The following is a 56,410-nucleotide window of genomic DNA, read 5'->3' as shown; positions in this document are numbered from 1 at the left end:
CATACCGTTATTGACTTGAACTTTTGCCTGAGCAGAATATTCATCTTCACCTTTTACAGATAGAACAAGTTTCATTTCATTTGGTAAATTAGTGGTGCCGGTGAATTTGAGTCTGTTTTCCTTATCAAAATCTTCTGTTACGGTAAGTTCAACATGGAGACTACCGCTCCCTTTCCCTGAGCACGCACGGAGTACGAGAATTATACTAAAGATGTAGTATAATTCCTGCTTTGATTTTCTTATGTTTGATGTATATCCCTCCCAATTTTATTACTCTTTATATCTGAGAGATCTTGAATGTTGATACTTCATTGGGGCAAATCAGTTATGTCCACTCCCTGTTTACCTTTCCATCGTTTCCGTTGACTCATACAATGTAAACATTTTCATGTATTATGGTACTTAATTAGGTTTTAAGTGCATGTGATGGACGTTTAAATATATATCTAATCGGTAATAGGAACATGTTCTTGTCCATTCCGGCAATCGGTACAAGTTCTTGTCCGCCGCCGCCCGGTTCTCTAACTAATTGGAGCGGCTGACACACAGTGACTCAGCTAATTCAGCGTCGATAAGTTTTTCTCGAGGCTGTAATGTGCCATCGATAATCCAGCGTTGGATTTGAAAGAAGGCTCTCTCTTTTGCAGAAATCGGAGTTGTTTATACAAAATCTTTAGGTATCGGCATTTTAAACATCCTTATGTTAGTAATAATAGTAATATTGCAATGCAATATATCGTATATATACATTATATTTAAGAGAAACAATAGAATATCTGACTTCGCAATATTCAATTATCATTACCGTTACCAAGCTAATTGCCCGTAAGCTTAAAAAGGCAGCGGTCGCACTGACCAGCTGCCTTTTCTTCTATATTCAACTATCGTTTGCCAGTAGCTTAGCCATAGTTCTGATAAAAGGTTATATTTTATTCAATTATATCTGTTACTGCACCTCTTGATGCAGAGGAAACAAGTCTAGCATATTTGGCTAGTACACCTGAACTTACTTTAAGTGGAGGTTGCACCCAAGCTTGCGCCCGAGCAGTCAATTCTTCTTCTGTCACTTGAACCGTTATCTCCTGTATTTCGCTGTCAATGGTGATTATATCCCCATTCCTCAGCAGAGAGATCGGTCCACCTACCTGTGCTTCGGGTGACACATGGCCGACTACAAATCCATGCGAGCCACCCGAGAATCTACCATCCGTTATAAGGGCAACTTCCCCGCCCAGACCTTTACCTACAATTAATGCTGTAACGGATAGCATCTCAGGCATACCTGGCCCGCCCTTGGGACCGCAATAACGTATGACCAATACATCTCCTTGTTGGATTTCATTTTTCATAATAGCTTCCGTTGCTTCCTCTTCGCTGTCGTACACCTTTGTCGGACCGGAAAACTGCTGTTTCTTCATACCTGACATTTTGGCAACGGCACCTTCAGGAGCGAGGTTACCTCTAAGCACCACCAATGGTCCATTTGGCTTAAGTGGCTTATCCAATGGGCGAATAATCTCTTGGTCATTTTGAAGTGGAGTTGCTTCGGCTAGGTTTTCTGCCAAGGTTTTTCCAGTGACTGTGAGACAGTCACCATGAAGGAGTCCCTCAGCAAGCAATAACTTCATTACCCCGGGTATACCGCCAACATCATTCAAATCCTGCATGACATATTGGCCGCTTGGCTTAAGATCTGCCAAATGAGGAACACGCAAGCGGATTCGCTCAAAATCGTCTAATGTTAAATCAACTTCTACCGAATGCGCAATGGCCAGCAAATGGAGGAACGCATTTGTTGAACCACCCAAAGCCATCACAACCGTAATCGCATTCTCAAACGCCTTCTTTGTCATAATGTCTCTTGGGTAGATTTCCTGTTCAAGTAGTGAGATGACCTGTTTACCTGCTGCTGCACATTCAGCTGCTTTATCAGTTGAAATGGCTGCCGTAGAAGAGGAACCGGGTAAACACATTCCCATCGCTTCTGCCGCTGCGGCCATAGTATTAGCGGTATACATTCCTCCACAAGATCCTGGACCTGGGCAGACACTGCATTCTACCTTATGAAGTTGTTCATCTGTCATTTTTCCATCATGATATTGGCCAACTGCTTCGAAGGCTGAAACGATATCAACATTTTTACCGTCGAGATTGCCAGGTTGAATCGTTCCGCCATATACGTAGACGGATGGAATATTCATCCGTCCGATTGCCATCAAACATGCAGGAGTGTTCTTGTCGCATCCACCTATGGCTACGATGCCGTCAAAACGCTCGGCCCCAGTGACAATTTCAATAGAATCTGCAATAGCTTCCCTGCTCGGCAGTGAGAACAACATGCCTCCATGCCCCATCGAGATTCCGTCTGAAACTGTAATCGTATTAAAAATTAGGGGAGCACCGCCATGATTACGTGCCCCTTGCTTGGCTTGAATAGCTAATTCATTTATGTGCATATTGCACGGTGTTACCTCACTCCAAGTACTAGCTACGCCAATCATTGGCTTTTTGAAATCATCATCAGTAAAACCAACTGCACGTAGCATCGCTCTGTTCGGTACACGGTTAACACCTTCACTGATTACCTTGCTTCGAATACGAAGATCTTTTCCCTTTTCCAATTTTCCTTGCCCCTCTCAGTTCAAAGTATTTCGTTCAGCTCCTGCATCGGACGGATGAAATTTTGTTTCATTAGTACGTGAGCATAGTCGCTATCCTTACTCTCAAGAGCTTTAATAATGGAATCATGCTCTTCGACAGAAGCGTGTGTGGCAGTAATAGGCTGCTTTAAGAACACGTATTTAAATCGTCGAATGTGAATCTGAAGCGATGCACTGAATGTAGTCACATATGGATTATCTGAAAGCTCCACGATATGGTTATGAAATTGTTCATCCATCTCCATTGCTTGGTAAACTTGACCGCTATTAATGGCACTTGCAAATTCTAGATTAATTGCTCTCAGTTGCTCTATCTGCTCTGGAACAATAATCTTAGCGGTAACTTCAGCTGCTAAGGCATGAAGAGCAGCCATAGTTGAATACATCTTAAAAATATCATCTTTCTCGACTTCCGTTACTTTTGTTTCTTTTCCAGGATGCATGGAAACGAGACCTTGTACTTCGAGTAACTGAAATGCTTCCCGAATAGGTGTCCGGCTTACTCCAAGCGTTTCCGCCAATTCAGAATCAATAAGCTTTTCACCTGGTTGAAGCGTACCATCGATAATCCATCGTTGAATCTGGGAAAATGTTCTTTCTTTTGCAGACATACGGATAGGTGAGGCAAAATCTTTAGGTATCGGCATGGTTATCATCCTCACTTTTCAATTTCTTATATGCAATATATCGCATACATATATTGAATGCAAGGTTTGTTTGATTTTTGTAGTTTCAATTAAATTAGATATTATCTACCGATACGTTATCCTGCCTGTTTGTATTATGAGATCAACCTGTTCTTTCTGGTTGATCCTTTTTGTATTAAATTCTAGGATTAGGGTGGCCGAGTCGAACGTACCTGCCCGTGGGACTGAGATCCCGAGCGCTATAATGTTCACCCCTACTTGTCATGCCATGTTTGAGGCTGGTTGGGACCTAGTTCCCGTATCACATGCAATGCTGAGGAGAGAAAAGATAGTTCATAGGGGGCTACCGATAAATTTACTTTGATGAGAGATCAAATGAACCCCGTTATAGGTTATAGGGCTAGACATACATAAAGAAGAAAGCCACGGACAAGCTTTTTTACATCGAGGACAATCATATCGAGGGATTTTCCATTTCGAACATACACGAGATGGTCTCGATCTATTCAGGACATCGAAAATGAATCAGATCTAGAGGAGAGGAATTCGAACCATTCAAAAAAAGAGGTGTGCAACTACTTAATATAAAGTCATTGACGAGATACTTAAAATGACAATCAACGTACTGTTATCTTCAAAAATATGGGCGATGAGAGAGGTGGATTAATGAACGAGTTCAACGGTTGATAGTGGCTGCAAAACAAAACCCATTTCAGCAAATGATGTATGAGAGCCGCCTCATCAATCTTAAGATCTTAATTAGCCTTATTCTTTAGTACCAGTCCCAAGAGCATCTTGCTATGTTGAAACAACCATTGATGCCCTGGCTACTGAGATTGAAGATTATGATTTAATCCAGTCGATTCCTGGTATTGGCCCTAAAATTGGTGAAATCAACAGATTTGATCATCCCAAAGAAACTGGTTGCTTTTGCAGGCATAGATCCTTTACCATTGCGATACCTTTTGCTTTAACAATCTGTCCCTTGGTTCGGGTCACTTCGAATTCAAGATGGAATTGATCCCCTGGTTTTACTTGCTTTTTGAACCGACTATTATCAATAGCAGTCAGTAACCCTATCTTATGGTTATTTCTCTCTACGTTGGACATAGCGATACCACCCACCTGTGCTAGTACTTCGACAATCAAGACTCCAGGCATGACAGGATAATCGGGAAGGTGACCAAGGAAATAAGGTTCTTTAAAAGTCACATTTTTGATTCCAACGGCTTTCTTTCCCTCAACAATTTCTAAGATTCTATCGACCAAAAGAAAGGGATATCTATGGGGAATAAGCTCTTTAATTTGATTAATATCAAGCATGGATTTCCTCCTCTAATATTGGCTTATAACCATTCTAACGTCATTTGGAGAAATCAGCCATTATTAAACTAACCCGCCCGTTAGCTTAACGAATTAACAGGCGAAAATCGACTAGATACATTAATCAGTAATCGGACTATGTTCTTGTCCATTCCGGCAATCGGTACAAGTTCTTGTCCTTGGCTCGGGACACGAACTTGTACCGTTAACATAAAAAAGCCGCTAAAATAGCGGCTTCAATGGGAATATGTTCTTGTCCCTCGACAAATGATTTCATCAAAATTGTATTTCAATGGTTACTCCACTCCTAAGGCAAGATTCTGATTTTTCACTTAAAAAAGTAGACATTATGCGATATATTTCTCGCATAATGTCTACGCTTCTACAAAACAATCAAGTATTCGTGGTTTTAACCGTTAAGTGTATACGTTTAAGTCACTTTAACGTTTCTTTCAATGGTGTTTCTCACAGGCGATATTTCTATAGCTTTCGCAATCAATTTTTCAATCTGTGCGTCATCTGCGTCACTGTCTACATTGAACCGAACGTTTATTTCATCGAATCCAGAATTCCCTTCCTTTAAGCCAAAGAAAACATTTAGATCGATTTCGCCAAGCTGTCGCAATGAATCCAACACCTACACACGCTCAACTGGATTTGGCCCTTTTCCAGTTCCGGATAGCCATTCTGGCTCATCCATAGGTACCGGCTTATAGTCCCCAACCTCGGCTTCAGAGTAAAAGCCATCTTTCCATTTTACTGTAGAAGCAAAACTTGTAATCGCCTCTTCAGGGTTCTTCTTATAATTTTCTGCCAAGCTTCCGAGCATATTCACATCTACACCATTTAATTTACTCATGTTTAGGCTCCTCTATTTTAAATTTTTACGTAAACCGATCTAATTGAATCCTCGCTTGTCTTTTATGACTTTTTAGGAGGGATCGCACATCCTGCATCAGTACATATTCCCTCACTAGAGGTTTCATCAGAAAGCATTTCAAACTTAGCTGCAGGATGCTCTTCTTCCCAAACTTTCTCCAACACTTGAGAGAACGATTCTGACGGCTGTGCTCCTGAGACTGCGTATTTTTGATTGAATATAAAGAACGGTACCCCACTAATTCCAACTCGACGAGCCTCATCCTGATCTTTTCGTACTTGATCTGCATAGAGATCTTTGGATCTCAAGACACCAAGTGCTTCTTCTCTATCCAATCCAACGGATACTGCAATATCCGCCAACGTATCATAATTTCCTACATCCTTTGATTCCGTGAAATGAGCGACAAGCAACTTTTCATTTAGCGTTGTTTCTTTATCTTTCGTTTTCGCCCATTTTAATAAACGGTGGGCATCCAATGTATTGGTAGGTTTCAGACTGTCTAATTGAAAAGATAATCCTACGCTATTGGCTTGTTGAGTCAAGTGACTCATGAATTCTTTCGCTTGTTCTCTTCCACCGAACTTTGGGGCTAATTTATCTGCAAAACTTGTTCCATCGTATGAGGAAGCGGACGGATCAAGTTCAAAGCTCTTGTATTCAATATTAATTTTATCTTTATAAGGCAATCCTTCTAGAGCTTTTTCCAGATTTTGTTTACCTATATAGCAGAATGGACATGCGATGTCAGACCAGATTTCAATATTCATGTGTATCCTCCCGTTTCAGTTAAAGTTACTCGTCAAATGCAACCAGAGCATTTACGCCATGTGCAAGAGCCGAACCTGCTTTTAATGCTGTAGCTACCATGATTGATTCAGCCAGTTCTTCTTTCGTTGCACCAGCTTTTTTAGAGGCTTTGGTATGAATGTCAATGCAATATGGACAACCCGTGGTATGAGCTACCGCAACTGCAATCAATTCTTTCTCCTTGGTACTGAGTGTGTCGGCTTTTAACGCTTGCTGATCAAAAGAACCAAAGGCTTTAAAGGAATCACTTAGTTGGGTAAACTCTCTCAGCCGATTAATATATGATGCACGATACAACTCATCGTCCTCATTTCCATCATACGCGTTCAAAGCATTAACACCATGAGCCATTGCCGAACCTGCTTTGAGTGCTGTTGCAACCATGATTGATTCAGCCATTTCCTCTTTTGAAACACCATTTTTCTTAGCTTGTTTCACATGAGCTTCAATACAGTAAGGGCATCCCGTGGTATGGGCTATAGCAATTGCAATAATTTCTTTGAATTTTGCAGTTAACTTACCTTCAGCTAGTGCTAACTTTTCAAAAGTGATAAATGCCTTGAAGATCTCTGGAGAAACCGAGTTGAATTCTCCAATACGCTTGAAATTTGATTTTTTAAATAAACTGTCTGTATGACTCATAGTAAATCCCTCTATTCATTCGATTTTGTTAAAGAATCTAGCTTACACTTTAATTGTATTAATCAATTGATTAATTGAATAATAAGACGTGTTGACACACTAGTCAAGCACTTTATACAAGTACGTTCCTTTTAAAATAAAGTATTCAACGCCTCACGTGTATACGGAAGTAAGTCTTCGGTTTTTCCTTCGCGTATTTTATTTAGGAAACACAGCTAAAGGGAACCAACTGAGCCTGTGTCCATATAAAATCCAGCAACGGGTATTTTTTTGCGATCTAACAGGTACGCTAGAGTTAAAGCATAACAAGCGATGGCAGAGGACATCAGAAGTTGTTGTGGATTAGTTCCTCTCCGCTTCCCCCTTTAGAAACTGGGATGGCTACTTGGGTTTGCAAATTATCGCTTTTAATGCGACCCAATCCCTTTGCGTCTTTGAACCAAACCGTATTCATAATCATCTTTTGATCCTGCATTCTAATTTGCTCCTTTCCCCATGTTTTTAATTATGTTCTAAAGAGTCGATAAACTTTTCGCTATCCATGGCTGCCATAGCTCCTGATCCTGCTGCAGTAATGGCTTGACGATAACGAGTATCTTGTACATCACCACAAGCAAAGACACCTGAGATATTGGTCAATGATGTGCCGGGAACTGTGACAATGTAGCCATTCCCATCCGTCTCAATTTGACCATTTAAAAACTCTGTATTCGGATGATGACCAATTGCTACAAATACACCGTGTGCGTCTAGAATTTCTTCTTCCCCTGAGACATTGTTTTTGACTTTCAATCCGGTCACTCCACGTTCTCCAGCCACTACTTCAAGTGGGGTTTTACTTAAAGCCCACGCAATTTTAGGGTTTGAACGAGCGCGATCTTGCATAATTTTGGAAGCTCGTAGTTCCTCGCGACGATGCACCACAGTCACTTTGGAAGCGAATCGTGTTAGAAAGTTTGCCTCTTCCAAGGCCGTATCGCCCCCACCGACTACAATGAGTTCCTTATTTCTAAAGAAGAACCCATCGCAAGTGGCACAAGTGCTCACTCCACGACCTACATTTTCTGTTTCACCTGGTATTCCTAAATATTTCGCACTGGCACCGGTTGAAATGATAAGCGTTTCAGTAATAATTTCACCTTTGCCATCCACGTCCAGTTTAAACGGTCGGTTATTCAAATCTACTGCTTTTACCCAACCGTTAACAAACGTAGCCCCGAAGCGCTCAGCTTGTTTACGCATATTATCCATTAACTCAGGTCCCATGATTCCTTCTGGAAACCCAGGATAATTCTCAATTTCGGTTGTGGTTGTAAGCTGCCCTCCTGGTTCGAGTCCTTCAATGACGAGTGGATTCATATTCGCACGAGCCAAGTAAATTGCTGCGGTCAATCCCGCTGGCCCTGTTCCGACAATTACAGATTTGTACATAAGCTATCCCTCCAAATTTGGGTGTGTATAACAATTACATATACGAACAACTTTTAATATTCAATTGATTAATTGAATTATAGCATTGTAAATTGTCTTCGTCAACTGTTCCTTATTAATTGACTACAAGCGGGAAATCCATGGTTTGAAATGAGTGCCTGGGAGTTAGATTTCATATTAAGATGCATTTTAGCCTTATAACTTGACTTCACTCTGGTTGTTCATGTTAAAATTTTAATATTCAATTGAATCAATAAAGAGTTCAATTTAAAGCGATTTTTAAAATATTGATTTTAGTTCGAATTGAAATTGGGAATCCCCGTTGATAATAAAATAAGAATAGAGGTTGACGATAATGGAAGAATTATTGAATTCAGCGAAGCTTTTTAAGGAAGATCTATATAAACAATTGGCCAGAATAGGAAAATGTTTATCCAGTGATAAGCGTCTGGAGATTTTGAACCTGTTGTCCAATGGCTCTAGAACAGTAGAAAAAATAGCTGCATCTACAGATATGAATGTTGCGAATGTATCCAGACACCTTCAAGTTCTACTCGATGCCAAGCTGGTTAAATTCACGAAAAAAGGAACTTTTGTGATCTACTCTTTAGCTGATCCGGAGATCATCAATTTTCTGTCCTCTTTATGGCGAATTAGTGAGAAACAGATTCCTGACATCAGTAGAATGAAAGATGACTTTATTAACAATCTTGACGACATTCAAACACTTACCATGGACGAGGTCAGGGAGAGAATAAAAAATGATTCAATCATTCTGGTGGATTTACGTCCTAAAGAAGAATATGAAATGGATCATATCGCGGGAGCAATCTCGATGCCGATGGAAGAGTTAGAAGTATTCATAAGAGAAATTCCAAAAAACACAGAGATTATCGCATATTGTAGAGGCCCACTGTGTGTCTACTCCGCATTGGCAGCACAGAAACTTCAATCGGAAGGCTTTACGGCGTATCGCATGGAAGAGGGCCTGAACGAGTGGCAAGAGCACTTCCAATTACACTAAGCCGAATTCTAGGCCAAACTGAAGAACAACCGATTACAATCCAGAGTAAAAAAAGGACTTCAAGGCCTGTACTAGGCTTTGAAGTCCTTTTCAGTTGTAAGAAACGGGATAGGATTTAGAGTTTTAATGAACCCTATTATACAAGAAGGGACTTTTTCGGGTGAAACTGAGGCAAATACTGTTTATGTGCCTCAAGTAATTCATCCAACAAAGCTTTGGCCGAGTCTCCGCTTTGAACCAGTGGATTAGACGTAAATGCTTGCAGGGCCGTTGCATAGCTTCCTGTTACCGCTGCTTCAATCGTTAATTCCTCCATGGACTTCATCAACTGTAATAATCCTCGTTGTGCAGGAGGAAAAGAACCGAAGTGAATAGGCTCAGCACCATGGGAGGTGATTACACTGGTGATTTCAATGGCACTTTCCTTCGGTAGATCACTGATGGCACCATTGTTGCGTGTACTAACAACCATCTGAGTCCCTTTATTGTTATAGATGGAGTTAATAATCTCACAGGCAGCATCACTATAATAGGCGCCACCTCGTTTCTCAAGTTCCTCGGGCTTATGATCTAAAGCTGGATTTTTATATAGCTCGAAGAGGCTTTCTTCAAGACGTTTTACAACTTGTCCGCGAGTCCCTTCTCCCTTGGCTTCTTCAAGTTCCTCCTGGATCATTGCATCTGTCATGTAATAGTACCGATGATATGGACAAGGTAACATCTCTAATTGGACAAGTTGTTCATGCAGGAATCGCATGTTTTTGATATTTTCAACGATTTTCTCTGATTTTGCATCAGGGCCATACAGTTTATCAATTGCTTGACGTGTAAGATCTTGGCCGTTGTGTCCATAAATCTTATGCCAGTGCAGATGATTAATCCCCGCAAATTTGAAAAAGAGTTCATCTTCGTTTTTTTCTAGCACTGCTGATTCGCTTTTCACGGCCACAATGGGGACGTTACACAATCCAATAACCTTCTCCCACATTCCGTAACGAAGAACCGCTTCAGTAACCATGCCTGCTGGATTCGTGAAGTTGATCAGCCATGCATTTGGACAAAGTACTTTCATATCCTCAACGATCTCTAGAATAACTGGAATGGTTCGAAATGCTTTTAGCATCCCCCCCGCCCCATTTGTTTCCTGTCCAATTAATCCGTATCGATTGGGGATCGTCTCGTCTTTGATCCGCGCATCCATGTGTCCTACTCGTAATTGAGTCGTTACAAAATCTGCACCCCTCAAAGCTTCCTGTCGATCAAGTGTCAAATGGACTTCACAATCAATCCCAGCAGCTTTTACCATACGTTGAGCCATGGCACCAACAATCTCAAGTTTTTCTCTGCCTGCTTCAATGTCGACCAACCATAGCTCAGTTATCGGAAGTTCATGATATCGTTTTATAAATCCTTCCACCAATTCCGGTGTATAACTTGAACCTCCACCGATAGTTACAATCTTCAAACTTTTTTTCATATGGAGCTCCTCCTCATGACTAAATTCTTATTGTATTTGTACTGTAATTTATGTAATGCATTACATGTCAAGCATAAAAAAACAAGCTTCGAATGTCGTCCTTTTCTTCTTTGTGGCAGCTTAGAAAACGTGATATGCTGTCTCAGAAGAGGTGGTTAGAGGTGCCGAATATTCAAGATGTTGCTCGCTTAGCTGGAGTATCTACAGCAACTGTATCAAGAGTAATTAACAACCGTGGCTATGTAAGTGACTTAACCAAACGAAAAGTTTTAGGAATTATCAAGGAGCTTGATTATGTTCCCAATGCTAATGCGATTTCTCTAAAAAAAGGTGAAACTCATCAGATTGGAATAATAACGGCCTCTTTTAGTCCCATTATTATTAATTTTGTTCGTGCATTCACTCTAATAGCTGAGAAGAACGGATTTAACATCACTCTTTTTATCACGAATGAGGATGCTGAAAAGGAACTTGTCGCCCTGGAAATGCTAAAACGGAAGCAATTAGATGCTATTGTATGTATGATACGGTCCAATGACTGGAATGTAATTGAATCCTATACCAGATATGGCCCCATTGTGACCTGGCAACGTCTTCAAAACGAGAATCTTCCATCTGTCTTTATGGATCAATTCCATGCTTATTGGACAGGTCTTGAACATCTTCATTCCAAAGGTTACCGAAAAATACTTAGCATATATCCCATGTCCAAAGGATTAAATACAAAGGTACGCATTCGTGCCCATACCGAATTCATTAAAAAGCACAAACTCATGACGTATCCCTTTCCTCATTTCGAAGATAAAACTGTAGTTCGAGATGGTGAGGAAATAGCTGAGTGGTGGGTTTTGCAGGAAAATAGACCTGATGCTATTTTTTGTGCTAATGATGAAGTGGCAGCTGGTCTTATGACAGCTTTGCGTCGGTTAGGTTTTTCCATTCCGGGAGATTTGGGGATTATGGGTTTTGATAATACGGAAGTCGCTCACTTGCTTGATTTGACAACGATTGATTATCCTGTTGTTCAGCAAGCTGAGAATGCCTTTCTCATTTTGCAAAATAGGTGGAATAATACGAGCAACAGGCTAAACCCTTTATCATATAAGTTAGTTGAACGTCGCTCGACATAACATTGTATCGTGTTCAAGCATAGAACCAACCTCAACGTATGCTTAAAACCACTTGTTCAACTTGAACAAGTGGTTTTAAGCATACGTTGCGATTTTTTTTTGCAAATCGTGTTATCTCTACTTGAGATTACAGCTTTATTCAGAAATATTCAGGACAGCACGGAAACGAGTGGATGCTGACATCATTTTATCATAAGCTTCGCTAGCACGATCTAATGGATATGACTCAATCATGGGACGAGTATCCGTCAGTACACTGAAATTAATCGTCGCTTGTATTTCTTTTGGTCCGCCTGTAAACGTGAACTTTACTATTTTTGATGGCACTAAACGTTGTTTCGCCAGCACACATTAGTGGAGCAGCTTCCATCACCGAAATTTCATTTGGAATACTGGACAAACTGTCTTCATAGGCAACCATGTATTCAGCATATCCACCGTCCATTGTTAATCCGGTAACATGGCTATGCCCTCCATTCCATCCAATGCCGACACGTTCTCCAATTTTCCATTTTGACGAGCCTACTCCAAGCTCATCAACAATTCCTATCACTTCATGTCCAGGAATACGAGGATATGCTGACGCAGCGCCCCCCCCCTTGGCCATGGAGTCTCCATTGCATAGCGGGACTGGCACCTCAACTAACTACATTTCTTCTCCTGCTGCTGGAATTTGCATGGCTTTCATTTTCTTCATGAATATACCCCCATAGTTCTATAATGATGGAACTCTCAACAGAATAGTCCAAACCTTTTTATTGTTCAATTAATTAATTGTATATCAGAATAATATAGTTGCTTTATTTTCATTCTAATTTTATATAGCGTTATAAACCTCATCTAATCTTGCTTTTAATTGCTCAAACTGGACAAACCGACCGTCACGAAGATACTCCCTTTGGTCATAGAACAAGATAATCGTGGGAACTGTAAAAGTTAACAATTTGCCAGCCACTGCTTCTACTTGACTAGCATCTATATGAGCAAGCTTTATTTCTGGATAATGGTTAAGCAATTCTTTTAGTTTGGGATAAATTGCATGACATACGCTACAATTATCTTGAGAGACATATAGCATACTTAGTCGGTTATTCTGAATGAACGTATCTATTTCATTCACTGAAGTTATTTCTTGGACATTTGTCATAAAATCACGCCTTACTGTATGTTATTCGGAACATGTATGGCTACTGCTCCAATCATATTCATTACAAAATTGTTCTGAATTTTTCTGCTGACTTTGACCCCATTCAATGAATTGAGTTATCGTGCCTACTAATAAATACAAATCATAAAATCCCTGTTTTCGTAAAATACGTATAGCTTTTATCCCTTTAAAATATTTATTGGTCAGTATAATTACGCTATCTTCGGTGGTCAAATTTTCTTTTCCCCAAACATAAGGCAATCGTCCTAAGGAAATATTAATGGAACCTGGAACGTACTCTTTTTCAAAATCAGAACTATCTCTTATGTCGAGGCATTTAGTATGATCAGGCACCAAAATTAGGTTTGATTTTAAAGATAAAACCGTTACATTACGTATGAAGCGGAGATATTTATATATCCAGTAAATTAGCATAAGAACGATTAAAAGGACATATATCATCTGTTTGCCTTGGCTGAAACCGGACTTCCGTAAGCATTCCACTCGTGTACTCCTTCTTCTATTCGGTATGCTCTGAAGCCCTGTTCTTGGATATAATTCACAGCTTGAGATGCAATAGAACAAAAAGGCCCTCGGCAATAGGCAGCAAGTTCTATATCTTTATTTAATGTTTGTAGATATACTTCTAACTGTTCTAAGGGTACAGAAATAGCACCTGGGATGTGAGATGTTTCATACTCCTCAACGGGACGAAGATCTATGAGAACGAGGTTATCCTGCTTCATTTTAAGCATCAGGTCGTTTTTGCTAATATTGCGAACTCCTTCATATTGCTCTTCCAGTTCATCTTTAATCAGCTTGATGTCAGCGAGTCTGTCCTCGCATAAATTCCACAATGAGGACAAGAATTGTGTTACAGATGAGTCACTGATGTTATATATAACAAACGTACCTTTTTTATGAAATTTAACGAGCTTAGCTTCCAGCAAAATCTGTAAGTGACGGGATACATTCGCCACGCTCATACCTGTTTGGGTAGCTAAACTATCAACAGATTTCGGTCCGTTTGACAAGATATCCATTATCTCAAGTCTTTTGTCACTCGATAAACATTTCCCAATTCGAGCAAATTGTTGATATAAACGTTCTTTAATATCTGATTTAGAACATGTAACTTCCATTTTAAACACTCCTTTCTTTGGTTTGGACTTATCATCCCCTCAATTCTTATGTTGAAAAGAACGCGGTTCAGATGAATCCCTGATCCGTCGTTCTCTTCACATAGGTTCAAGAACAGATTAACCACTTACTTATTTTGAATTGAGCAATCCTTGAATTTTTTCTTTAAGAGCTTGTTTTTGATTAACACCAATCATGGTCTCAGCCAATTTGCCATCTTTAAATAAGAGAAGCGTTGGAATACTTCTAACTCCGAATTGCTGAGCCAATTCGAGTTCCTCATCAACATTGACTTTGGCAATAGTCGCTTGCCCAGCCAAATCATCAGCTAGATCATTTACGATTGGAAGTTGCACTTGACAAGGTGGACACCATGGTGCCCAGAAATCGACTAAAGTCACTCCCGTGTTAACATTCGATTCAAAATTTTGTTTTGTTAATGATACTGCTTCCATAATATAATCCCCCTCATTTAATTTATCAATTATTCAATCGATTAATTGAATTATATGTTTGAAGTTGAATTGTGTCAACCCTCTCGATGAGGTTTAAAAGGAATCTCTCGACTCAGGACAAGGACTATCGTTAACCTTAATGCAAAAAAGCCGCTATATTAGCGACTTTAGATTTGCACTGTTCTTCAATTACTGCTTATATTGATCGTGCCATCACTTAATGGGACATTTAGTATAGCTTTTGACCATTTTATATAAAAGGATACAGTTCCCGTTAGCTCAACGATTCTTCAGTAACAAAAACTCCAACAGGCTAGATATCGTCTTCTTCCGCATCTAATTTAGGGTACCGATTAAAGACTCACGCCTTCCGAACAGAGGGTGAGTAAAATACGTCAGCATGCATATGCTGAATTTTGTCCCAGTTACCGGGATTGGTCGTGTCTGGAGTGCGGTGCTCCAAAATCGCCTGGTATAGGGCAGTTTTTTGTTCTAGATGCTCAACGTGCCGTTTGGCTTCTTCGAGCTGAACTATAGCCGCTTCTTTATGCTCCATCATGAGTGCGAATCGTTGCGGGATGGTAGAATCCCCTTCGAGACAGAGATCGATATACTTTTTGATGAATTCAATTGGCATCCCGGATTGCTTGAGGCATTTGACGCCATGTAGCCAGTTGATCGATTCATCGTCGAACATCCGAATGTTGTTTTGATTGCGCTGTAAGCTAGGTACAAGACCTTTATCCGTGTAAAAGCGCACGGCGTGCTCGGTGAGTCCCGTTATCTGGGCAGCTTCTTTGACCGTATGCATGTGAAACTCTCCTTAAAATAAATTTTTGAAGACGGCTTGACTTCGTGTAGCACGAAGATTCTAAGCTTATTGTAATGCAATTCAGCCGTAAGTGGAATCACCGTTGCCCGATTCCCGGGATACGTGCCGTTTGCTGTTATATATTTGAACACTAGGAGGAGCTAAAATGCAAAATGTAATATTGAACAACGGAGTGAAAATGCCCATCATCGGCTTAGGTGTCTACCAGATTCCCGATGCTGAAGAATGCGAGAATGCTGTATATGAAGCGCTGATGGCTGGTTACCGACTGATTGACACCGCCGCCGGTTATCTGAACGAGGAAGCGGTCGGACGCGCGATCAAACGCAGCGGGGTACCGCGTGAGGAGCTTTTTATCACGACTAAGCTGTGGGTTCAGGATGCTGACTACGCGAGTGCCAAGATGGCGTTTTCCAAATCCTTGAAGAAGCTACAGCTCGACTATCTCGATCTATACCTTATACACCAGCCGTTCGGCGATTACTACAGCGCTTGGCGTGCAATGGAAGACCTTTACCGCGAAGGGAGGATCAAGGCGATCGGTGTCAGCAACTTCCTGCCCGACCGTCTGATGGACCTCATTGTGCATAACGAAATCGTACCTGCCGTCAATCAGGTTGAAACGCACCCATTCTACCAACAGATCGAAAATGCCGCTTTTATGAAAGAGCATGGAGTGCAGCATCAGTCGTGGGCACCATTCGCTGAAGGACAGGGCAACATGTTCGGCAACGAAGTGCTAGCCTCGATAGCGGAAAAACATAACAAGTCAGCTGCCCAGGTCGTACTGCGCTGGCTTGCTCAGCGTGAAATCGTTGTTATCCCAAAATCGGTGAGAAAAGAGCGTATCGTCGAAAACTTCAACATTTTTGATTTTGAGTTGAGCGCAGATGATATGGAACAAATTTTCTCCCTCGATACACGGGAAAGTCTTTTCTTATCCTACCACGATCCGAAATTCGTGAAAATGCTGGGTACCTTGAAAGTTGATCTGTAAAAATTTTTCACGTCGTAAACTCATTCTGTTACGATAATCAGCGTATTCAGATGTTTCAAAGCACTACGAATAACATTTTCTAAAGATTCTGGGTACGCTCCCTATCAGCCGGAACAGGGATAAGAGACCCTCCGGGCCGAAGAACTCATGCGGTCTGCCAAGCTCCTTGGCTAAATACACTTCAAAAAGTTTTTGTCTATTATCGGCTTTTAAATTTCGATGTTGAATGGTATGAATAGCTTCAGCCAACATAGTTCCTAATCCACTCAAAGCGATTTCGTATTCCAAAGTCCAATTTTTTGCAAAATAGAGATTTATATTTCCTTGCAAAGAACCATACGCATCTGTAAGAGTTCCCGATTTATGTTCTTTCAAGGAATCAATTGTTTCTGCAGAAAGGGGTTCCTTGATCAGATCAATTATCTTGGCGAATGCTGCACTACTAACTTTAGCATAACTCTGGATTTCTTCTTTAAAGCTGGACTGAGTCCCGAAAGCTTGATTTAACAAATGATTAATCTGTTCAGTCTCTAGTCCAATCTCTTCAGCTACCGTTTGAATATTGTCCTCTTTAACTTTTGTACCCGTTACAATAATGTCATCTTCACACCCATTCTCGGCTCCAAGGCTCATGGCATGATCTAAGAATGCCTTGAACTTGATTTCCTTATTACAGACGACATCAAGATTCGGCGTTCTTCGCGTTCTTCACGCTTTATTAATAATAATGAAAGAGACCCTTCAAGGGTCTCTTTCCATACAAATTTAAATTTACTAGACGTTTTTTCTGTTTTCACCTTAAAATGAGTAAGATTCTCCATCATCCGGCACTAATACATTAGTCTTGATTCCTTTTTCGTTGATAAAGTTCTTTAATTCTTTTCTGGACAATCCCCAATGGTTAACTGCTTCCATGTGACTAACAATGATGTCTGCTTCAGGAGCAGCCTTGTATACTTTATATACGTCTTCTTTCCCCATAATAAGAGGGCCAGTAGGTCCACCTTCAGTAAATTGGTTTTCGCCACCATTTAGCAAAATAACTTCTGGTTTATAGGTATCGATATTCTCTTGTACTTTGTCATACCAGACGGTATCACCAGCTAAATACACTGTTTTTTCATCCGGGTGTTGGAAGACAATCCCCATCACATTTCCAGCGATCTTTGCCGTTTCTCCATGTCCGTGACGACCATCAACTTCAGTAAGTTCAACTCCATTAAAGTCTATACCTACTTCTTCTTCCATGACTTCAACATTCGTGAACCCTGATTCTTTGGCTAATTTAGCATCCTGTTCATCTTGCATAAACATCTTAATGTCTTTAGGCAACTGGTCTTTTGCCGCTTGGTCAAAGTGATCCTCATGTGTATGAGTTATGATGACAGCATCTACCCCATCAAGAACCTCATCAACGGACATTGGTAATTCAACGATTGGATTCCGATCATCTCTTTCGGCAGGAAGGAAAGGATCAAATTCACCTTTTTTTGATAACATCGGATCAACCAAGAACTTTTGCCCACCGTATTCTACAGTTAATGTAGCATTTCGGATTTGTTGGATAGTCATTTCCTGTTCTTGTTTTTCTTGTTTAGCTGTATCCTTCTCTTCTACGTTCTCCTGCGAGCTACCGCAAGCAGCTAATATGGCGCTCATCAGAAGCCCTGTCGCCGTAAGACTCAATTTCTTTTTAAGATTCTTCATATTAATAAAACCTCATTTCTTAAATTTAATATTTATTTTTCATTTAAATACACAACATAATGAAACGAATTGACTCTTCTTCTGTGTTCGGCATCGGCTGAATAATAAAACCACCAGCAGCTTGAATCGTAAAGTCCGGATTTACTAGTACACCTACAGCAACAGAGGGGGGGACTTGTTCTGAATGCAGTAGGTAAGAGGTAATATCCTCACTGTTTTCATCCGATTCAATGGGAACCTGGCAAAACAGCCCTGCATGTGTATGGGAAATGAAACATAACCTCTCACTTCCCCCGTAACAAGTCCAACACGTTTTTCACCGTCCTAATTGATTTAAATTTATTCAATAATTTGAGTATGGAAGCAACGTTTCATATGGTTTACCATTGTTTCTCCTAGGTCAGTAAATGTTGCTATCCCTCGTTTATGAATGGCTGTTTTGAATCCTTCTGCGTCTGCTCCTGCAACTGTTAAAAAGTCACAAATATCCGTCGTTACCCCAATAGTATGAACCTTTTCTACTCCTAAAATTCTTAAATTTTCAGCTAAATCGGTTTTAAAAAATGCATTATAGTTCGTTTTAGGTGTATAAAATACATTTTCATGATTCTTATTATCTTGAAACCAATCATATAATTCTCCGTACAATTGTTGTCCTTCTGTACCCACAATATTATGAGGTGGCCACAATTCAAAATGTGGGTCATTTTGTTGGTGCGCATCCATTGATACGACAACTACATTTCCCTCTGCTAAAAAACTTGTTGCCAAATCCTTAATATAAGGCACGATGTCTTGGGCTGGCTTACCAACGGTCAATGTTCCATTATCAGCAACAAAATCATTACTCATATCAACAATTAACAAAGCTTCTTTCACCATTTTAATTCAACTCCCAGAAGTTTTTTTCGGAATTACACTTCTTCTAGATGTTTTCCCCTATACAGGGACAGCATTTCGGGCGTGTATTTTTGCTTCCTCAATGTTTTTCATTTTGTTGTCCCAACAAGCCTGACTTAGATCCACAGGATATTCCGCTGGATTTAATGAACGTTTGTATTCGTCCCATAAAAGGCCTAGTTGTTGCCCGGCATAGGATTGAATCTCTTGGACTGACGGACTTTCATACACAAGTGTGCCATGGTCGAAAACATCTTCGTGCAAGTCTTTCGCTGTAAAATTGGTGACAAAATTTCCAATGTACGTATGCACAGGGTGAAACATATGAAGTTTTGATTCTTTTTCTGGTTGTTCGTTGGCTAAGGCGATATAATCCCCTTCTGATTTTTTCGTAAGATTATTGATAATACGATATACCTTTTTTAAGCCTGGTGTTGTGACTTTTTCAGGGCTTGCAGAAATTTTGATCGTGTCACGCATCTGTCCGTTGTCATCTTCAATGGAGACCAGTTTGTACACAGCACCTAAAGCTGGTTGATCGTAGGCAGTGATGGCTTTGGTACCAACTCCCCATGCATCTATTTTCGCTCCTTGTGCGTTTAAGCTCATAACCGTATATTCATCAAGATCATTCGAAGCAAAAATTTTAGTGTCGACAAATCCTGCTTGATCTAATAACTTTCTTGCTTCTTTGGAGAGGTAAGCCAAATCTCCACTATCTAAGCGAATGCCTACAAAATTTATCTTGTCGCCTAGTTCTTTGGCAACTTTGATTGCCATAGGAACACCTGATTTTAAAGTGTTATAGGTATCCACTAAGAAGACACAATCTTTGTGACTTTTTGCATATTTATGGAAAGCAGTGTATTCATCTTGATACGCTTGTACAAAGGAATGTGCATGTGTTCCTGAAACAGGAAGCCCAAATCTTTTTCCTGCTCGAACATTGCTTGTGCTTGAGAACCCACCAATATAAGCAGCTCTTGTCCCCCATAAGGCGGCATCGAATTCATGTGCGCGTCTTGATCCAAACTCTGAGACGGGTTGATCACCTGCGACTTGTTTAATTCGAGAAGCTTTGGTTGCAATGAGTGTTTGATAGTTCACGATATTCAACAATGCCGTCTCGATGAGTTGGGCTTCGATTAACGGTGCTTCGATACGAAGAATGGGTTCGTTGCCAAATACAACTTCCCCTTCTTTCATGGCACGAACCGTCCCTGTAAAACGTACAGTTCGTAAGAAGTCAACATAGTCTTCTTGATAACCAAGTTCTTTTAAATACTCCAAATCGCTTTCAGAAAAATAAAACGTTTGGAGATAATCAATGATTCGTTCCAACCCGGCAAAAATCGCATACCCATTTCCAAACGGCAATTTCCGAAAATACAAATCAAAAACAGCTTTTTTTGTATGAATGTTATCTTCCCAATAAGCTTTCGCCATATTAATTTGGTACAAGTCCGTGTGTAAGGCGAAGCTATCATCTATATATTTGTTCATCACACTTTCCTCCTAACCCTTGTAAAATATGATCGGACTTGCTCACGAAAAGTAGATATTTACAACTTAGTTTCACTACTTTTACGTAAGAGATCTTTAGCAAAGTCAACAAGTTGACTTGCCTCTTCGGTCCGAAGAAACTTTACATCCAAACCATCAGGGCCTAGACGGAATCGATCCAGTGCATCAGCATCCTTGAAAATTTGATACAACAATACGGCTCGTTCACATAAACTAGATGACTTTTTAATCTCTGACAAACCAAGAGAATCATCCTGGTCATGGTAGTAGGTGATGTAATAGGTTTGCTCATCATATGGCAAATCGTGCTCACGGCAATAATCCTTATAGTACTCTGCAGCTCGACCACCATGTCCCTTATCAATCCCATCATCAAGACGACGGGAATCATGGAATACAGCTGCCATTCCAAGTGCATCCTTCTCATCATCACTTAAACCTTTTTGATGTCCGATGAGAAGTGACAGCAAAAGGACACGAGCACAATGGGATTTCGTATGCCATTCACTCTCGGGAAGCCAAAACTCTACATTATTCTCCATGAATGCGTACCATCGTTCATAAGGCTCTTTGATGGGTCCGCAGTTAGGTTCATCCAAAATATTCGCTAAAAACACCTTTCCATTCCTCCCCTAATTCATCTGAACTAATTGCTCTAACACTTCCGCAATATCACCGTCGACACCAATGGATTTATCAGCAATGACATCTGGAATATAAAGCTCCATCCCCTTATTAAAGGTAATATAGATGGCATTTTCCTCCGAGCTGGTTAAATTCATAAATGGGGCTTTGATCAATTGATTTCTTGCACCTACGCCCAATTCCAGTAAGACTATTTTTTTGCCATGAGCATTATCGATAAAATCCTGATAAGCCTGAAGGCTGGCTTGCCATGCCTCACCTCTTAGAAAATTCCGATCGACTTCGACATGGACCTGCATGGGGCCACCACATTCTGGACATTTAGGAATAAGGTTTGCGGGAATTTTTCCGTTTTCTTGGTTTTGGGCCATTTTCATCAATATTTCGTCACCTTGGTAAATTTGATTATGGCAACCATTAGAACATTGCAAATACCGACTATTACCCTCTATTTCGAAAAGCCGTTCCTTTTGAAATCCCGCATGTGTAAAATGAGAATCTGTATTTGAGGTAACCACAAAATAATTTTTATCCTTCACCAGTTCATAAAGGTTCTTCATAACAGGACTGGCTTCCTTGTTATTTAAAAAGTACGCGTACGAACGGCTAAAAAATGCCCATTTTTCTTCCTCGGTAGGATATGGATAAAAAACTCCCTGCAGGATGCTACGAAAACCATACCTTTTACTAAAATCACCAAAATGTTCCAGAAAGGATGAATCCTCTGCAAAAATATTATAACCTCCCGAAATGGCCAGGCCGTTACTTGCGCCGATTAAAATGCTATCTGCCTTCTTGATTTTGCTTAAAACTTCTTGATACTTCTCTTCCATACGAACCTCCATTTTTTTAAATTTTGATGAATCTATTTTGCTTATTGAATTCGTGTAATGCGAAGCCGGATTGCTCAGTACTTATCCAATATCCGAATCTCTTTTTCCCTTCCCGTTCAAAGCATCTTGTAAGACACGTCCAATATCTTCTTTAATCGCAAGTCCTTTTTCACTTAACTCTTGAGGAACTAACGCATCTTTAGGATTTATTGTAATGTAGTAGGCATCCGGAAAACTGTAAGTCATATTCCAGAATGGCTCTTTAATAAACATCGGTGTCATTGTTCCAACGCCTAATTCCAGAAAGAGAATCTTTTTATCTTTGTTATTGATAAGATACTCATTGTATTTTCTTAATTCATATCTGTAAGAGCTTCCTTCCAAAAATACATAAGAGCGCACCCATGGTTCCATTTCCTGCCCGCATTTTGGACATACTGGAACTAACTCTGTTGGAATTCTGGTTCCATCTATGTTTGCATACATGTTCTCAACTTGCTCTTTATTAAAATAAACCTGGTCATGGCAACGGGAGCCACATTGAAAATAACGCATATCCCCTTGAATTGGGGAAACTTTTTCTTCAGGGAAAGTCTTGGAAAACTGTGCGTCTTGATTCGTTGTAACAATGAAATAGTCTTTACCTTGAAGAAGTTGCAATAAATCAAGGTAAGGGCGACCGGCTTCGGCATCATACATATACTTGATATCAGTAGCTAGAAAAGCCCAGCGTTCTTCTCTCGACGGAAAAGGGTAATAAAAACCATCAAAGATATTTTTAATACCATACTTATCCTCAAACTCCCTGAAATATTTTAGAAAGTTTTCATCGGTCTGATAAGCGCTGAATCCACCAGCCTCAGACATCCCAGCAGCTCCACCAACCACAATTGCCTCAGCTTCTTCAATTTTTTGCAGTAATCTGTTTATATTGTCTTGATATTGTTGTTGTAATAACATCTTTTTATTTGTCTCCTTTACTTTGAATTAAATATAATATACAGCTGTTGTGGACAAGTAAACAAGTATGCACTTTTTAGACATATACTATCCAAAAGGATAGTGAGGTTTTAATAAAATCCATACAATAAGGATGCTGACAGCCGATTATTGGTTCAATAAAATAACCTCCTATACGGAGCGGCGTCCCTTCAAACAAGTGCTTCCTTCCACCAAGTATCAAATGGAGTTACGGGTAACTCCCGTTTATGCTTTGTTACATCGAATCGGTTTTCAATATTCTCATTTACACTAGGCATAACTTTGTTACCTAATATATATTGATCAAGAACCTCGTGCTTAATCCCAAGTTCTGTCTCATCCGCTTGCAGAGGTTTGTTATCGAGCAAGTCTGCCGATGGAGTATTTAGATAAAATTGCTCGGTGGCATTAAGGCTCCTTCAAGAGTTCGCGCCCCTGCCCTTTTGTGAGGCCGGCCAATGGATGGATGTCAGCTGCACCGTCGTCGAATTTCGTAAAGTACCCTGTTACAGCCTCGGCTGCATGATCCGTACTGATGACCAGACATTGCTGTTCTCCAGCAATCGTGTACTGTGCAACCATACGCATTCTTGCTTTAACATTCCCCTTATGACAGTCAGCCATGACTTCACCCGTCGCATTATTATAGGCTTTGACAAAAGCCTGCCAATTGTGACAGCCTTCCGGCAAGCTTCGAATGAAATATGCATTTGTTTGTCGGAACGCTGACTGGAGCAAGGCAGGAAGATGACGCGATCCAATTTACATCGATGAGCGACTGTACTTGCCGTCCACAGGTGAATATTAGTGACCGGGTCGAAGGAAGATCCGAAAATCCCGATTTTTCCCATACCATCTTAACTTTTGAATGGGCAAATATTTAAACCTAGGGGTGTATAATTCGCCCCAAAATTTATTCCAATCCTCCTTTACTTAAATTCAAATGTATTATATAGTCTATATATATTTTTAAACAAGTATGCACTTTTACGGCGCATACTATCTAGGAGGATAGTGTAATTATGACAAAATCCAAGGTTAATGTTGCTGATAGCAACAAGAAGATTTCTGATAACCAAGAACCTTTTTTTGGCTACACACTCTCTATTATCAGCGGTAAATGGAAACTGTTAATTATTTACCATTTATCAAATAACGGTGCAGCACGCTATAATGAACTGCAGCGTATGATAGGTAAAATAACCTATAGAACACTCAGTTCCACCTTAAAGGAAATGGAGAGTGATGGATTAGTTCATCGTGAGGAGTATCCTCAAATCCCCCCAAAGGTTGAATATAGTCTTACTGAAAAGGGACAAAGTCTCTGGCCTATTATTCAGGAAATGTGCCAATGGGGAGAGTTTAATAAAGAACGTTAAAGAGAGATAACCGGATAATTGCATGGATGGCTGGATCCTGAAGGATCATATGCTTCGTCTAATTGATAACTTTTATTCGATTTATTTATCAGATTAAAAGCATGAGTTAAGGGAGGAAATTTCGAAACAATTTAGTGGGATTTTGGGGTGGCGTCCGGAGTCTAGACGGAAAATCTCTAAGTTGTAAGTCGGATGCAGACGTGAATGAGTCTTCCTATAATGAGGCCTGGGAGAATGGCAACTATTTCTCCAATACAAACTATATTCTGCGTGAATATGGAATTCCAAGTGTGTCTGTAAGTATGGGGGCGATGAAGGATACGGGCATGCCTGTCAATCTAACCCTGGCGGGTGCAGCTTATACCGACAATGACCTGCTCCGATATGCATATTCCTATGAACAGGCATCGCACAACCCGTCCGATTGCAACCCGTACGCCTCCGCTGCAAGATGAGACTATTTCATACAATCCTAAAACATCAATTACTCCTGCAAAGCGGCTCGAGAAAGATACTCCTGTAATAACATTAAATGCTGCAATCAAAGAGTAAGCTCTTGTCTTAAGCGGATCCGTCACCGATCAGAGTACGATTACTGAACTTCGTGTTTATGTCAATGGCATTCGTGTAGGGCCGAAGCATATATACCTAATTGGATATACCTAATTGGTTATCCACACTCTCAACTGCAAAATATAAACAACCCGGTGCCTTTAAGGCAGATACAATACATGTTTTTGCCCTGGCCAAAGATATTTCATGGAAATACCTCTGCTCAAATTACCTCTTTGGATTTAGCACCTTGAGATACTGACACCTATTAACTTGGTAATTGAAATAAACAGGGAGAAACCGGTAACTATCTGGCCCCCCTGTTTAATTTATCCCTCTTCCAAAAACCTCTCTAACGTAAACCAAAAAACAACACCATCGTCCGTATACAGCAGCCGCAGGATTGGCCAAGATCATTTACAATCTGCTTGACGATAGCCAGTCCCAGGCCTGAGCCAGACACGTTCCGACTTCTGCCCTCTGCAACTTGATAAAATTGGTCCCATATCCGCTGCAAGTGTTCAACCGATATCGAATTGCCAGGGCTCCATATAATCCCTCTTAATTGTGCTTTGGGCGGAAACAAGCGTCCGCCATCTCCTATCTATTGATCATATCGGTTCCGTGGAACCCCATCCGGTCATCCTTGCCTTTAATTATATAGAAATATGGCGATTGGCGGTAAGGACGCAGGTTCTGGGTTTCGGGCTTGCAGGCAATGTCATTAAGATAAGGAACAGGCCCAGAATGAATCACAAGAGCAGGCCATCCAAAAGATGGCTTGTTTTTTTGCGTAAAAAAAGCTTGACAAGTTCGTAGAAATATGTGGCGAAGCCCCTTGAAACAAAAGGAGGCTACGCCAATGAATTTGTACGCTATTTCGCTAAAAGATAAGTTGACATCCCTCATACGAGAAATGTCTCTCACGCCCGCGCTTTATGTTAGGAACCCGGAAACTGATTTTACTCGGAAGAAAAAGCTACCTTTTGAAACGGTCATGCATCTTCTCATCTCTATGGGAGGAAACAGCTTATACAAGGAACTTCTGGAATCACAAGGCTATGACGTCAACACGGCAACTACTTCTGCGTTTGTTCAGCAACGGAATAAAATTCTCCCATCTGCCGTGGAATTCTTGTTTCACAACTTTACGCAATCGGTTACCGAACTCAAGAACTACCGTGGTTATCGTTTACTTGCCATGGATGGCTCGGATTTGCACATTCCAACGGACCCCGCAGACCCAAACACCTATTTTCAAAATGCGCCCGGTAGCAAAGGCTACAACCTGCTGCGCTTGAACGCAGCCTATGATTTATGTAACCGACTATATGTGGATGCGGTCATTCAACCGCGAAGGTTGTGCAACGAGGGAAGAGCGCTCGCCACGATGGTGGATCGTTCTCCCATTCAGGGGAAAACCATTGTCATTGCTGACCGTGGCTATGAAAGCTACAATAATTTCGCACATTTAGAACGCAAAGGATGGGGCTATGTCATTCGGGTAAAGGATCTGGATTCAAGAGGAATTCTTTCCGGTTTACACTTGCCCTACAGCGGAGAATTTGATACAGACGTTCATTTGACACTCACCAAAAAGCAAACCAAAGAGGTAAAGGCAGAGCCCGAGAAATATAAGTTCGTCCCAGCCACCTCTACCTTTGACTTTTTAGATTTGCAAGACCATCTGTTTTACCCGATTTCCTTTCGGGTTGTTCGTTTTGTTCTGCCGACTGGCGGTTACGAGACGATCATCACCAATCTGCCAACTGCTGAATTCCCGCCAGATGAAATTAAATCGATTTACAACAAGCGGTGGTCATCATCTCGCAAATGGATAAACAGCACCCGTACCAAATAAACTTTACAGTTGCTGTTCATGTGTGCAGACACTTCCTACGCTCCAAGGACAATGAACCCCCGCCCGATGTTGAAGCACTGATTTGCAAGAATATTTTGCCGATTCGACTAAAGCGACCAGGTCAGGAGAATACGCGCAAAATCCGTGGGAAATCAGTGGTTAGCTTCGTATACAGAGTAGCATAATGGATGCCATATGAACATTTTTTAAGGGATATTTCCTCCGCTTTGTTTGCTGTACCCTTTTTTCGTATTTGGACAAAAAAAAGAAACGGCATAGGACTTTTCCCATACCGTTTCAGATTTCATTTTATTCTCCGTCTTGTCTTTGAGTTAAACTTAATGACATTGGATATCTAGCCCTATCTTTCTTCTACGATAAACAGGAGTTTGGTTCATTTTAATCTTTAAACATTTAATTAAATTTTGTTTGATGTGATTTGAACTTCTAAGAAAAGGAAAAGTGAATCTCCTGTAAATGTCTTTACTAAATCATAAAATTCTTCTTTAGTAACCTCTTTTTCTCCATTTACCATAGCCTCATATAAACACCAGCGATCTTTATATAAGAGTCCTGAACTTTCATAACCATTCCGCTCATAAAACTTTTTCCTTGTTAACCTTTGCACAAAATTAATTGCACTTTCATCAATAACTTCTATATTGAGTATTATTTGGTTTTTTGAGTATTTATCTTTAATTTGAGATAGTACCAGGCTACCATAGCCTTTTGATCTAACATTACCGTCTATTGCCAAATACAGAACATATGTTAAATTTTTATGGGTAATTAAATAAGTAAACCCTACAAAAATATCCTTATCGTAAATAGCAAGAAAATCTACACAATTTAGATTTGCTTTATAGAATAACAAATCCATAGGATGTCGTTCAACTTCAGGAAAAGATCCATAATATAAATCTTTTACTTTCTCGATGTCTTTTGAGTTTTTATTTATTGATTCTAATAATAGTTCCATACTATCAAATCCTTTATTTTTTTTCTTCACATAAAAAAACTATATTCTTTAAGTTTTAGGAATTCAGGCCTTCCATGTTCTCCATTTGTTTTAGCCAGCCACCGCCAATATTGCAACTGTAATTAAACATAATTGGATCAGTTTCTATTCACCAAGTATATCTACCATTTTTCCAAACATAAAAACTTGGATAACAACTCCGAAAATTGAGCTGATTGTAATAATAGCCCGAATCTCCTTCGGCGTGAAGCCAAATTTATGATCAGAAAATAGACTAAAACAGTTTCATATGCTGGTAAACCGAAAGCAAGTACAAATACAATGATTAAGGCAGTAAAGTAACGTGGATTAAGTGATCTTTTGAAATCGCCTATAAAGTTTGTTTGCTTTGTATTAGCAGAAAATTCTGCAATCTATTCCTTTGTTAGCGGCTCTTTTAAAATAAATATGGATGAGTTGCATACTAAAAAGGCAATACCTGCCGCAAAGAAAAAGGCATACCTATACCGTATTCTGCAATAAAGCCACCGATGGCAGGTCCGATAATAAAGCCAGTACTATTGGCGGGAGAGATATAGCCTATCGCTTTTGACCGTTTCTGAACAGATGTAATATCTGCAACATATGCAGTAACACCCGGCATAATAAAGGTGGCACTATTTCCCCCTAGAATCTTTGGAAAAGTGCTTCATAAAAACGACGAACTTATTCTTAATTGGTTTCAACTGACATGATTGTCTTTCCACTCATGAAAAATTAAAACTACAATTTCTGTCTTCTCTATTCTTTAAAATGAATATGATTCTCCGTCATCAGGTACTAAAACATTCGAGGAGATTCCTTTTTCACTAATAAAGCTTTTTAATTCTTCTTTTGATAATGTCCAATGATTGACAGCTTCCATATGGACAGAAATGATTTTTGCATCTGGAGCAGCTTTATAAACTTCATAAATGTCATCTTTCCCCATAATTAGAGAACCACCTTCAGAAAGTTGAACATCCCCGCCGTTGACTACAATTACTTCTGGTTTGTGTGTTTCAATTACTTCCTGAACAGCTTCATACCAAACAGTATCTCCAGCTACATATAAAGTTTTCTCATTTGAGTGTTTGAAGACTACGCCGCACACTAGACCAGTACCCTTTAGGATTTCGCCTCTTCCATGCTCACCTTTTGTTTTAATTAATTGGATTCCTTCAAAGACTGTATTCTCTTGTAAAACCTCAACATTTTGGAAGCCTGCATTTCGAATTTCAGTCGCATCTTCTTCATTTTGGGAAAATATTTTAATCTCTTTGGGCAGCGCTTCTTTAGCAGCATCATCCCAGTGGTCATAATGTAGATGAGTGACAATAACAGCATCAACATTATGAATGATATCGTCAATGGATATTGGTAAACTAACTAAAGGATTATTTGAGTTGTTTTGTCTTAATGAAGGGAAAGGCGGGTAAGTGCCTTTTTCTGATAACATTGGATCAATTAAAAATTTCTTTCCCGCATATTCAACGACAATTGTTGCATTACGAATTTGATGTATATTCATATATATTAACCCCTTTATATTTTAAATTTCATCTGAACAATGTATATTCTACACTATGGACACATAACATATACATAGATTAAGTAAAGTCTTTTGGCGGTTTGACTTTATTTATGAAAGGAGTTAAATAAATGTTACATAACACATATATGCATATCTTGAAGAAACTAACTAAGAACAGTCGGATTACAATGAAAGAATTGGGTGAAAAAGTCCATTTGACTGGACCGGCTACTTCAGCTAGAGTGGCAAAATTAGAGGACAATGGGATTATTGAGGGGTATACCATTAAAGTGAATCAAGTAAAAATGGGGTATATTGTTAACCCAATTATACATATTTATACGAAAAGCACGAATCATCAACCTTATCTGTCGTTTATAAAAAAACAAGTTCAATTCGTCATAAACAACTACAAAGTCAGTGGAGAAAATTGTTACCTTCTCGAATGCAAATTCCCAGGCAATGAAATATTAGATGAATTCTTGACAGGTTTGAGCAATTTGGTGAGCTACAAATTATCCATTGTTATTAACAAATAGTATCAATAAACATGCGACATTGTGAAGGAATACAGTTAAACAAACGGAGGTATTAATCCAAGAAAGAACGATGCCTTTTAAGTTGAAGTTACTTATTGAATGTAGTGTATTGTTTAGAGGAAATCAAAGATCGGTCACTTAAAGAAAAATCCCTTTTTAATAGACTTAGAAAAGGTTCTTATTATTCAAGAAAAGCCTTCGTTACTTCCCCTTAAGATAGAGTTTACATCAGTTATCCTTTCAACCTTAATTGCAACTAGTTCTTTGTGGTAATAATTTAAAAAGCTACTTATGGTCTTTTTACCTTAAAAATCATAAAGAAACCCTTAAAGGCATTGTTCCCCTCCCTATTAGCGTTAGATTTCCTCTTTAACTTTTGTACCCATTACAAAAATGTCATCTTCACTCACACCAATTCTCGGCTCCAAGGCTCATGGCATGATCTAAGAATGCCTTGAACTTGATTTCTTATTACAGACGAAATCAAGATTCGGCGTTCTTCGCGTTCTTCACGCTTTATTAATAATAACGAAAGAGACCCTTCAAGGGTCTCTTTCCATACAAATTCAAATTACTTATGATTTTTTAGTGACTTTTATTGATTTTGATATGCGAGACCATATTATAACCGGAATCACTAGCAGTGAAAGTACACCTCCAATGTATGAAAGTAAGGCGAAACTAGAATGTGCTACCACCATACCTGATAGTACTCCTCCTAATGCCCCGGCTATTCCAACAAACACATCAATCATTCCTTGTATTTTTGCGCGATCAGTTGGATTAGTCGAATCAACAATAATTGCAGTTCCACTAATTAAACCAATATTCCACCCAATACCTAACAAAGCAAGAGCAGTGATTAGTAATAACATTGAATCCACAGGAGCTGTAGCTGCAACAATGCCTGCAAGTAATAAAATAGCTGCTGAGACCATCGACATACGTAAACGACCTATCCTGTCTACTAGAATACCTGTTATTAGAGAAGGAAAATACATTGAACCAATGTGGATACCAATGACTAATCCTACGTCATTTAGGTTATGTCCATGATGTTTCATGTGAATCGGTGTCATTGTCATAATTGCAACCATAACGATTTGAGTTAGAATCATGACTGTTGCGCCTACAACTAGTGCTCTATGATTTGTCGCAATTAAAGTTCTGTTCTCTACCGTTTTGTAATGAACAGACTCTTTAATTAGACTTTTAGCTAAAAATAAAGGGTCGGGATTCAAAAAAATTAATATAACCAAGCCCGCTAAAATAAATGCCACTGAAGCTAATACAAATAATCCTGAAAGTGGGGGTAGGCCGATTACCGTTGCAAATTTTCCTGTAGCGTCTACCATATTTGGCCCAGCAACAGCACCAAAAGTTGTCGAAACCATAGAGATACTAATGGCTTTTGCTCGCTGGTTAGGATTAGCCAAGTCTGTTCCTGCATAACGTGCCTGTAGGTTAGCGGCTGTACCGAATCCGTAAATCACTAGTGAGATAAACAAAAGAAATATACTATTATGCACCGTAGCCACTATAACCCCAATAGCTCCAAATCCTCCTGTTAAAAATCCACCTGCAAGGCCAATTCGACGACCATAACGTTGTGAAAATCGTCCGATTATAAATGCAGCTACAGCCGACCCGAGTGTTAATAACGCGGATGGAATACCCGCTAAACTCTCTGTACCTAACATATCCTGAGCCAGCAGTGCTCCAACTGTTACCCCCGCTGCCAGTCCAGCACCCCCAAAAATTTGAGATAACACGACTACAAATAGTGACCTTTTATATAAGCGTTTTTTTAATTCATAATGTTCCGCATGACTTTGAGTATTGTTGGTCAACAACGAAACCCCCTCTTTATTTTGTTTATACTGTACTTGTCAATAATTTCTTCAAGTATTTGTAAATTCAAAGAGCTGATAATATCCCTATGCCACTTCTCTCCATTGGTCCAGTGTCGATATCTCTTTCCAGTTCAAAAAAAGCACTCCTTTGTGCAAAAATCAGATTATTAATGATTGCTTACATAGTTGATTAGTTGACTAGGATAATATTATAGTGCATAAGGCTGCCCCTAACGCGATGATTGTTTCAGTTCACATGGAAGCAGTAAATCACTGGACCTTGTCAAGAGCAGAGTTAAAAAGCTTCCTAAATGAAAAAGGGATTACTTCTAATGTATTAGTGCCGGATGATGGCGAATCTTATACATTCTAACCTATAAGCATTACTGTTCACCTATAAATTCAAATAACAGCAACCGGAGGTTCCGGCTGCTGTTATTTGTTTGCCATAGCCCCCCACCGTATTCAAAAAACGACTCAGCCTTGGCTGAATCGTCATCATTAGTGAATTATTCAGTATAAATCTGATAAATATGGTCCAGCTTTTCCTTCAACAGTGATAAAAGAACAAATCGATCTTCTCTCAAATACTCTTTTGTTCGATGAACAAGAGCATCATCGGAGCACTCAGAATGAGAAACTTCTCTGTTACCTCTTCGACTTTGCTGGCATCAATATGCCCGAGACGGATAAGTGGATAATGGGACAGGAGTTCTTTTAGTTTGGGCAATCGCTTCTGCAATAGAGCAGCAGTTCACGATCCTTTGGGAGATCACCAAGCCGGAAATTCAATTCAGACAAAGGGATATTCGTGGCTCCTTTAATGTGCCCTCCCTTAAATTCCCCTGATTCACGAACATCAATAAGAATCGCCTCTTTGAACTGCTCTAGTTCTCATTTAAAACCTTTCCCATTCAACGTTTTCAAGCCTTTCGTCTTTCCAAATCGAATGTACATAAATACGATGACCAGCAAGATTATAGACAAGCTCGACAAAAGATCATTATTCATATATAGCTCACCTTCCTCATTATTAATTCCTCCTCAGGAAACAGAAGGATGATTAATCACAAACCAATTCATCTTTCCAATTATTAAGTCCTCCGGTCATACTCACGACGTTGTAACCACTAGCGATTAACAGTTCACACGCTAATCCGCTTCTTCCGCCGCTTCTGCAGATCACAATGGTCTCGCGATCGGGGTCCAGTTCATTGAGACGCTCGCTTAGTTGTCCGAGAGGAAGGTGTTTTGCGCCGGCTATATGTCCCTCCTGCCATTCTTCCGGTTCTCTTACATCAAGCATCATGAGAGACTTCCCTTTTTTCAGACGTGCTGCAACCTCCTGCGGTGAAATTTCCTTCAGAACTCTAAATATATATTTGAATACTCCCTCTGATTTGTTTTTCCTTAATGGATTCTGGATATATATTTCTCCATTATTTCATAGCTGATTGCCCCTTGAAATTTTTCCAAGATGACTCCTTCGGTATCCAGTAAATATGTCGTGGGATAAGCAACAACTTGATAAGTTTGCACAACATCACTCTTCTCGTCCATGACAATTGGAAACGTGAGTTGTTGTTCATTAACGAAGGTCTGAACGTCTTCCAAATTCTCTTCTGTAAGCGTCATGTTGACCCCCAGAATGACAACATCTTTTGCCTTGAAATCCTGAAAAATATTCTGCATATGAGGCATTTCCACCTGACATGGCGGACACCAGGTAGCCCAAAAATTAACCAGTACGATCTTGCCCTTAAAATCAGACAGCTGAACTGTAGTCCCCTTTAAGTCCGTAAGCGCAAAGTCCGGCGCCAGCTGTCCCTTCAGGATCCCCGTCCTCAACTGCTTGTTTTCTGACTTCGTTATTTGTATTGTTTCTGAGGGTGATTTTTTAAAATAATCGTAGCCGCCATAAACGACAAGTCCTATCAAAACAAGGATCGCAATCAGGTTTTTTCTCAACTGATTCATCACCATCCACTAAAAGTTGATATCCAAAAGTGTATATTGGGCCAGCCAGGCACTAATTCTCTGCAGTTGTCCGGTAAACAACAAAAATCCCAGACCAATGACTAACCAGCCGTTCAATTTGGACAGAAAAGGAACCCATTTGTTGATTTTTTTCATTAATTGCAGAGAATAAGTCAATAACCATGAAATCAACAGGAACGGCACTCCCATTCCGAGGGAATAGACGGTAAGCAGCCCAACGCCATTCCACAGCGTATCACTGGACCCGGCCAGAAGTAAAATAGCTGACAACGCCAAACCCACACAAGGGCTAAAGCCCGCACCAAAGGCCACACCAGTAAGCAGTGAACGCACTGCACCACGTCTTCTTTTCGTCTTGAATTCTCTTGTCTTACCGGACATCAGCAACCGGAAATTTAGAATCCCCGCCATTTGCAAGCCAAAGATAATAATCAATAAGCCGCTTATTTTTTGAATTACATCGCGTTCCCGGGCAAAGAAATGGCCTATAAAACTTGCCGAAGCTCCCAGCGCAATAAAAACAAGGCTGAAACCCGCGATGAAAAAAAGGGATAGAAAAATCATCTTCCCCCTATTTACAACCAGCTTGCCATCTTGAACGGATGAACCGGTCAAATGAGAAATGAAAGCGGGGAGTAGCGGAAAAACACAAGGGGATAAAAAGGATAGTACACCTGCGGCAAAGGCTGAGAAAACATTAATATTATTCATCGAACCCTCTCTTTTGCTTGTTATCGGTCAACCCGCCCATTCCGGCCAGACCCGCGGCGGCTATAAGGTAGAATACCTGCTGCTTGTTGAATGATAAAAACCACGGTTGCCGTTCGGAAATGAAAAACCAAAGTACAATATGTCCGATACAGAACCAGACAACATAAACGAACCTTCTGGCGGCAGGCAAATTTGATGCTCTTGTAGTCTGTAGAAGGATAAGAAGTACAATGGATAATACTGCGCTTGTCAAATGAAACCATATGAGCTCCGCTCCGGTAAGGAGCAACAATATCCGTGAAGCTAAGTAACCCGCCAGCATATATATAATCAAGATGTCGACCCAAGCCATAAATATTATATTCCGCTTTGAGGCTGCCTTCCAGATATAGACCACTGCTGCCAAAGCTGCCAGCCATGCCCCGCGTTCCCCGCCATCATAATACAGGAGAGAGATCGGACGCTGAATAACCTCTACGGGATAAAATAGCAAATAACTTGCTTTCCAGACAACCATCCATAACCAGAACGCGTTGGTAAGGGGGGGCAAAACTTCCTCTTGTACCCTTTGATTCCGATATTGGTAACGCAACATCAACCAGCCCGCTGTCCCAAACCAAAGATAGAATATCAGTTGTCCGTTTAAGACTAAAGAACCGACTTGAATATTATGCAATTAGCCACCCCTCACTGAAGAGAATAACGCATCTTTACTCCACAATCATTCTCGTCTAAGCACTTCGTGGAACACCTGCTTATGTTCCACGAGCGTCCATTTCTTCTAGCCTTGTTTACGAGCGATAATGACATAATGCTGCTCGTTTGGAAATGAAATCTGTTCGATTGTAAAGCCGTGTTCTTCGAAAGACTTGGACAACTCGCTGGAATGCAAACGATGTTCAAGCGGTGGCCCCTGCTCCATCTCCTTCTTTTCCCATTCGATACAAAGTACTTTACCTCCCGGCTTCAACACTCTTTGTATTTCTTTTAAACCGTCTTGCAGCGGCTCCACCTCATGGATTACGAAAGAAGCAATAATATGGTCTGCAGCTTGTGATTCCACAGGTATCAGCTCAATTTCTCCCTCTAAAAGTTCTACATTGGTTGCTCCTTGTTCAGCTATTTTTTCTTGAAGATGCTGCAGCATCAGAGGAGAAACGTCTAATGCATAAACTTGATGACAGAGAGTCGAAGCCGGTAACGTAAAATACCCTGTACCCGCACCCAAATCTAATATGGTATCACTTTTCTTAATATCCAATAAAGCTAGAATGGTTTCCGGTGGTAAAGCCTTTTGTCTCTCCGGACTGTCTAACCTTGCAAGTTTTTCGGGATTGAATCTTTTTTCCATCATGTGATACACTTCCTTTCTTACTTCCTGATCTATTTCTCACAACAGTTCTACCGCTTAAGTTCTATATTCATATACGATACCATTGAATTTTTAAGTTCAACGGCCAATTTACTTAGCGATACGGCTTAATCGGTAACCTTCATTGTGGAGGACAAGTGCTTCCATGCAGTTGAATCCGCATTCTGGGCGAGATCTTTCGTTTTTTCTGTGGTATCAGACCAAGCCGCCATCGTTGACACCACTTCATCAGTGCCAGATGACATCTATTGCGTAACCGATGATACTTCTTGCATCTCCTTGGATAAGCTTGGCCACGTTCTGCGCTGAGTTCTGAGTTTGCTCTGCCAGCCGTTTGACCTCGGCGGCAACAACTGCAAATCCTTTCCCCTCTTCCCCAGCGTGCGCTGCCTCGATTGCAGCGTTCAGAGAAAGCAAGCCTGTCTGATTCGCTATATTGTTTATTGTATCCGTAATAGAACTGATGCTTTTTGATTTTTCCAGAAGGGAAGCCACAACCTCTCCCAGTTTCTGATAACAATCATACAAGACATTCATAATGTATCTCAAGCCTTGAGGATCGATTTGCCAGCCCCACTCGCTCGCTGTCTGATAGTAACTAAAAGAAATAAAATCAACCGTGTGTTTCAGAATCTCTTCGTCTCCAGGTTAAAATTGGATGGGAATTCCATCTTCTCTAAGTAACGCTTGATATAGTTTGGGTAATATCCACGTGCATGTACATCAGCAAAAAATGTATTTTTATGGTCAGCATTCATAACTTGGATGACATCCTTAGGATCAGGAGTCAGTGGATAAATTGGCATTGCAGTGACCATACAACCTATTTTGAAATCTGGATTGATTTCATGTCCAACTTTCACTGCAAGTGCACTTGCAACAAATTCGTGGTGAACGGCTTGATACAAATCCTGTTTACTCACGCTAGGGTTATCATTTTCGAGTTAGTGGATCTCCCCATGTATTTACTCCACCTTGGAGTTGAACGAGTTTAGAGTATCCACTCTTACTTAAAATTTTGGCTGCACTTTTGCTGCGCATACCGCTTTGGCAGTAAAGAAAAACGGTGTTATCTTTTGGTATCTCGACCAGGCGTCGCTTTAACTGAGATAAAGGAATGTTTACAGCTCCCTTGATGAAACCTCTTTTATACTCGCCAGGTTCACGTACATCAACCACAAGACTTTTACTGTCTGCTTTCATCTCATTTCGGAAATCGTCTGATCTTAAATTTTTCAGGCCTTTTACCGGCTTAAGCCGTGTATAAAGCAACCATACAACAAGAAGCAGGATTGCGATATTAATAACAGTATTTATGTTCACAGGATTCTCCCTTTCTATTCACGGATAAAAAGCAACCTTTGACTGCATATAGTTGATAAAATCCGCGGCGTGCAAGAATTCTGGCTGCTTTTCTTCTCGTGAGCCAGTTTCGTGAAAAAATAATCACTTCGTTATGTGGTGAAAGTTCCTTATGCCATACAACTGGCAAACGACCAATGGATATATTTATCGAGTCGGGAATATGACTAAGCCAATATTCACTTGAATCCCTAACATCTAGTATTTTTACGTTGGACCACCGATCATCTAAAGGATCCCACTCTTTGCTGTCCACATAAGTAAGTGAGGGGACTGGCCACAACTGAACCAACAACCATATAATCAGTAAACCCGCTAAGATGAAAATAAGAGTCATTTATGACATCCTTTCAGTAACATTAGAAACCTATGATCAAATTAATTGATCGAAATCTGACCACTCATTAAGGCCACCTGTCATATTCACAACTTTATATCCTTTCTCATGAAGAAGCTCACAGGCAAGACCGCTTCGATTTCCGCTTCGGCACATAATGATGATCTCCTGAGCAGGATTTAATTCATGAAGTTGTTCCATTAATTGTCCTAACGGAATGTGCTTAGCTCCTTTCACATGTCCTTCTGCCCATTCAGCAGTTTCACGGACATCCAGCATGATGAGATCTTTTCCTTGTTTTAGTTGCTCAGCTACTTCTTGCGGTGTAACCCCTTTCGGGACTCGAAATGTCATAATTATCCTCTCCTTGTTGTTTGAAATTATATTTTAACTAGCTCACCATAGCTCTTTAACTTAGGTTACTAGTATTGCGTTATCTGAGTGTTGTTCATTCCTCAGGTTTTTGTAGCTAGTAAGACAATTGAGAGATGACCTATTAGCTAGGTATATCCTTACTTCATCAGCCGCAGAACACCGCGAAACTGGCCTAATCTACCTGACTTAGTACATTCGCTTATTACCCATACTCCTATAGGTATCATGATGCCGCATTTGACCTTTAACAACCCTCTGCTGAAAGATTACTTTTAGCTCGATTCACAGTAGGAAATCATAAAGTCTATATAGCAATAGAGTGATCTATAGATATAAAGATTCTAGTACTTGTTTTCAAATCTTAGCCTATGCTTTCGAAATGAAAACATAATCAAACTGTTTTGATTTTATCATCTGTAATAAGTCAACATATCATTTCGCTGCAAAACTCGACATGTGAAGGGAATTGTACCTTTTAACTACCAGATTCTCTTCATCTAAAACAACAGCAGCTGTCAAAAATCACAGCAGCTGTTGTTTTTGTTAGATGAACTAGTTAAAGGATATTGAAGTTAACGGCTTTTCACAAGGAGATCTATGGCTTCCTTCACCAATTTACCTGTATCCTTATTACCAGCCTCCTGTTCAGCCATAATGCACTCTTGGAGATTCTCAGCAACGATTTGCGCAATAGCTCTGTCAGAGGCATTACGAACGGCAGACAACTGGGCAACGACCTCTTTACAAGATTTACCTTCCTCCATTAATCGAAGCACACCACGAACCTGGCCTTCAATTCTCCGCAAACGTGTTTTCAAGCTGTCTGTATAGTTATACTCCATATAAAATCTACACTCCTTCATAACATACCTGTATAGGTATATTATAGAGCAAAAAATATTAGCGTACACCTTTAAATAAATTAGTTTATCTATCCAATTGTTTCATTCCCAGCAGGGCCACGGTCATAGTACAGGCAACCTCTAATCCTGTGCCACCTCAATCAATTTGAGACAAAGACAAAGCGTTGGGCTTATCACGTGCTTAATTACCTGCGGTCCGTGCCCCCAAATAATTCTTATTGAACTGCCCGAGTTTTGATGACCTCATTCTTCCGCAGAGCATTGAGCTTCTAGAAAGTAAAAAGTATAGTTAATTCGTGATTATAGGCAGTTGCAAAGAGCAATTGAAATAAAAAATCTTACTAATGCTTTATAGCAATTTACTGCTAAACATACGATTGATGTTTTTTTCAGCCACTAAGGAATACTACTTTCTCGTTATACACATCCCCCTGTAGGATAATGTATAGTAGGTACACTCTGTAAGACAGTTCTTTTCTATATGCTCTTAAAGGATAGATGCCCAAACCTTTACAGCTGTCAGGGCAATAAGCACGACCAGTCCATAACGAAGTACTTTAACATTGATTTTAGAACTGATTTTGGAACCGAAAGGGGCACCGATCAGGCTTCCGACCACCATGAATAAAGTAGGCCAAAAGGGAATATGACCGCCGGTGAGTTTTCCAATAACTCCGCCAATGGCTGAAATAAAGACGATCGCAAGAGAGGAAGCGATGGTCGTACGGGTTGGAATCTTAAGGATAGTGAGCATAATGGGAATCAGGATAAAAGCGCCACCCGCACCCACGATCCCGGATACAATCCCGACTATAAAGGCCGAGACTATCGCTATAACTTTATTGAATTGAAGATTGTCTTTAATTTCGTCTGAGCCATTGCGAGGTATCAGCATCAGAATAACTGCTAACACGGCAAGGATGCCATAGATCAGGTTAATGATATCTCCTTGAAGCAGCCCCGATATATATCCTCCGATCAGGCTTCCCGTCAAAATGCTGATGCCCATGTAAACAACCAGTTCCTTATGAATGACAGAAGGCCCCATTTTGCCCTTGCTTCTTTTCTGAAACGCCAGTAGACCTGCAAGAGACGCAAAAAAAACTTGGAACATACTGATCGAAGAAACCTCATGTGCTGAGAAAGATGCTGCATCGAATAAAGGTGGTACATACAGCAGTAACGGATACATTATGATAGCACCACCTATTCCAAGCAATCCTGAAAAGAAGGATCCGATTAAGCCGAGAACGATCATGATGACCAATAACGAAATATCCACAATTCCCCTCCTTTCTTTGTTTGAGGGTTGCTTACGAAAGTTTGAAATAAGCGAACACACCGCAGTGTGTTCGCTTTGTTTCATTTTTTCATTTAAATCTTTTTGACGTGAAATGTATAGATACCGTTCACTTCTTCATGGGCAATCAATTTGTGATTCGTTTGTTTTACCCATGCTTGAAAGTCATTAACCGAGCCTTTGTCCGTTGAAAGTACTTCCATAATTTGTCCGGATTCAAGACCATCCAGCGCCTTTTTTGCTTTTACGATTGGCATAGGGCATGACAGCCCTTTCGTATCTACTACCAAGTCTGTTTTCATCTTGAGTTTTCCTCCTTTAGTGGTCATGCACGGCACAGCGATTCGGACCGATTTCCATCTCACGCTGTTCATCTTCGTGTGGTGTTATTCTCCCCATGTTCGTCTGGCGGATTTCTTGGTACGCATTCGGCTGAGGTGGAAGATTCTCAGTCACAGTACGCCGGAATACATCCTCATCACGAATGTTAAGACCAGGGTTATTGTGATACAAGTCAGAAAGTTTGGCCATTACTCGACCACCCTCACCCAACTCAGTCACTTTTCCGAAATGAGCAGGCAATACGATCAGATCTTGAGATAGTTCTGTAAATCGCTTATAAAGCGTATTATGAAGATCACCCACCCAGTCTTCAGCGAGACCCGCCAAATCAGGGCGACCGATCGATTCAACAAAAAGGATATCGCCGGTTAACAAATATTGATCATCCACAATGAATGATGTGCTTCCAATCGTGTGACCAGGAGAGTAAATCGGCTGAATCCGAATTGTTGTGGAACCTACTGTGATATCACGACCCTCTTCAAGTTTTTCGTAATTGAAAGTGACTTCAGTTGCATCTTTTGGCGGCAACCAATAAGTCGCTCCGCTTTGCTCGGCCAGTTTACGTCCGCCGGAAATATGATCGGCATGCAGGTGTGTGTCCAGTGTGTGTTTAATCTGTACATCTTGCTCTTTGGCAAACTGTTCAAACACTTCGGTCATGCGAAGAGTGTCAATAACTGCGGCTTCACCGCCTGAAACAACCATATAAGACAAGCACCCTTTACCAATTCGTACGAACTGATACAAAGAGCCACCGTCCTTTAATTCTCCAATCTGCACTGGCTCCAGATGCTCACTCCAAGATTTCATACCGCCTTCTAGGTAATACACGTTGGATCTGCCGGCTTCAATAATTTGTTCTGCTACAAATTTGGAAGACCCCTCTTTAGCACAGACAACAAGCATTTTTTTGTCATCAGGAATCTTGTTGAGCGCATCATCTACACCGTCTAAGAGATCGAAATAAGGAATGTTAATGATATCTACACTGTCGCCTTCAACTTTCCAATCGTTAAAGTCCGTTTCATTACGAACATCAAGGATAAAGATTTCTTCTTTAGCCAAGACGATTCGAGTAAGTTCTTTGGCCGTCATCGCTTTTAATTCCATTTTCGTTTCTCCTTTCATTTAAAAAGTTAATGTAACATTGGCATCTTTCGCAAAATCCAGAAAAGTGACAGCTCCGCCTACTTCAATGCCTTCAATAAAATCCTCTATTGTCAAGTTCATAACGTCCATAGTCATCTGACAAGCAATAATCTTAACACCTAACTCCTGAGCCATTTCTACAAGCTGTGGTATCGTTGGAACATTTGCATTCTTGAACCCTTCAGCAAAATGTTCAGCCCCTTCAGGTAACGGCAGTTGGTGATGTGCTTGCTTATGAATCAGATTCAATCCTTCAAATGTAAAGAAAATGGCAACCTCTGCTTCAGTCGCTGCAGAAGCAGTTGCGATATTAAACACCTTATATGCATCGAACATTCCACCATTACTTGCAATAATAGCTACTTTTGTACTCATTGATATACCTCCGTTATTTTGTTGGTTTTATTATTTTTCGCTTGGACCTGTCCAACTAGTCATGCCGGGTTCTACATTCGTGACTTGTTTAAACCCTTTTTCAGTAAGCAATTGACAGGCAAGGTCACTGCGGTTGCCTGTTTGGCATATTACATAAATTTCTGCATCCTGATTAAGTCCCTGGATTCGACTTTCGAGTTCACCTAGTGGAATGGAAAGGGCTCCAGCAATTCGGTTAAACGCATATTCGGCAGGTTCACGTACATCCAGTAAGATCATCTTTTCGTTTTCAACAAGTTTTTCCTCCAAATCTTCATTGGATATGACTTGTGGATGCTTCTTCTCTTTCTTTATTTCAGTAGAATTTGCCTTACGGACGTAATGCTTGAGAACATTGCCATCCTCTACTGTACCGAGATAATGATGTCCAGTATTTTTGGTCCATCCTTGAATGTCTGCCAGAGATCCTTTGTCTGTGGCTTGCACTTCAATAACTTGACCAGCATCAAGTTGATCCATTGCTTTTTTTGTTCTAACGATTGGCATTGGACATGAAAGCCCCATGCAATCGAGTGTCTGATCTACTTTAATTTCGGCCATGAAAGCACCCTCCTTAAAATTTGTTGCAAACAAGACAATCTCTTAGGATATATTAAATTCTCCCTTTTGGACTGTAGTTTACAACGAGAATCTCATTAGGGTCGATAACTTAATACTCATACCCCTATGGGTATAATACAAAGAGTTTTCGTTATTGTCAACCTCAAGTACTAAAATAATGAAGTGTCGCTTCAAGCCTGGGATAATAGTGATTGACTTTACATCCCTTTTGAACTTTGTTTGTTCAGAACGTTATAATTTATATTTTTTTATGACGGATTGTAATATGAAGTGCGACACCTACTGAAAATAAAAAAATGGCTCATAGCCTGATTCGTGTAGAATGAAAGTTACCACACCAGCATTCACACAAGGAGAATCAGTCCATGAGTTATTCACATCTTAGCATAATCGAACGTAGCAAGCTAGAAATCCTCCACAAGCAAGGCCAAAGTTCACGAGCCATTGCAAAGGAACTGGGTAGACATCCTTCCACGATTTGCCGTGAGCTAGATCGTGTTGTTGCATCGCATCCCTATCAGGCAGAACAAGCTCAGAACGCTTATGAGGAGCGTCGTAAGGTTTCTGTCTCTCCAGGTAAATGGTCAGACGCCTTGGCTGCTTCACTGGAGGAAAAACTTGAGGCAACGTGGTCTCCGGAACAAATCACTGAACGTTTCCGCACCGAAGGCCGGCGTGCAGTCTCTTTCAAAACCATCTACCGCTGGATCTACGCTGGGCGCTTGGTTCGAGGTGTATTACAGGTTCTTCGACACAAGGGGAAGCGCCAGAAACCCGCAGAAACTCGCGGTAAATTCGCTATTGGTCAATCCATTTCAGATCGCCCCAAAGAGGTTCGTTCCCGTGAAACGTTTGGACACTGGGAACTGGATACCGTCGTATCGGGTCGTGGGAAAAGTAAAGGATGCGTAGCGACGTTGATTGAACGCAAAACACGCTTATATACCGCTGTTCTCATGCCCGACCGTACCGCTTTGTCGATGGAGATTGCGCTCGGTGTAGCTATATCACAGTACCCTACTGGGACCTTCCTCACAGCTACGGCTGATCGAGGAAAGGAGTTTGCATGCTATGCCAATCTGGAAACGACCCACAACCTGCACGTTTATTTTGCTGATCCGTATTCGTCTTGGCAACGCGGTTCCAACGAGAATGCAAACGGGTTGCTTCGAGAGTTTTTCCCTAAAGGTACCGATCTCGCTCAAGTGGAGGATGAAGATCTCGCCCATTCACTCGATCTAATGAATCACAGACCACGAAAATGCTTGGGTTGGAGAACCGCTCACGAATCTTTCACAGAGGAACTGTCGCACTTAGTTTGACAATCCGTCTTATATAAAAAAGCCAACCTATTCTGGTATTATCCCCTTTTAGTGGACAAGAAAAAAAGGACATCTGTTAGGATGGACTTGATCTTGCCTAACTAAGGGGATTTTTTCATGGCTAAAAAAGGCCAAGCTTACCGGCAGTACTCCTTGGGATTAAAATTGGAGGCGACCCGGCTGGTCAACGAAGAACATATGAGTATACGTGAAGTCGCGAAACGTTTGGATATTCAAAATAAATCTCAAGTACAAGATGGGCGGCAAAAACGAAATGTGGAATAAGCCTAGAACCTGCCACATCCAAACGGGGACGCCCCAGAACGAAATTTTCCAATATAGAGGCATACTTGCGAGTGGAGATTGAATATTTAAAAAATCAGTTTCCAAATCTACACAAGTAGTGACGAGTAAAGTTGCTAGATTTCAGATCATAGAGGACTTGCGAGTACTCCATCGTCTTGTTTGGCTCTTGAAGTTAGCTGCGGTTTCCCGGTCAGGCTATTACAAGTGGAGAAAAGGTTGCAAGCGGCAAAAGAACGTAGAAAAAAAACAACATGAATTGGAATCGTACCAGCTTGCCATCCATCGCATTCATCCCTCTTTGGTTATTCTCGAATGACGGTAGCTTTACGGAGGGAAGGCATTAAGGTCAACCACAAAAAGGTGTATCGTTTAATGAAGCAATTAGGGATCGGTTCTGTCATTCGAAAGAAGCGTCGATTCTTCGGGAAACAAGATTCTGTCGTGAATCCGAATCGGCTTGAGCGCCAGTTTCAAGCGATTTTACCACGAACTAAACTGGTTACTGACATCACCTATATTCACACTGGAGAACAGTTTGTGTACCTGTCTGTCATTCAGGATTTATACAATAACGAGATTGTGGCTTGGCATCTTTCCGAACGAAATGACCTCTCTTTCTCATGAAACGCTGGTTAGACTCTGTCAGCACACGGATCCGAGTAGCATAATCCTACACTCGGATCAAGGATTTCAATACACCTCTAAGCCATTCAACCGTAAACTGAAACAACTCGGCATGCTAGGAAGTCACTCCAGGCGTGGGAATTGCCTGGACAATGCCTGTACCCGAGTCTTTCTTCTCTCATTTAAAGACCGAGAAAATATACTTGAATGAGGCAGCAAACAAAGCGGAGGTTGAGCAGCAAGTGAGCGAATATATTCTGTTCTATAACCAGAACCAAATTTTCAGCACCGCTGGCTGATCATGCGCTTGAAAAAGGCGAATAGTCATCTTCTTGTCCTCCTACCGCAAAGTATGCATGTAGACATCTTTTATGTTACCAGCTTCATAATATGGATACTCCAGTTTCTGCTGAACTTGAAGAACAATCTCCGTACTCGTCAACATTTCAACCATGTAAAGTCCCAGGTCAATGGAAGCCGTAACCCCCGCACCAGTTACCGTATTACCATCACGCACTACACGCGCTGAAATTACTTCTGCACAATAAAGAGCCAATAAATCATAAGCTGATGAGTTTGTAGTAGCCTTTTTTCCATTCAGGAAACCTGCTGCGCCCAATAGCAAAGCCCCGGTACAAATAGAAATCTTATACGGTACGTTCTCTGCCGTTCGGACCCAGCGCATGAAATCCTCATCAAATCGAAGCGTTCTAGTTGATAATCCACCGGGAAAAAACACTAGATCAAAATCACCTAGATTAGGTAACACTTCATCGGATTTCATTTTCAGTCCCCGATCATCTGTAATCTCATCCTTGACTGCACAGAATGTCCATGATACGTTTTCCTTCGCTTTCAGAATCGCTAGCCAAGTCACTGCTTCATAAAATCCAGCTAAGTCCATGCTTGTCATTCCATCGAATAACACAAACGCCATTTTCATTGCCGCCACCATTCCTTTCATTCCCTGAATAATAAATAAAGTGTTTGATCAAAAGATCAAACACTTTGCCCAGGCGTACGGCATATAAAATATGTGCTTCCTCGTGGTTCACTCCACGTTTACGCCAGTCACACATACCAGATATTTAACACTAAGTATACATGACATCTTTTTTCTTTGTAAATATATGAAATTTATACATACTTTCACTTTCCTTTGTTTTTGATATCGAGCTTAATTCCTATCTTGAAACATTTATTTCTAGACAATCTGCTTTCACTTTTTACAGCTATTCAAAGATTCTGCAATTAAGAAAAGCATATTTATTTTCCTCCATTTTATTGAACTAACCTGCCGTTAGTTCAATAAAATAGATGAGCAGTATCGTCCGGGTCTGAACCAGCTGATCCCCATACTTCCCCATCAACGCTATAACCGCCACCACTCCATTGAAGCAAGTAGCCTCCAGTATTCATGCCTTGTGTGAAACCTTCTTTAATATTTATCCAATCTAAAGATTCCCCGGCAGCAATCGTTATAGCGAAATACACTTTACTAGTATCTAAGTGCGTTAAACTAACATTGACTTCATGCCTACTATTGTTCTTCATTAGCAGTTTTATATGTACAAATCCCGGATTTACGGAAAAGGGTTGCTGTACCGTTGCGCCTCCAGAAGCAATATAGTGCGAAGGTTTGTTCTCTTGTTCGCTTAAAGAATTAGTAAGGGTTGTACTTTCGGACTTGCTTGATAATACACCAGACTTTGGAGTAGACATATTCTCTTGAGTTGGACTTGTTGAATCACAGGCAGTTACGGTCGCTGTTGTTAAAGCTAATGATAAAACAGTAAAAAAAAGTCCCTTTTTCTTCAATACTTTATCCCTCGTATTCTTTTATTAGTTATTCTAAAACCTATAAGAAGTTCCTCGTTATTAATAACGCTATCAATCAATAAAAGTTACATCTGTAATTCGCAAGATGGCATTGAGTTAACCTGCCCGTTAGTTTAATGAATTAACGGAAAAATAATGATTGGATATATGTCTAATCGGAAATAGGAACATGTTTTTGTCCATTTCGGTAATCGGTACAAGTTCTTGTCCTTGGCTTGGGACACGAACTTGTACCGATAAAACAAAAAAGCCGCTAAAATAGCGACTTTCAATGGGACTATGTTCTTGTCCCTCGACATGTAAAGTTATTTTTTTTTGAACTTTTATTGTTTGAGGACAAGTGTCCTTGACAAGGAGGACTTTTCGTTGTAAAACTTATGTTCATCACTTGGAAAAAAGTTGTGTATGGCAAAATTGTACCATGTCTAAGTTTTTTTAAGAGAAAACCTGTCAGCTCGATACCATTCTATAAACGAGTCTATAAACGAGAAAATACCTGCCCCTCTCCCGGGCAGGTATTAAAGGTGAATCGTATGAATGGCTTACCAACATCGATCACTAAATATTAGTCCAGAAGGCTGTAGATCTGAATGCTCTCCACCTTGGCATCCTTGATATGAAACGACATCACATCCACATAATTGGATGGCTCGTAACGGAAGTCATCCTCCTCATTAGGGGCTCCATCACCAAGCAGTTTCCCCTCAGGGTAGGCGTTTTTGAGTGTATCCAGGCTATCTCCTGCTTTAATGTTTCGCACTGTCGCGTACTTAGGATCTGTAATTTCGATATGAAAGATGGAGTCTTGTTTCCCCTCCGGTATACTGATTGTTTTAATCTCCAGACCAGGATACGTATAAACCTTTTCTGTAAAACCGATTAACGTATCCATGTTTGTTCCATCGTCGGCACTGTACGTATGAGATTTCAGGTTATCCGGTTTGCCCAGCATCTGTTCCATCTGATCTTCATTCGCTGTATCCGAAATCGCAATGGTGTGCTCATTATAGACAAAAGCAAGCTCCTTCAGCACCACATTGCCTTCCTTCTCCATCGAACCTTCCTTAATAGCTTCAGCACTCTGTCCTTCCGAATTTTCTGAAGCAGACGCAGTAGAATTTGATGCTCCTTCGCCTTTGGCCTGTTCGTTCGACGTGTTTTTTTCAGCCGAGTTCTGCGCCGCTTCTGGCGACTTGGCACCATTGGACTGACAGCCCGTCAGTGCCATCGTTAGTAAAATACTCAGCAGGATAACAGCTGTAGCTTTGTTTATCAATTTCATCATGATCCCTCCATAAATGTGTGATTTCTTCTTATGAAGTGATTATAAAAAAAGCATTTGTTAGTCTCATAACAGAATTGTATCAATCTTGTAACGTTCACTATTTACGCGCGTGTTTACGCACGGGGTAACACAATCGTAACGGTCGTTCCTTCCCCGATTTGACTTTCCATGTCGATATATCCATTAAACCGCTCTACAATCTCTTTGCAAATAGAAAGTCCAAGACCTGAACCGTTCGCTGTGCTTGCATTTTTCGCCCGGTAAAAGCGTTCCTGCACTCTCTCCAGCTCATCACCCGCGATACCGATACCTTGATCACGTATCCGTATAACTACCTCGCTTGGCGTATGTTCCAACTTCAATTCGATTAGCGATGGACTGCCTGAATATTTGATGGCATTGTCCACAAGGTTGGCGATCGCATGGGACATCAGCATTGGATTCACGTTGGCGTGGACTCTCGTCAGAAGCTTATCCTCCAGTTCCGCTTCCGCCTCCCTGAACATAATCTCGATTCCTTTATCTTTGGCCTTGGCACCCATACTCGTTGCGACTTGCTGAATCAGTTTGTTCATTTCCGTCTTCTCGACTTCCAGTTCGTTAGAACCAGCCTTGTCGAATCGGGATAGCAACAACAGTTCATTAATCAAGCGCGTCAGCCGATCCGATTCCTGCAGCAGATGAGCATAGATTTTTTGCAGCTCCTTGTTCTCGTTCTCCCCTTCATACAAGTATTGAGAGAAACCACGAATTGCTGCCAAGGGTGTTTTTAACTCGTGAGATACGTTGGAGACAAATTGTTTCTGGTACTGAATGTAATCATGAAGCTGCCGCCCCATGGAGTCCAGCCCATCTGCCAGCATGCCCAGCTCATCCTTCCGGTTTAGATGAACTCTCCGAAACTCCTGTCTAGAGAAACTTTGCGCAGCGCCAAGCAACAGCTTAATCGGCTTGGTTGTGTTGCGGGCAATCCACAGACTGGATAACGTAATCAGTACAATAAATCCGCCTGCACCCGCAAACAGGATATAACGGATTTGATTCATAATCGCATAAAAGTAGGAAATGTCCTCCACGAACTCATACACATAAGCGTTTTGGTAGTATTGATCCTGAATGGGAGTGGCAAAATAAAGCAGATGATCTTCCGTTACGGTGTAGGCATAACTGCCGCTCAGGGCTTTCTCAATATTCTTTTCAAAAATAAGAGGTTTGCCATCATTAATGATGATGCCATCCACAGCCAAGCCCAGCAACTGCTTGGAGCTATCATAGATACGTACTTCCTTGCCTGAAGCTTTCAGCTTCTCCAGAGTAAGTCTGACGATTTCTTTTGTCTGTGGCTCTCCTGTCGATGATCTATGCTGTGCCAACACCTCACGGAAGGACAACTCGGACAGATCCGCCTTCTCCATCATCTGTTTTTCAATGGTAATGAAGCTGTAGTAATCGATGGCTTTATTCACCGCAAAAATGATGATGCCAAAGGACAGCACGGAGAAAAATAAATAATTCAGCAGTAACCGGGTTGCATACTTCAGGCCTCGCCACCTCCAAGTTGATAGCCAAATCCATAGATCGTCCTGACATACTTCGGTTCGTCCGCGTTATCCTCCAGCTTCTTCCGTAATCGCATAATGGTCATATCCACACTGCGACTGTCTCCCATAAAGTCATATCCCCATCCGATCTGCAGCAGCTCATCCCGGGTAAAGATTTTGTCTGGCCTTTTGAGTAACGTTTCCAGAATTTTAAACTCTTTGGCCGTTAAAGACACGGGTACACCGTTTTTCAGCACCCTTCGGCTTTCCAGATCAAATGTCAGCTCTTCATGAATGATGCGTGTAGATTTCACTTCTGTTTCTTCACTTGATTCCTCCTTGCTCTCGTTTCTTCTCAGAATCACCTTGATCCGAGCGAGCAATTCACGATTGTCAAAGGGTTTGGTCATGTAATCTTCCGCCCCTAGCTCTAGTCCCAACACCTTGTCGATTACCTCATTTTTGGCAGAGAGCATGATCACAGGAACGGCACGTTTCCCGGTGATTTCCTTGCACAGGTCATATCCGGAGCAGTCAGGCAGCATCAAGTCAAGCACCACCAGGTCCGGTTGAAAAGCATCCAGCAGCTGCAGGGCTATTTTACCGTTTTCAGCCGTTTGAACGACGTAGTTTTCTCTTCTCAGTACGAGCTCAATTAAATCTCTGATTGCGACTTCATCGTCAATGACAAGTATTTTCTTCAATGTGCACCCCTTCTAGCCTTGTTCCCCAGCTTGAATCATAATTTACCCTCATCTTAGCACAGACACTTTAGATTCCTCCACCAACTGGAAGATGAGGTATATTCCACTGAGCCCAACATAACTTGTAATAAACCCGAAGAAAGGAGAACAATCCATGGATCTGCTCTGGGTACTCATTGTTGGTGGACTTATTGGCTGGTTAAGCGGCAACTTGGTTGGGCGGGACGTACCGGGCGGTGTACTTGGGAACATTATTGCGGGTTTTATCGGTTCCTGGTTAGGAACGGAATTGCTGGGACCAAGGGGGCCGGTGATTGGCGGATTTCATATTATTCCAGCCATCGTTGGCTCGATTATTGCCCTGCTCATCTTCTTCGCTCTGGCACGCGGCGGAGCCTTCCGAAGACGTTAACAAAGAGAGGCAAAAACCGATACCGTCGTTAATTAGATATTTTTATAAAGATGCTGCCAGGGCATAAAGGTACAGGATAAACATAAAAGGACCGAAAGCATTCATCGATGGAAGATGAACACTTACGGTCCTTTTTTTATTTTTGTACTGATTTCATCCATTCTTTCAGTGCCTGAACAACCGAATGTCGTGTTTTTCGGAAGATTGGTTTTGACTTTTTCCCACGCTTCCCAGTTCAGAACACCATCATTACTTCCCGTAAGTTGCAGTGCAGACAAGTTTGTTCCGTCCAGTCTCCCGCCATCATCCGCATAGGATGCAAGGTAAAAAAACCCTTTGATCTGATCTGTGTGTGCTGCGGCATATCTTGAGGCAAACACACCCCCTAGAGAATGCCCGCCAATGACATACGTTTCACCCGGATGCTCCGCGAGAAACGACTCTGCCCGGTTTCCACCGAACATTGCCAAATTCAGGGGCATCTTCGTAATATACACGCGTGGTTTCAAACGACCAAGTAGCTGCAGGGTTTGTTACATGTAGTAAGGAAAAGGGAATTTCAATACCGGATGAACTGGCAGTTATAGGGTTTGACAATCAACCAATAGCTAAAATTATGAATATTACTACAATTGAAATACCTTTAGTGGAGATGGGAAGAAAGTTATTACTTCGGGCAATTAGTAATGAAGATCTTTCATGCGAAGAAATAGCAGTTAAATTAGTTGAACGACTCACGGTATAGTAAAAAACTTTGGCGGTTCCCTCCACCTGCTTTTATGGCTATTTTTCGGTAATGATTTCATGCGTTTTTTCATGGGAGATCTACCTCTCTTTTCATTATCATTATGTAGATAGGACTACCTGACACGTCCATACAATTTCGGTGGGCAGTTCATTGAATCTGCCGTCTGACGAAGCTCTTCACGCAATTCCTTGTCAATGGACATACACGTCTCCTCCCGGCCTTTCGAAACGTTTCCGGAGTTGTTTCATTACCAGATGATGCCTGGATTTACTATGCCAACGGTGATCTGCAGCATGTCTGCGATTTCAGAGCATAGTCGTGAAAATAGCGCAGGATGACGACCATACGAAGTTTGTACGACTTATTAATATAATGATCGCAAAGTCTTTTCTCGACATGGCACGTTTTTGATTCAGCCATTCTTGGTGAAGAGATCGTAAGGTACCTTAAACGAAAAAAAGCACCTCTCTCGAGATGCAAACGAATCTACAATATATTCAATCTGTTGGAACGTAACCATATCAACCATTCACCGTTACTTGTGGTACGGAACACCGCTATTCAAGCTGCAAAAGTAGGGCCGTCGGACTGCGCTTATCGAAAGGGCGATACAGGATCAGCACTAAGTACGATCTCGGTATATGTTTTCATCCCTTGAGCCAAAAGACACATCCACCATCCTCTTCATTTCTTTTCTAAAGTGCTTTGACGAGTTTGTTTTATCTAATTCAAATGAGATCACAGTTTAAATTGAAGTACTTCCGATCATTGAAGCTGGTTTCTTTGACCATAAAACAGCATTCAGCGTTTCAGTCACTCAAAAGAGACATAATACTTCTACTCAGATCTTCATCTAATCGAAATACGAAAACTGTCCTGCATAATGCTACTTAATGAGGTTTTAATTATATCGCTTTTCATTTAGATACTCATCTAATCGGTAATCGAACTATGTTTTTGTCCATTCCGGCAATCGGTACAAGTTCTTGTCCGCTATGAGCCGCAACCATTTGCAGCGTACGCGTCAATTCAGGAATATAGGACAGTTCTGATTGCACGTACTTAAGTCTCGCCTTCCAATCCTTGTAGGATTTCAGCCATAATTCTACTTTCTCATAAGGAACGGGGTGCTGATGCTGGGTCATCATAAAGCCCCTCCTTGCTGTGAATGCTGTCCAAGCATTCTTTCGCCAGCCAGCCTGTCAGTCGTCACGGTCGTACATCGTTCACTCTCCGTTTCCATTGTCATCGTCCCTTCTCCTAGTAAGTTGGGGATGCTGTTAAGATTCCTTTTTCGCTACTTTAGCACATTTTTTTTGATTTCCACCTCCGACATACCTGGTAAAGTCCTTCTATAGCCTACCATCCGTTGTTGCCAAACGGGTCGATGTCTACCAGCAATACTTGCATCCTGCATTCTTTCCAATGCATGACTTCTTCAACTTCTACAGCGTAACTTACAGGCTACTTCCTATATCATCACCTCGTATTCATTCTGGAATCACGACAAAAAAGGCACGTACCCTCAACGGTCGTGCCTTGTCCTGACAGCAAGTTTGAGGGGGTAACCCGGCGGTCATTGCATTTTCTGCAGAAGACCCGTGGCTTTGCGTCCCAGCCTTTCGATCTGGTTTGCCTTTTCCCTGGATTTATAGCATATCTTAGATGAAAAGCGGAAAGGTCTTGCGAGATAACTACGAATACGTTCGCAAAGGAACTCGAAGCATTTTCATGTTTACCGAACCGTTAGCCAGATGGCGTGATTTGCTATTTACAACTGAGCAACCACATTTTCTCGATTAATTAACTAGAAATATAAACAATACTATTGAAAGAATCTGGATTGTTCAATTGAGCAGTCATACATTCAGCTAGATCGGCACGTGATATATATCCCTTCCCTTTATGTGAGGATTGATTAATGGCGATTCTGTACTTACTTGTTTGTAAACCATTTGTTAATCTTGGAGGACGAACGATTGTCCAATCAAGTCCAGATTGATAAACCTTCTGTTCCATACGTTTCATGTCATCATATAGGTTGAAAAATATCTTCCATAAAACTGTTATTAGAATTCTCTCTGTAAATGAAGCCTCTTGCTTCGGCTTAAGGGTTTCAGCTGATAGGCAAATAAGTCGCTTAACTCCGCAATTTTGCATTTCATTCATTATATTTTCGATACCTTTCGAATAGACAGTTGTCGGTTTACGATGATTAACGCCAAGCACTGAAAGTACTGCATCTTTTCCGACCATCGCTTTTTGTAAGGTAGAAGGATTTAGAACATCTCCCTTTTTGATCTCCAGATGTTTATCGCATACATCTGATATATCTAATTTCTCTGGTTGACGCACGATAGCTGTTACCTCATGTCCATCGAGAAGTAATTCTTTCACTAATTGAACACCTGTGTTACCTGTAGCTCCGAATACAATTAGTTTCATTTCACACACCTCATTTTTGTTAGTTATTGATAACTAACATTTAATATAAAATTTTACTTATTCCTTCTTTGTTTATCTTGTTTATCCGCTTAATTTATATACTATAGAATAAGGTTTATTGAACAATTAATGTGGCGACCATATCCTTATGTCCTGTACCACAAGGGATAGAGCATCTAATAGTATATTCACCGGGGTCTAACAATGCAGTTGCAGAAACCTCTCCTTCAATTTCGATACCATGATGACCTTCTCTTCGTTGGAGAGATTCACGACTACTTCCAAATTATTATCGTAAGTACTAACCCAAATAGAACCAACATTATGACTGGATGTATTGCCCCCATCCCTGGAATATTAATGCTAACATATTGAAGTGGAACGATAAGAAGGAATAATCCAACCACCTGCCAGCGAACAAGCTTGGAAAGTTTCCCAGTAAAAAGATAGTACCAGCTTGAGGATTGGTATAAATTGAAACCAAATCACGAATGTTGTATAATGCGCCCAATATGAATAATTGGTAAAAACCACTACACCAGCAATGAAAGTCTGGACAACAATACAAACTGTATATATCCATGCTAAAATAAGGAAACCTATCCTTGAATATTGAATTCGATTATTTGGCCGATCTTTAACACCTCCTTTACTTTTTAATGCCATTACAAAATGTTTTAACACTATTTGTAATGAAGTCTTCCTTCGTTACATTAATAAATTTTTTATCCCATAAAGCTGTTGAGATAAAAAAACTAAATAACATAGCTAAAAAAGTAGAAGCTTGTATATAGGAATCGAATTTAACGATCTTGTTCTTTACTTGCATCTTGGTAAAATACTCTGTAATAAAAATCTTTAACTGCTCTGTATTATCAGAAACTAAATCAATTAGTTCAGGCATCGTAAATCGCTCTTGTATAGCAATTAAACAAATAGAATCATTACTTTCCATCAGATCAAGATATAAATTAGCTATCAATCGCAGATCTTGTTCCAAATCCCATACAATATTTTTGTCAAAGGTTTGTTTAAAATTAGGAACAATTGTATTTTTTTCAATAGCAGCTTCCAAGACCCCTTTCTTGGTTTCAAAGTGGCGAAATACTGTCATTTCACTCACATTTGATGCCTCCGCAATTTCTTTTATAGTCACTAAATTAAATCCCTTGTCCTTCATTAATTGAAGAGCTGATTGAAGAATACGATCTGCTGTGCTTAACTTTTTTCCTTGCATAAGTACACCTCACATATATATAATCCCCCCAACGCCTTGCTGTACAAGTGTTTGGAAAAATATGTCGCCAAACTTGGGACAATAATTAGTCTCATGTTATCATATACCATTATATTCTATTCTTCTCACTTTTTTTATTACAGTAAGTACTAACCAAAATAGAACCAACGTTATGACTGGATGTATTGCCCCCATTCCTGGAATATTAATGCTAACATATTGAAGTGGAACGATAAGAAGGAATAATCCAACCACCTGCCAGCGAATAAGCTTGGAAAGTTTCCCAGTAAAAGATAGTACCAGCATGAGGATTGGTATAAATTGAAACCAAATCACGAATGTTGTATAATGCGCCCAATATGAATAATTGGTAAAAACCACTACACCAGCAATGAAAGTCTGGACAACAATACAAACTGCAAATATCCATGCTAAAATAAGGAAACCTTTGAATATTGAATTTGATTATTTAAATGAGCCAATCTTTAAAACCTCCTTTACTTTTTAATTCCATGACAAAATGTTTGAATAATAAATGTTAGTTAGTTATAACTAACATTTATTATTATTGATTATATCTCTTAATAACTGGATAGTCAAAAGTTCTTGTCAAAAAATCATAACATAGAAAAATAACCCAATCAGGCAATGGTCTGGTATTCTTAAGTTCTCACAAAGGTTAAGCTGATGCACTTCTGCAAGGGGCCCGCACGCTGTAATTGATATTGCAATGCCCTTTCTCTAAGTTTCCCATGCTTTCCAAAAATAGATACAATGAAAACACTTTTTGTTCAACTTTTGTATTAAAGTTACATTAAAAAGCACTTTTATCACCATTCCTGCCTTCGCAATGCAGAAAAAATATTTTTATTGACCGAGCGGTACAATAATTTTATACTTATATAAAGTAAAGTGTTATGGGAAGGAGACACGCATGAACAAACGGGGTAGACCTAGAGACTTTAAATACGACAACATTATCGATGCAGCGATGAAGACATTTTGGAAAAATGGATATGAAGCTTGCTCCACACAAGAACTGTGCAGGGATACTGGTCTTGGCAAAGGCAGTTTATATAATACGTTTGGAAGTAAGCATGAACTGTTTAAACAAGTGTTGGAGCGCTATCAAGCCAATGGAATTCGAGACCAATTAGCGTTGCTACAAGGACCGAAATCTGTAAAGACCCGTTTGCATAGCCTTTTAGCGTGGGCGATGACCGAGGATTTTGAACAAGC

Annotated in this window: 66 protein-coding genes, 7 pseudogenes and 2 riboswitches (1 of these 75 cut by a window edge); of the genes and pseudogenes, 15 read left to right on the top strand and 58 right to left on the bottom strand. The window is 40.6% G+C overall.

The genetic code is table 11. The annotated features are described in order from the left end of the window. Window positions 1-531 precede the first annotated feature (531 nt). The 10 genes and pseudogenes from ACR32F_RS17005 to trxB all read right to left on the bottom strand — a co-directional run. Window positions 532-651, bottom strand: a pseudogene (locus tag ACR32F_RS17005) (GntR family transcriptional regulator); the annotation flags it as partial. A 278-nt stretch (window positions 652-929) separates the two neighbouring features. Continuing rightward, complete coding sequence (ilvD, locus tag ACR32F_RS17000) at window positions 930-2,621, bottom strand: dihydroxy-acid dehydratase (RefSeq protein ID WP_440108958.1); 1,692 nt, start codon at window positions 2,619-2,621, stop codon at window positions 930-932. Window positions 2,622-2,641: 20 nt separating this feature from the next. Next, window positions 2,642-3,307 (bottom strand): GntR family transcriptional regulator, encoded by a 666-nt coding sequence (locus ACR32F_RS16995; RefSeq protein ID WP_440108957.1) that lies wholly within the window; start codon window positions 3,305-3,307, stop codon window positions 2,642-2,644. Window positions 3,308-4,213: 906 nt separating this feature from the next. After that, window positions 4,214-4,630 (bottom strand): 3-hydroxyacyl-ACP dehydratase FabZ, encoded by a 417-nt coding sequence (fabZ, locus tag ACR32F_RS16990; RefSeq protein ID WP_440108955.1) that lies wholly within the window; start codon window positions 4,628-4,630, stop codon window positions 4,214-4,216. Between the two features lie 430 nt (window positions 4,631-5,060). Beyond that, the gene (locus ACR32F_RS16985) at window positions 5,061-5,255 is read right to left on the bottom strand and encodes an OsmC family protein (protein WP_440108953.1); all 195 of its coding nucleotides are present in this window, start codon (window positions 5,253-5,255) and stop codon (window positions 5,061-5,063) included. A 12-nt stretch (window positions 5,256-5,267) separates the two neighbouring features. After that, entirely contained in the window at window positions 5,268-5,489 is a 222-nt protein-coding gene (locus ACR32F_RS16980; protein WP_440108951.1) for an OsmC family protein, read from the bottom strand. A 62-nt stretch (window positions 5,490-5,551) separates the two neighbouring features. Then, the gene (locus ACR32F_RS16975) at window positions 5,552-6,280 is read right to left on the bottom strand and encodes a DsbA family oxidoreductase (RefSeq protein ID WP_440108949.1); all 729 of its coding nucleotides are present in this window, start codon (window positions 6,278-6,280) and stop codon (window positions 5,552-5,554) included. A gap of 25 nt (window positions 6,281-6,305) precedes the next feature. Beyond that, window positions 6,306-6,962 carry a carboxymuconolactone decarboxylase family protein gene (locus ACR32F_RS16970; protein WP_440108947.1) on the bottom strand — a complete coding sequence of 219 codons (657 nt, stop codon included), beginning with the start codon at window positions 6,960-6,962 and terminating at the stop codon, window positions 6,306-6,308. Window positions 6,963-7,287: 325 nt separating this feature from the next. Beyond that, complete coding sequence (locus tag ACR32F_RS16965; RefSeq protein ID WP_440108945.1) at window positions 7,288-7,437, bottom strand: hypothetical protein; 150 nt, start codon at window positions 7,435-7,437, stop codon at window positions 7,288-7,290. A 26-nt stretch (window positions 7,438-7,463) separates the two neighbouring features. Then, the gene (gene trxB / locus ACR32F_RS16960; protein ID WP_440108943.1) at window positions 7,464-8,393 is read right to left on the bottom strand and encodes a thioredoxin-disulfide reductase; all 930 of its coding nucleotides are present in this window, start codon (window positions 8,391-8,393) and stop codon (window positions 7,464-7,466) included. Between the two features lie 355 nt (window positions 8,394-8,748). Here trxB and ACR32F_RS16955 point away from each other — a divergent pair, with 355 nt between their 5' ends. After that, window positions 8,749-9,417, top strand: coding sequence for an ArsR/SmtB family transcription factor (locus ACR32F_RS16955; RefSeq protein ID WP_440108941.1), 669 nt, complete (start codon window positions 8,749-8,751; stop codon window positions 9,415-9,417). Window positions 9,418-9,553: 136 nt separating this feature from the next. On the opposite strand, the gene ACR32F_RS16950 is transcribed toward ACR32F_RS16955, so the two are convergent. Continuing rightward, complete coding sequence (locus ACR32F_RS16950; protein ID WP_440108939.1) at window positions 9,554-10,894, bottom strand: 6-phospho-beta-glucosidase; 1,341 nt, start codon at window positions 10,892-10,894, stop codon at window positions 9,554-9,556. A gap of 161 nt (window positions 10,895-11,055) precedes the next feature. On the opposite strand from ACR32F_RS16950, the gene ACR32F_RS16945 reads away from it, so the two are divergent. Next, window positions 11,056-12,024 carry a LacI family DNA-binding transcriptional regulator gene (locus tag ACR32F_RS16945; RefSeq protein ID WP_440108937.1) on the top strand — a complete coding sequence of 323 codons (969 nt, stop codon included), beginning with the start codon at window positions 11,056-11,058 and terminating at the stop codon, window positions 12,022-12,024. Between the two features lie 262 nt (window positions 12,025-12,286). Here the strand turns inward: ACR32F_RS16945 and ACR32F_RS16940 are convergent, their stop codons facing one another. From ACR32F_RS16940 to ACR32F_RS16915, 6 genes are all read right to left on the bottom strand, one after another. After that, window positions 12,287-12,631: an alcohol dehydrogenase catalytic domain-containing protein gene (locus ACR32F_RS16940; protein WP_440108935.1), complete on the bottom strand. Its 345-nt coding sequence runs from the start codon at window positions 12,629-12,631 to the stop codon at window positions 12,287-12,289. Window positions 12,632-12,841: 210 nt separating this feature from the next. Beyond that, window positions 12,842-13,171, bottom strand: a complete 330-nt coding sequence (locus ACR32F_RS16935; protein WP_145321604.1) for a thioredoxin family protein — start codon at window positions 13,169-13,171, stop codon at window positions 12,842-12,844. 21 nt (window positions 13,172-13,192) lie between these two features. Continuing rightward, window positions 13,193-13,675, bottom strand: a complete 483-nt coding sequence (locus ACR32F_RS16930; RefSeq protein ID WP_440108933.1) for a rhodanese-like domain-containing protein — start codon at window positions 13,673-13,675, stop codon at window positions 13,193-13,195. Beyond that, on the bottom strand, window positions 13,630-14,313 hold the full coding sequence (locus ACR32F_RS16925; protein WP_440108931.1) for an ArsR/SmtB family transcription factor: 684 nt from the start codon (window positions 14,311-14,313) through the stop codon (window positions 13,630-13,632). The genes ACR32F_RS16930 and ACR32F_RS16925 overlap by 46 nt, the downstream gene beginning before the upstream one ends. Before the next feature lie 129 nt (window positions 14,314-14,442). Further along, window positions 14,443-14,766 carry a thioredoxin gene (gene trxA, locus ACR32F_RS16920; protein ID WP_440108929.1) on the bottom strand — a complete coding sequence of 108 codons (324 nt, stop codon included), beginning with the start codon at window positions 14,764-14,766 and terminating at the stop codon, window positions 14,443-14,445. 361 nt (window positions 14,767-15,127) lie between these two features. Next, complete coding sequence (locus ACR32F_RS16915; protein ID WP_440108927.1) at window positions 15,128-15,577, bottom strand: MerR family transcriptional regulator; 450 nt, start codon at window positions 15,575-15,577, stop codon at window positions 15,128-15,130. 166 nt (window positions 15,578-15,743) lie between these two features. On the opposite strand from ACR32F_RS16915, the gene ACR32F_RS16910 reads away from it, so the two are divergent. After that, window positions 15,744-16,595 carry an aldo/keto reductase gene (locus ACR32F_RS16910; protein ID WP_440108925.1) on the top strand — a complete coding sequence of 284 codons (852 nt, stop codon included), beginning with the start codon at window positions 15,744-15,746 and terminating at the stop codon, window positions 16,593-16,595. A gap of 570 nt (window positions 16,596-17,165) precedes the next feature. Here ACR32F_RS16910 and ACR32F_RS16905 read toward each other — a convergent pair. The 10 genes and pseudogenes from ACR32F_RS16905 to ACR32F_RS16860 all read right to left on the bottom strand — a co-directional run. Continuing rightward, window positions 17,166-17,294: pseudogene (locus ACR32F_RS16905) on the bottom strand (tRNA 2-thiouridine(34) synthase MnmA); the annotation flags it as partial. A gap of 99 nt (window positions 17,295-17,393) precedes the next feature. Then, window positions 17,394-18,167 carry an MBL fold metallo-hydrolase gene (locus ACR32F_RS16900; protein ID WP_440119917.1) on the bottom strand — a complete coding sequence of 258 codons (774 nt, stop codon included), beginning with the start codon at window positions 18,165-18,167 and terminating at the stop codon, window positions 17,394-17,396. Window positions 18,168-18,345: 178 nt separating this feature from the next. Next, window positions 18,346-18,534 carry an Hsp33 family molecular chaperone HslO gene (locus tag ACR32F_RS16895; protein WP_440119915.1) on the bottom strand — a complete coding sequence of 63 codons (189 nt, stop codon included), beginning with the start codon at window positions 18,532-18,534 and terminating at the stop codon, window positions 18,346-18,348. Between the two features lie 107 nt (window positions 18,535-18,641). Beyond that, entirely contained in the window at window positions 18,642-19,184 is a 543-nt protein-coding gene (locus tag ACR32F_RS16890) for a cysteine hydrolase family protein (protein WP_440108923.1), read from the bottom strand. A 57-nt stretch (window positions 19,185-19,241) separates the two neighbouring features. Continuing rightward, the gene (locus ACR32F_RS16885) at window positions 19,242-20,705 is read right to left on the bottom strand and encodes a nicotinate phosphoribosyltransferase (RefSeq protein WP_440108921.1); all 1,464 of its coding nucleotides are present in this window, start codon (window positions 20,703-20,705) and stop codon (window positions 19,242-19,244) included. 59 nt (window positions 20,706-20,764) lie between these two features. Further along, entirely contained in the window at window positions 20,765-21,343 is a 579-nt protein-coding gene (locus ACR32F_RS16880) for a hypothetical protein (protein WP_440108919.1), read from the bottom strand. A gap of 15 nt (window positions 21,344-21,358) precedes the next feature. Beyond that, window positions 21,359-22,204, bottom strand: coding sequence for a hypothetical protein (locus ACR32F_RS16875; RefSeq protein ID WP_440108917.1), 846 nt, complete (start codon window positions 22,202-22,204; stop codon window positions 21,359-21,361). An 81-nt stretch (window positions 22,205-22,285) separates the two neighbouring features. Beyond that, the gene (locus ACR32F_RS16870; protein ID WP_440108915.1) at window positions 22,286-23,164 is read right to left on the bottom strand and encodes an SIR2 family NAD-dependent protein deacylase; all 879 of its coding nucleotides are present in this window, start codon (window positions 23,162-23,164) and stop codon (window positions 22,286-22,288) included. 191 nt (window positions 23,165-23,355) lie between these two features. Then, window positions 23,356-23,845, bottom strand: a pseudogene (gene nadE / locus ACR32F_RS16865) (NAD(+) synthase); the annotation flags it as partial. Window positions 23,846-23,877: 32 nt separating this feature from the next. Beyond that, a pseudogene (locus ACR32F_RS16860) lies at window positions 23,878-24,036 on the bottom strand (nicotinate (nicotinamide) nucleotide adenylyltransferase); the annotation flags it as partial. Between the two features lie 171 nt (window positions 24,037-24,207). Here ACR32F_RS16860 and ACR32F_RS16855 point away from each other — a divergent pair. Next, a complete protein-coding gene (locus ACR32F_RS16855; protein WP_440108913.1) occupies window positions 24,208-24,564 on the top strand; it encodes a winged helix-turn-helix transcriptional regulator in 357 nt (118 codons plus the stop codon). A 200-nt stretch (window positions 24,565-24,764) separates the two neighbouring features. Then, on the top strand, window positions 24,765-25,019 hold the full coding sequence (locus ACR32F_RS16850) for a hypothetical protein (protein WP_149847212.1): 255 nt from the start codon (window positions 24,765-24,767) through the stop codon (window positions 25,017-25,019). A gap of 449 nt (window positions 25,020-25,468) precedes the next feature. Here the strand turns inward: ACR32F_RS16850 and ACR32F_RS16845 are convergent, their stop codons facing one another. Continuing rightward, window positions 25,469-25,702 (bottom strand): ATP-binding protein, encoded by a 234-nt coding sequence (locus ACR32F_RS16845; protein WP_440108911.1) that lies wholly within the window; start codon window positions 25,700-25,702, stop codon window positions 25,469-25,471. A 276-nt stretch (window positions 25,703-25,978) separates the two neighbouring features. Here ACR32F_RS16845 and ACR32F_RS16840 point away from each other — a divergent pair, with 276 nt between their 5' ends. Next, complete coding sequence (locus ACR32F_RS16840; RefSeq protein WP_440108908.1) at window positions 25,979-26,977, top strand: IS4 family transposase; 999 nt, start codon at window positions 25,979-25,981, stop codon at window positions 26,975-26,977. Window positions 26,978-27,395: 418 nt separating this feature from the next. Here ACR32F_RS16840 and ACR32F_RS16835 read toward each other — a convergent pair whose 3' ends face one another. From ACR32F_RS16835 to ACR32F_RS16825, 3 genes and pseudogenes are all read right to left on the bottom strand, one after another. After that, complete coding sequence (locus ACR32F_RS16835) at window positions 27,396-27,956, bottom strand: GNAT family N-acetyltransferase (protein ID WP_440108906.1); 561 nt, start codon at window positions 27,954-27,956, stop codon at window positions 27,396-27,398. Between the two features lie 147 nt (window positions 27,957-28,103). Then, window positions 28,104-28,632 (bottom strand): annotated as a pseudogene (locus tag ACR32F_RS16830) (MFS transporter); the annotation flags it as partial. Window positions 28,633-28,743: 111 nt separating this feature from the next. Then, complete coding sequence (locus ACR32F_RS16825) at window positions 28,744-29,505, bottom strand: MBL fold metallo-hydrolase (RefSeq protein ID WP_440108904.1); 762 nt, start codon at window positions 29,503-29,505, stop codon at window positions 28,744-28,746. 131 nt (window positions 29,506-29,636) lie between these two features. On the opposite strand from ACR32F_RS16825, the gene ACR32F_RS16820 reads away from it, so the two are divergent. Continuing rightward, a complete protein-coding gene (locus ACR32F_RS16820) occupies window positions 29,637-30,047 on the top strand; it encodes an Lrp/AsnC family transcriptional regulator (protein WP_440108902.1) in 411 nt (136 codons plus the stop codon). 575 nt (window positions 30,048-30,622) lie between these two features. On the opposite strand, the gene ACR32F_RS16815 is transcribed toward ACR32F_RS16820, so the two are convergent. After that, window positions 30,623-31,897, bottom strand: a complete 1,275-nt coding sequence (locus ACR32F_RS16815; RefSeq protein WP_440108900.1) for an MFS transporter — start codon at window positions 31,895-31,897, stop codon at window positions 30,623-30,625. A gap of 217 nt (window positions 31,898-32,114) precedes the next feature. On the opposite strand from ACR32F_RS16815, the pseudogene ACR32F_RS16810 reads away from it, so the two are divergent. Further along, window positions 32,115-32,273, top strand: a pseudogene (locus ACR32F_RS16810) (MBL fold metallo-hydrolase); the annotation flags it as partial. A 344-nt stretch (window positions 32,274-32,617) separates the two neighbouring features. Here the strand turns inward: ACR32F_RS16810 and ACR32F_RS16805 are convergent. The 16 genes and pseudogenes from ACR32F_RS16805 to ACR32F_RS16730 all read right to left on the bottom strand — a co-directional run bounded on the left by ACR32F_RS16805 (window position 32,618) and on the right by ACR32F_RS16730 (window position 42,687). Then, window positions 32,618-32,725: a rhodanese-like domain-containing protein gene (locus ACR32F_RS16805; protein WP_440119913.1), complete on the bottom strand. Its 108-nt coding sequence runs from the start codon at window positions 32,723-32,725 to the stop codon at window positions 32,618-32,620. A gap of 238 nt (window positions 32,726-32,963) precedes the next feature. Further along, window positions 32,964-33,257, bottom strand: a complete 294-nt coding sequence (locus ACR32F_RS16800; RefSeq protein WP_440119911.1) for a rhodanese-like domain-containing protein — start codon at window positions 33,255-33,257, stop codon at window positions 32,964-32,966. A gap of 53 nt (window positions 33,258-33,310) precedes the next feature. Further along, window positions 33,311-33,877, bottom strand: a complete 567-nt coding sequence (locus ACR32F_RS16795) for a TlpA family protein disulfide reductase (RefSeq protein ID WP_440108898.1) — start codon at window positions 33,875-33,877, stop codon at window positions 33,311-33,313. A 9-nt stretch (window positions 33,878-33,886) separates the two neighbouring features. After that, entirely contained in the window at window positions 33,887-34,609 is a 723-nt protein-coding gene (locus ACR32F_RS16790; protein ID WP_440108896.1) for a cytochrome c biogenesis CcdA family protein, read from the bottom strand. Continuing rightward, complete coding sequence (locus ACR32F_RS16785; protein WP_440108894.1) at window positions 34,602-35,285, bottom strand: hypothetical protein; 684 nt, start codon at window positions 35,283-35,285, stop codon at window positions 34,602-34,604. Before ACR32F_RS16785 ends, ACR32F_RS16790 begins: the two co-directional genes overlap by 8 nt. A 105-nt stretch (window positions 35,286-35,390) precedes the next feature. Next, complete coding sequence (locus tag ACR32F_RS16780; RefSeq protein WP_440108893.1) at window positions 35,391-35,963, bottom strand: class I SAM-dependent methyltransferase; 573 nt, start codon at window positions 35,961-35,963, stop codon at window positions 35,391-35,393. A 300-nt stretch (window positions 35,964-36,263) separates the two neighbouring features. After that, window positions 36,264-36,904: pseudogene (locus ACR32F_RS16775) on the bottom strand (family 1 glycosylhydrolase); the annotation flags it as partial. Window positions 36,905-36,914: 10 nt separating this feature from the next. After that, window positions 36,915-37,304 carry a rhodanese-like domain-containing protein gene (locus ACR32F_RS16770; protein WP_223200048.1) on the bottom strand — a complete coding sequence of 130 codons (390 nt, stop codon included), beginning with the start codon at window positions 37,302-37,304 and terminating at the stop codon, window positions 36,915-36,917. Beyond that, on the bottom strand, window positions 37,282-37,680 hold the full coding sequence (locus ACR32F_RS16765) for a rhodanese-like domain-containing protein (RefSeq protein ID WP_440108890.1): 399 nt from the start codon (window positions 37,678-37,680) through the stop codon (window positions 37,282-37,284). Before ACR32F_RS16765 ends, ACR32F_RS16770 begins: the two co-directional genes overlap by 23 nt. 36 nt (window positions 37,681-37,716) lie before the next feature. Next, window positions 37,717-38,034: a rhodanese-like domain-containing protein gene (locus ACR32F_RS16760; RefSeq protein ID WP_440108889.1), complete on the bottom strand. Its 318-nt coding sequence runs from the start codon at window positions 38,032-38,034 to the stop codon at window positions 37,717-37,719. A 593-nt stretch (window positions 38,035-38,627) separates the two neighbouring features. After that, complete coding sequence (locus ACR32F_RS16755; RefSeq protein ID WP_149846960.1) at window positions 38,628-38,897, bottom strand: metal-sensitive transcriptional regulator; 270 nt, start codon at window positions 38,895-38,897, stop codon at window positions 38,628-38,630. A gap of 508 nt (window positions 38,898-39,405) precedes the next feature. Next, the gene (locus tag ACR32F_RS16750) at window positions 39,406-40,284 is read right to left on the bottom strand and encodes a sulfite exporter TauE/SafE family protein (RefSeq protein ID WP_440108886.1); all 879 of its coding nucleotides are present in this window, start codon (window positions 40,282-40,284) and stop codon (window positions 39,406-39,408) included. A gap of 8 nt (window positions 40,285-40,292) precedes the next feature. Then, complete coding sequence (locus ACR32F_RS16745; protein ID WP_440108884.1) at window positions 40,293-40,520, bottom strand: sulfurtransferase TusA family protein; 228 nt, start codon at window positions 40,518-40,520, stop codon at window positions 40,293-40,295. Between the two features lie 16 nt (window positions 40,521-40,536). Then, on the bottom strand, window positions 40,537-41,673 hold the full coding sequence (locus ACR32F_RS16740; protein ID WP_440108881.1) for an MBL fold metallo-hydrolase: 1,137 nt from the start codon (window positions 41,671-41,673) through the stop codon (window positions 40,537-40,539). Window positions 41,674-41,691: 18 nt separating this feature from the next. Then, window positions 41,692-42,087 (bottom strand): DsrE/DsrF/DrsH-like family protein, encoded by a 396-nt coding sequence (locus ACR32F_RS16735; RefSeq protein WP_184185628.1) that lies wholly within the window; start codon window positions 42,085-42,087, stop codon window positions 41,692-41,694. Between the two features lie 30 nt (window positions 42,088-42,117). Further along, entirely contained in the window at window positions 42,118-42,687 is a 570-nt protein-coding gene (locus ACR32F_RS16730; protein WP_440108878.1) for a sulfurtransferase TusA family protein, read from the bottom strand. Between the two features lie 386 nt (window positions 42,688-43,073). Here ACR32F_RS16730 and ACR32F_RS16725 point away from each other — a divergent pair, with 386 nt between their 5' ends. From ACR32F_RS16725 to ACR32F_RS16710, 4 genes are all read left to right on the top strand, one after another. Then, window positions 43,074-44,030 carry an IS30 family transposase gene (locus ACR32F_RS16725; RefSeq protein WP_440108877.1) on the top strand — a complete coding sequence of 319 codons (957 nt, stop codon included), beginning with the start codon at window positions 43,074-43,076 and terminating at the stop codon, window positions 44,028-44,030. A 117-nt stretch (window positions 44,031-44,147) separates the two neighbouring features. Further along, the gene (locus ACR32F_RS16720; RefSeq protein WP_440108875.1) at window positions 44,148-44,315 is read left to right on the top strand and encodes a hypothetical protein; all 168 of its coding nucleotides are present in this window, start codon (window positions 44,148-44,150) and stop codon (window positions 44,313-44,315) included. 393 nt (window positions 44,316-44,708) lie between these two features. Then, window positions 44,709-44,960, top strand: coding sequence for a hypothetical protein (locus ACR32F_RS16715; RefSeq protein WP_440120081.1), 252 nt, complete (start codon window positions 44,709-44,711; stop codon window positions 44,958-44,960). 134 nt (window positions 44,961-45,094) lie between these two features. After that, window positions 45,095-45,259 (top strand): IS3 family transposase, encoded by a 165-nt coding sequence (locus ACR32F_RS16710; RefSeq protein ID WP_440108873.1) that lies wholly within the window; start codon window positions 45,095-45,097, stop codon window positions 45,257-45,259. Window positions 45,260-45,300: 41 nt separating this feature from the next. Here ACR32F_RS16710 and ACR32F_RS16705 read toward each other — a convergent pair whose 3' ends face one another. From ACR32F_RS16705 to ACR32F_RS16685, 5 genes are all read right to left on the bottom strand, one after another. Further along, window positions 45,301-45,915, bottom strand: a complete 615-nt coding sequence (locus tag ACR32F_RS16705; RefSeq protein WP_440108871.1) for a DJ-1/PfpI family protein — start codon at window positions 45,913-45,915, stop codon at window positions 45,301-45,303. A gap of 48 nt (window positions 45,916-45,963) precedes the next feature. Further along, window positions 45,964-46,045, bottom strand: a riboswitch (ZMP/ZTP riboswitch). A gap of 220 nt (window positions 46,046-46,265) precedes the next feature. Beyond that, window positions 46,266-46,778 (bottom strand): pilus assembly protein, encoded by a 513-nt coding sequence (locus tag ACR32F_RS16700; protein WP_440108869.1) that lies wholly within the window; start codon window positions 46,776-46,778, stop codon window positions 46,266-46,268. Between the two features lie 586 nt (window positions 46,779-47,364). Continuing rightward, a complete protein-coding gene (locus ACR32F_RS16695) occupies window positions 47,365-48,084 on the bottom strand; it encodes a hypothetical protein (protein WP_440108867.1) in 720 nt (239 codons plus the stop codon). 113 nt (window positions 48,085-48,197) lie between these two features. Further along, window positions 48,198-49,550 (bottom strand): sensor histidine kinase, encoded by a 1,353-nt coding sequence (locus ACR32F_RS16690; RefSeq protein ID WP_440108865.1) that lies wholly within the window; start codon window positions 49,548-49,550, stop codon window positions 48,198-48,200. Between the two features lie 71 nt (window positions 49,551-49,621). Continuing rightward, window positions 49,622-50,329, bottom strand: a complete 708-nt coding sequence (locus tag ACR32F_RS16685) for a response regulator transcription factor (protein ID WP_440108863.1) — start codon at window positions 50,327-50,329, stop codon at window positions 49,622-49,624. 154 nt (window positions 50,330-50,483) lie between these two features. Between ACR32F_RS16685 and ACR32F_RS16680 the strand changes: the two genes are divergently transcribed. Next, window positions 50,484-50,741: a GlsB/YeaQ/YmgE family stress response membrane protein gene (locus ACR32F_RS16680; protein WP_440108861.1), complete on the top strand. Its 258-nt coding sequence runs from the start codon at window positions 50,484-50,486 to the stop codon at window positions 50,739-50,741. A 122-nt stretch (window positions 50,742-50,863) separates the two neighbouring features. Here the strand turns inward: ACR32F_RS16680 and ACR32F_RS16675 are convergent, their stop codons facing one another. Further along, on the bottom strand, window positions 50,864-51,205 hold the full coding sequence (locus ACR32F_RS16675; RefSeq protein ID WP_440119909.1) for an alpha/beta hydrolase: 342 nt from the start codon (window positions 51,203-51,205) through the stop codon (window positions 50,864-50,866). A gap of 35 nt (window positions 51,206-51,240) precedes the next feature. Here ACR32F_RS16675 and ACR32F_RS16670 point away from each other — a divergent pair, with 35 nt between their 5' ends. Beyond that, on the top strand, window positions 51,241-51,486 hold the full coding sequence (locus ACR32F_RS16670) for a substrate-binding domain-containing protein (protein ID WP_440108860.1): 246 nt from the start codon (window positions 51,241-51,243) through the stop codon (window positions 51,484-51,486). A gap of 932 nt (window positions 51,487-52,418) precedes the next feature. On the opposite strand, the gene ACR32F_RS16665 is transcribed toward ACR32F_RS16670, so the two are convergent. The 4 genes from ACR32F_RS16665 to ACR32F_RS16650 form a co-directional block, all read right to left on the bottom strand. Further along, window positions 52,419-52,637, bottom strand: coding sequence for a hypothetical protein (locus ACR32F_RS16665; protein WP_440108858.1), 219 nt, complete (start codon window positions 52,635-52,637; stop codon window positions 52,419-52,421). 412 nt (window positions 52,638-53,049) lie between these two features. Continuing rightward, window positions 53,050-53,136, bottom strand: a riboswitch (cyclic di-GMP riboswitch). A gap of 156 nt (window positions 53,137-53,292) precedes the next feature. Next, the gene (locus ACR32F_RS16660; protein WP_440108856.1) at window positions 53,293-53,934 is read right to left on the bottom strand and encodes an NAD(P)-dependent oxidoreductase; all 642 of its coding nucleotides are present in this window, start codon (window positions 53,932-53,934) and stop codon (window positions 53,293-53,295) included. A 649-nt stretch (window positions 53,935-54,583) separates the two neighbouring features. Beyond that, a complete protein-coding gene (locus ACR32F_RS16655) occupies window positions 54,584-55,171 on the bottom strand; it encodes a TetR/AcrR family transcriptional regulator (protein WP_440108854.1) in 588 nt (195 codons plus the stop codon). A 99-nt stretch (window positions 55,172-55,270) separates the two neighbouring features. Then, the gene (locus tag ACR32F_RS16650) at window positions 55,271-55,564 is read right to left on the bottom strand and encodes a DUF6220 domain-containing protein (RefSeq protein WP_440119907.1); all 294 of its coding nucleotides are present in this window, start codon (window positions 55,562-55,564) and stop codon (window positions 55,271-55,273) included. 541 nt (window positions 55,565-56,105) lie between these two features. On the opposite strand from ACR32F_RS16650, the gene ACR32F_RS16645 reads away from it, so the two are divergent. Beyond that, window positions 56,106-56,410: the 5' portion of a TetR/AcrR family transcriptional regulator gene (locus ACR32F_RS16645; protein ID WP_440108852.1), read on the top strand. Its footprint extends 289 nt past the window's final position; the window shows 305 of its 594 coding nt (coding positions 1-305); it begins with the start codon at window positions 56,106-56,108; its stop codon lies off the right edge, out of view.

Source organism: Paenibacillus hebaui (genome assembly GCF_051934385.1).
Classification (GTDB): Bacteria; Bacillota; Bacilli; order Paenibacillales; family Paenibacillaceae; genus Paenibacillus.
Note: the sequence above shows the minus strand (reverse complement) of the source record. Positions and strands in the feature narration are given on the sequence as shown.

Bases quoted from the DNA above. Each gene is read 5' to 3' on its own strand.
- ACR32F_RS16995 (WP_440108957.1), bottom strand. From the start codon at position 3,307: ATGCCGATACCTAAAGATTTTGCCTCACCTATCCGTATGTCTGCAAAA.
- fabZ (WP_440108955.1), bottom strand. From the start codon at position 4,630: ATGCTTGATATTAATCAAATTAAAGAGCTTATTCCCCATAGATATCCC.
- ACR32F_RS16980 (WP_440108951.1), bottom strand. From the start codon at position 5,489: ATGAGTAAATTAAATGGTGTAGATGTGAATATGCTCGGAAGCTTGGCA.
- ACR32F_RS16975 (WP_440108949.1), bottom strand. From the start codon at position 6,280: ATGAATATTGAAATCTGGTCTGACATCGCATGTCCATTCTGCTATATA.
- ACR32F_RS16970 (WP_440108947.1), bottom strand. From the start codon at position 6,962: ATGAGTCATACAGACAGTTTATTTAAAAAATCAAATTTCAAGCGTATT.
- ACR32F_RS16965 (WP_440108945.1), bottom strand. From the start codon at position 7,437: ATGCAGGATCAAAAGATGATTATGAATACGGTTTGGTTCAAAGACGCA.
- trxB (WP_440108943.1), bottom strand. From the start codon at position 8,393: ATGTACAAATCTGTAATTGTCGGAACAGGGCCAGCGGGATTGACCGCA.
- ACR32F_RS16955 (WP_440108941.1), top strand. From the start codon at position 8,749: ATGGAAGAATTATTGAATTCAGCGAAGCTTTTTAAGGAAGATCTATAT.
- ACR32F_RS16950 (WP_440108939.1), bottom strand. From the start codon at position 10,894: ATGAAAAAAAGTTTGAAGATTGTAACTATCGGTGGAGGTTCAAGTTAT.
- ACR32F_RS16940 (WP_440108935.1), bottom strand. From the start codon at position 12,631: ATGGCCAAGGGGGGGGGCGCTGCGTCAGCATATCCTCGTATTCCTGGA.
- ACR32F_RS16935 (WP_145321604.1), bottom strand. From the start codon at position 13,171: ATGACAAATGTCCAAGAAATAACTTCAGTGAATGAAATAGATACGTTC.
- ACR32F_RS16925 (WP_440108931.1), bottom strand. From the start codon at position 14,313: ATGGAAGTTACATGTTCTAAATCAGATATTAAAGAACGTTTATATCAA.
- trxA (WP_440108929.1), bottom strand. From the start codon at position 14,766: ATGGAAGCAGTATCATTAACAAAACAAAATTTTGAATCGAATGTTAAC.
- ACR32F_RS16915 (WP_440108927.1), bottom strand. From the start codon at position 15,577: ATGCATACGGTCAAAGAAGCTGCCCAGATAACGGGACTCACCGAGCAC.
- ACR32F_RS16910 (WP_440108925.1), top strand. From the start codon at position 15,744: ATGCAAAATGTAATATTGAACAACGGAGTGAAAATGCCCATCATCGGC.
- ACR32F_RS16900 (WP_440119917.1), bottom strand. From the start codon at position 18,167: ATGACTATCCAACAAATCCGAAATGCTACATTAACTGTAGAATACGGT.
- ACR32F_RS16890 (WP_440108923.1), bottom strand. From the start codon at position 19,184: ATGGTGAAAGAAGCTTTGTTAATTGTTGATATGAGTAATGATTTTGTT.
- ACR32F_RS16885 (WP_440108921.1), bottom strand. From the start codon at position 20,705: ATGAACAAATATATAGATGATAGCTTCGCCTTACACACGGACTTGTAC.
- ACR32F_RS16875 (WP_440108917.1), bottom strand. From the start codon at position 22,204: ATGGAAGAGAAGTATCAAGAAGTTTTAAGCAAAATCAAGAAGGCAGAT.
- ACR32F_RS16870 (WP_440108915.1), bottom strand. From the start codon at position 23,164: ATGTTATTACAACAACAATATCAAGACAATATAAACAGATTACTGCAA.
- ACR32F_RS16855 (WP_440108913.1), top strand. From the start codon at position 24,208: ATGACAAAATCCAAGGTTAATGTTGCTGATAGCAACAAGAAGATTTCT.
- ACR32F_RS16840 (WP_440108908.1), top strand. From the start codon at position 25,979: ATGAATTTGTACGCTATTTCGCTAAAAGATAAGTTGACATCCCTCATA.
- ACR32F_RS16835 (WP_440108906.1), bottom strand. From the start codon at position 27,956: ATGGAACTATTATTAGAATCAATAAATAAAAACTCAAAAGACATCGAG.
- ACR32F_RS16825 (WP_440108904.1), bottom strand. From the start codon at position 29,505: ATGAATATACATCAAATTCGTAATGCAACAATTGTCGTTGAATATGCG.
- ACR32F_RS16820 (WP_440108902.1), top strand. From the start codon at position 29,637: ATGTTACATAACACATATATGCATATCTTGAAGAAACTAACTAAGAAC.
- ACR32F_RS16795 (WP_440108898.1), bottom strand. From the start codon at position 33,877: ATGAATCAGTTGAGAAAAAACCTGATTGCGATCCTTGTTTTGATAGGA.
- ACR32F_RS16790 (WP_440108896.1), bottom strand. From the start codon at position 34,609: ATGAATAATATTAATGTTTTCTCAGCCTTTGCCGCAGGTGTACTATCC.
- ACR32F_RS16780 (WP_440108893.1), bottom strand. From the start codon at position 35,963: ATGATGGAAAAAAGATTCAATCCCGAAAAACTTGCAAGGTTAGACAGT.
- ACR32F_RS16765 (WP_440108890.1), bottom strand. From the start codon at position 37,680: ATGACTCTTATTTTCATCTTAGCGGGTTTACTGATTATATGGTTGTTG.
- ACR32F_RS16760 (WP_440108889.1), bottom strand. From the start codon at position 38,034: ATGACATTTCGAGTCCCGAAAGGGGTTACACCGCAAGAAGTAGCTGAG.
- ACR32F_RS16755 (WP_149846960.1), bottom strand. From the start codon at position 38,897: ATGGAGTATAACTATACAGACAGCTTGAAAACACGTTTGCGGAGAATT.
- ACR32F_RS16750 (WP_440108886.1), bottom strand. From the start codon at position 40,284: ATGAAACAAAGCGAACACACTGCGGTGTGTTCGCTTATTTCAAACTTT.
- ACR32F_RS16745 (WP_440108884.1), bottom strand. From the start codon at position 40,520: ATGAAAACAGACTTGGTAGTAGATACGAAAGGGCTGTCATGCCCTATG.
- ACR32F_RS16740 (WP_440108881.1), bottom strand. From the start codon at position 41,673: ATGGAATTAAAAGCGATGACGGCCAAAGAACTTACTCGAATCGTCTTG.
- ACR32F_RS16735 (WP_184185628.1), bottom strand. From the start codon at position 42,087: ATGAGTACAAAAGTAGCTATTATTGCAAGTAATGGTGGAATGTTCGAT.
- ACR32F_RS16730 (WP_440108878.1), bottom strand. From the start codon at position 42,687: ATGGCCGAAATTAAAGTAGATCAGACACTCGATTGCATGGGGCTTTCA.
- ACR32F_RS16725 (WP_440108877.1), top strand. From the start codon at position 43,074: ATGAGTTATTCACATCTTAGCATAATCGAACGTAGCAAGCTAGAAATC.
- ACR32F_RS16720 (WP_440108875.1), top strand. From the start codon at position 44,148: ATGGCTAAAAAAGGCCAAGCTTACCGGCAGTACTCCTTGGGATTAAAA.
- ACR32F_RS16715 (WP_440120081.1), top strand. From the start codon at position 44,709: ATGAAGCAATTAGGGATCGGTTCTGTCATTCGAAAGAAGCGTCGATTC.
- ACR32F_RS16705 (WP_440108871.1), bottom strand. From the start codon at position 45,915: ATGGTGGCGGCAATGAAAATGGCGTTTGTGTTATTCGATGGAATGACA.
- ACR32F_RS16695 (WP_440108867.1), bottom strand. From the start codon at position 48,084: ATGATGAAATTGATAAACAAAGCTACAGCTGTTATCCTGCTGAGTATT.
- ACR32F_RS16680 (WP_440108861.1), top strand. From the start codon at position 50,484: ATGGATCTGCTCTGGGTACTCATTGTTGGTGGACTTATTGGCTGGTTA.
- ACR32F_RS16675 (WP_440119909.1), bottom strand. From the start codon at position 51,205: ATGTTCGGTGGAAACCGGGCAGAGTCGTTTCTCGCGGAGCATCCGGGT.
- ACR32F_RS16665 (WP_440108858.1), bottom strand. From the start codon at position 52,637: ATGATGACCCAGCATCAGCACCCCGTTCCTTATGAGAAAGTAGAATTA.
- ACR32F_RS16660 (WP_440108856.1), bottom strand. From the start codon at position 53,934: ATGAAACTAATTGTATTCGGAGCTACAGGTAACACAGGTGTTCAATTA.
- ACR32F_RS16655 (WP_440108854.1), bottom strand. From the start codon at position 55,171: ATGCAAGGAAAAAAGTTAAGCACAGCAGATCGTATTCTTCAATCAGCT.